This window comes from Helicobacter jaachi, assembly GCF_000763135.2.
GTDB lineage: Bacteria > Campylobacterota > Campylobacteria > Campylobacterales > Helicobacteraceae > Helicobacter_C > Helicobacter_C jaachi.
The window spans coordinates 1-44,455 of the sequence record NZ_JRPR02000008.1 but is presented as its reverse complement, the minus strand read 5'-3'; the positions used below and the strand labels follow the sequence as shown (position 1 = coordinate 44,455).

Genomic DNA, 44,455 nt, shown 5'->3' with positions numbered 1-44,455 from the left:
GCTTTTTAGCACTTGGCTTAGTTGTTATTTTGGCATTTGTTAGTTTTGCTACGCTTTTAATCGCCTTGGCTAAATCTGTGCTTACATTTTCTATAATCAAAGTCATTGCATTTCTCCTTAAAAAATTCTTGCTATTGTAGCATAGAATCTAGCGGTTAGATTCTATGAGTTTTATTTCATCTGGGGTTAGGGCGTAGAGCTGGTAGATTATGGAATCTAGTTTAGATTCTAAGGATTTTATGGAATCTAAATTTTTTATAGAATCTTTTGCAAAAATTATTATAAAAATTCGACTTTTAGCTTTTTGCCAAGTGCGTTTGCATACGCCTTTAGGGTAGCAAGACTAGGCGAATTTTTCGCATTTAAGCTCTCAAGACGAGAAATGCTACTTTTAGTCGTATTCATCTTTTTTGCAATCTCTTCTTGCGTCATATTTGCCGCTTTTCTTAAAGAAATTAGCTTACTTTTTAGCTCAAATTCATCGCTCAAACTATCATAAATCGCCCTTACTTCAGGGTTTTTCAACGCCTCTTGTTTAAAACTTTTAAAATCTTTTCTCATTTTATCTCCTTTGCTCGCTTTAATGCTAAATCTAGCTCATGCTTAGATTCTAAGCTAAAATAAGTCGCTGTGGCTGCCTAGTGCGATGCACACTAGCACTAAGATGTCTTCGTGTTTTTTATAGATTAAAAGCAAATCGGGCTTTATGTGGCATTCTTCGCAGTTTTTATATTCGCCTTTTAGTTTGTGGTTTTTGTATTGCGCCTCTAAGATTTTGCCCTGTGCGAGTTTGTCAATCACGTTATCAACGAGGTTTTTATCGCTATTTGAAATGCGCACTTTATACATTTTTCATCGCTTTTTTGTATGCCTTAAAGTTTTCAAATGTTTCATATTCGCCATTTTCTAGCTCTTGGAGTGCCGCTTTTAGCGCGCCGCCTTTTGGCTTTTTAGCACTTGGCTTAGTTGTTATTTTGGCATTTGTTAGTTTTGCTACGCTTTTAATCGCCTTGGCTAAATCTGTGCTTACATTTTCTATAATCAAAGTCATTGCATTTCTCCTTAAAAAATTCTTGCTATTGTAGCATAGAATCTAGTGGTTAGATTCTATGAGTTTTATTTCATCTGGGGTTAGGGCGTAGAGTTGCTAGATTACAGAATCTAGTTTAGATTCTAAGGATTTTGTGGAAACCACAATTTAAGACTGGGTAGATAGTTTGCTTCTATTTTTTTAAACTACTATTTTTTTTGCTACCTGAGTTACTTGGTTTGCTTGGGGTGTTTGCTTTTGTATTTGGTGTTTTTGTCATAATAGGACTAGACACGCCATCTTGGATTTTTGCACTACCAGTATTTGCTTTATTATTTTGATTAGACATATTTACTCCTTGTTACAGAAATATATGGTGACGATTGTAGCAAAAATTATTAAAGTTATAGCAAACATGACGAGAGACACAGAATTGCAAAATATACCTGCATTTGTCCAACGACTTTTTTTATTAAGTGAATCATTTTTGTGTTGTAAATAATATTCTTCTGCGTATTTTACATCATCTTTGTTTCCTTTGGTGCAAAAATAAAAAGATAATAAAACAGCTATGAGTGAAATGGTATTAGATACTATTAAACATATAACTAAAGTTTGTGTTAAATAATTTAATCGCAACTTTTCTAACACAAATGGTAGCAAAGCAAGGAGTGCAGATGAAATAGTTAAAATCATTTTATCTTGCGATTCTTGATTAGTCTTGATTCTATTATTTACTTCATTCACATAATTTTCATATAGCTTTTGTTCTTTTTTATCATTTTTGCTCATATTTTATCCTTTAAGATTCTATGAGTTTTATTTCATCTGGGGTTAGGGCGTAGAGTTTGTAGATTACAGAATCTAGTTTAGATTCTAAATGTTTTGTGTTGGTTTTAGAATCTCTGCTTTTAGTTTCTAAGATTTCTTTTACAAGTGCAATAATTTTATCGTGGATATTTTGGTCAATATCTTTGGCTTTTGGCACAGGAAATTTTTCTACATATTGATTAGAAAGCAAAAAGCCCTTATTAGAGTATAAATGCCCTATATGCTTAAAATAATAAAAAATTAATTTTGAATTTAAAAATCCTAATAAATAATACAATTCATCTTGCGAATAACTTATTATAAATGCCATAGAATCTAAAAGATAAAAATCAGATTCTAGAATAAATCTAGGCTCTTGTGTAACTCTTTGCCAGCTTATTTTCTGCTTCTCAAAATCCTGCAAATACGCACAATTTCTAAGATTATAAGGTGTAATTCCTTTATCGGTTCGCTTTGATATTTTTGGATAGAATCTATCTAGGTGTGCTTTTAGTGCTGGGTATTCATCGATATTTATGGGCGGTATTTTTGTTTTAGAATCTATTTTGTAGCCATTATGTGTATTGATTAGCCAAACTCCTGCCCATTTATAACTATACCGCTTTATATCGCGTCCGCGTAAAATGGGCTTTATAAGCTCTTTTGTGCGTTCAAATTCGCTCTTTCCATTAATGATAGAATCTGCCTTTTTGCTGCATTTTTTAAGGATAGAATCTCTAGTTTGCGTATCAATGATAAAGGCAGGATTATAGCCAGTCAAAACGCCACGATAGATAGAAATATCCCATTGCTTTAGTGGAATGCCCTTTGATTCTATCTTTGCTTTTAGGGCGTGAATCTAGCGTTATATTAAATCTTTAAAAGGTATATCTAATTTTTTAAGTATATTTCTAAAATCTTTTATGCAATCTTTATTATTTTTAAGCTCTAAAAATTCAATATTTAAAGCCTTAAGTTGATTTTTATTTTGTAAGCTTAAAGTGTCAGCAATAAAGATATGTGTGTCTCTAGCAATGACTGCATCTGCAGATTCTGGATTTCCCTTACCCATTAGTTTTACTTCGATTCTATATTCTTTACTTTTATTGCTATTATAAAGTTTAAAATCTACTTCTCTATCATAGTCAAGTTCGCCGTTTTTCTTAAAAATTTCACTATTGATAAACTCGCTTTTAACGCCACTTCTTTTGCATAATTCTAACATTAAAGGCTTTTCTACCCTTTTACCTATACTGCTCCAAGCTCCACCACGCAAAGCAATTTTTTTAGTAGCCAAAGCATTAATTACAAGTAAGCTTTCATTCAAATTTAACTCCACAGCTATATCTTTATAAGAAATTTTTATGCAAATTCCTAATTTTTCACCATCATTCCCCAAAGATTCTAAAACAGATTCTAAATAATCAATATTTACATTTGCCACATTTATCATAATTTCTTTTGTAGCACTGCCATAAATATTACTTATAGTTTTTTTATTCATACCTGCAAATATCGCTGCTTGGCTAGGTTCAATATTCTTATTATTTATAAAATGCTCTTTATACCATTTTAAATTTAGTTCTTTATCATTCATTTTTGCGTTTAAAATTTGCTTAAAAAAATCTAGGCTAAAATCTAAAAATTCTAAATTTATAACATTAACTACCTCTTCTCTATAATCTTGTCCGCTTAAAAGTTTTTCTATGGTTTTTTCAATAATAATTTTATCAAATCGCATTGAATCCACCTTGTTTAAGCAACTTTGCATATTCTAAATTTTGCTCACATAAAAGGGGGATTCGCCCCATTTTTACAGCTACCTTGCCAAAGGTCCCACTACCAGCAAATGGGTCGCACACTACATCGCCTTTAAAAGAATAATATTTCAAAACTTTTTCACAAAGCAAAGGAGGAAAAACTGCGGGGTGATTTTTGTTAGCCTTGGGACTAATATACCAGCAATTTGTAGAATCTACTTCATTATCATTGATTAAATTTCTATCATATTTTTTAATATTTTTATCAAGTAAAAAGGGCGAGTTCTTACGATACACTAAAATACTCTCTGTAATGCAATTTGGTTTATAGCTTAGAGCCTTTCTTGTTTGCAAATATCCAGCTATGCGATTTGGCACAGAGTATTCAGGCTTTATCCATATTATTTCATCAATAAAATAAAATCCACTTTCACACAAGATTCTATGAAAATCAAAATGTATAGGATAGCGTATGCTCTCAAACTCTCGCCCAGCTCGCTTTGTAATCACAGGAGAAATATTTATTAAAATAAATCTACCATCTTCTAAGATTCTATAACATTGCTTTAATGTCTCTTGCATAGAATCTAAATAGCTTTTATAGCTTACATAATCACTATAAAGCCTAGCATTATAATAAGGTGGCGAAGTAAAAATAAGATTAATTTGTTTATCTTGTATTTTATCAAGAGTTGTGCGATTATCACCGATTAAAAGTGATGGCTTTGTGATTTGCTTTTGTAAAGATTTTTGTGCGATTTTGCTTTGCTTATATTCGTAATATTCAAACATTTTTTGCATAACTTCATTTTGGTAAAACTCTAGCATTTTATCCCTTAGAATCTTAAAACGAATATCATTTTTTGACTTATAAAGACAAGTGCGAAACATTTGATAAATCACTTCCATATAATGCTTACTAAAGGCTTCTTTGGCTAAAAATTCATAAATTTTATCATTATTTGTTTGTCTGCCAATAGATGAGGTAATTTCTCGTTTTAAGTCAATCTCTTGCGTGGTAGAAAAAAGATTTATAAGCTTATCTAAATTAGAATCTGATTTTTCAACTCCTAGTTTTTTAATAGATTCTATCGTTATATTATTTATAATATTTTTATTATATAACTCTAAAATATTGTCATTAAATAGATTGTTTGTAAAAAAAGATTCTGTAGTCATTTATAAAGCCTTAAAAAAATAACTAGATTATATCTTATCTTTGAATATTTTCAGAAAACTTGCAAAAATTAGCAAATCTTGCAATAATAAAGCATGCCTTGCTTTTAATAAGCGTTATTATGCCTCTTGTAAATACTCATCAAGTCCTAAGATATAAAGCAGCTCGTTATAGAATCTGCTAGATTCTATAATTTATCATTTTCAGTTATAGAATCTAATAGTTTTTAGAATCTAAAATGCGTTTTACTTCATCATAAAAAGTTTGTGTTTTCATATCATTAGAATCTGCATTTTTAAATAGCGAATTAGGCTTATTACATTCGTTATAGAATCTTTTAAATTCCTTATTTTGATAAAAAAACTTTTCAAATTCTCGCGCATGAAAAATATAAAAACGATAAAAATCCGTGATAATGATAAAGCTAGGATAATGATTACTCTCGCGCTCGCGAAAATAATAAAGTATCGCTTCATGCAGCGACTTCACATTTATATTTTGTGATGTGATAAAATCTTTAGAATCTGGCTTTTTTGCTTCAATTATCACTTTGACTTTATTTTCGTGCATTAAGGCTAAGTCGATTTCGCTATTATTTTTTTGCTTATACCCTGTGTGCGCTTCAAATCCTAGCTTTTGAAAGAATGGTTTTAAGGCATTTGCTACAAGCGCGCTTTCATTTTGCATTTTTAGATTCTCTAAATCATGCAAATATTTGTCTAAATGCGCCTTAAATTCATTAGTCTCTAGTGCATTATTTTCTAAACAATCAGACTGCCCCCCCCCCCGCTATCGAGGTTTAGCGTAAGTCGTAAATCCATTTTGTTCATATTTCCCCTTTTAAAAATTATTTTGCGCTAACTTCTGCGCGCTAGCACACCATAGTGCGCCTCATAGCATATCACGCCCACCACAACCACACTTGAGCAAAGAAGTGAAATCGGATAAGAGAGCCACACGCCAAACACACCATAATAATGCGATAGCACAAAAAGCAAAATGCTAATAAAAATAAGATTATACGAAAGTGTGATAATAAAAGAGCTTTTTGGGCGCTGAATGGATTGAAAAAATATCGCACTCACCACATTTAAGCCTAGCAGCATATACCCGCTAAAATACACTTTCATCGCCTCAAGCGTTGGCTCTAAAATCATCTCCTGCCCTTCTTTTAAAAATAATTTTACAAGATACGCATCTATGCTCATAAACACAGCATACACCGCTACGCCAACCAAAGTTGAGAAGCCAACGCCAAAGGCATAGATTTTTTTCACCCGTGCCATATCGCCCGCGCCATAATTATAGCTCGCCACAGGCTGCACGCCCTGCGCGCAAGAAAGCAAAATCGTAAAGCACACCACGCCCACATACATCACAATACTATATATCGCAAGGTAGCTCACGCTCTGCTCCTGCGTATCTGCTAGGGATTTAAGCGTGTGATTAAACATAATCATCACAAATGCCACACTAAGCTCTGAAATGCTCTGTGGGATACCATTTTTTGCCGAGGCAAGCACAGCATTTATCGAAAAGCGCCGCACAAGATATATCCGCCCTACTTTGCGCACAAAATGGCTAAGCAAAATGCACATACCAATCCCATGCCCCATAGCCGTAGCCAGCGCAGAGCCAAACATACCTAGCTCCCAAACAAACAAAAACACATAATTTAGCACAATATTTGATAAAGACCCTGCAATCATAGCCACCATTGCTAAAATCGGACGATTATCATTAATCACAAACACATCAAGCAAAGGGTGAAGTATCATAATAAACGAGCTTAAAAAAATCACTTGCAGATATTCCACCACATAGGGCATTACACGCTCATTTGCTCCAAGTGCTAGCGCAACCTCATCAACATAAATAAAAAGGATTAAGCCAATGAGGATTGAAGAAATAGCGGCAAAATAAAATACCGAGCTAAACATAAGTCGCGCGCGATTATCCTGCCCTTTGCCCAAAAAATATGCCGCAATTGACGCCGCTCCCAAGCCAAAAAGCAGCTCAAAAGCAATGAGCGCAGGAAATATAGGCCAGCATAAGCCAATAGCCGCCAGTGCGTCCTCTCCTAGCTTTTTGCCCACAAAAATGCCATCAAATGTAGAATAAGTCGAAAGTGCGAGCATAGCGCACAAATTAGGAATAAAAAAATGAAAAAATAGCCTAGAAATGGAGCTTTTACGCATATCGACTTTGCTTGTTGTAGCTGCTGCAGCCATTTATCCCCTCCTATTTACTCGTTTAAATTTGCACTAGATTCTATAATACAGAATCTACAAACTCTCCAAATGTATCGCCCATTCAAGCAGATTCTATAAATCTTAAATCCCGCGCAAGCTTTTTAGCGCATGCTCATAATCTTTAGGCGTGTCAATGCCCACACTTTGCGTCTGCACCACTGCCATAGCAATATTTTTGCCATGATACAAAGCGCGCAGTTGCTCTAATTTCTCAATTTCTTCTAGCGGGCTTTTAGGCAGGGCGCAAAACTCCTGCAAACTCTTAGCAAAAAATCCATAAAGCCCTAAATGCCCTAAATATGGATAATCCTCCAACGCCTCACAATGCTCATCGCGACAAAATGGAATAGGCGAGCGTGAAAAATAAATCGCCTCATTATGCGCATTTAGCACCACTTTAACCAAATTAGAATCCACAATCTGCTCTTTTTGAATGACTTTGGCAAGGCTTGCCATAAAGGGGTTTTTTTCACGCATAAGGTTTATAAGCGTTCTAACCACGCTAGATTCTATAAATGGCTCATCAGCTTGCAGATTTATCACTACTTCATCTGCGCTTAAACCTAGCTTTATGCTTGCTTCAGCACATCTATCAGTGCCACTTGTGTGCGCTTGGCTTGTCAGCACGCATGGGATTTTATGCGCTTTGCAAGCAGATTCTATACGCTCATCATCGCACGCCACCACCACTTCGTCAATCTGCTGCGCATTAAGCGCGGTGCGCACCACCATAGGCAACCCACCTATATCGCACAGCACCTTTTGCGGAAATCGCGTGGATTGCAAGCGCGCTGGAATAATAATCATGCCCCCTCCTTAAAGAAATATTTATACTACAAATATTGCAAGCTTATGCGCCACAATAAGCCCAAAGTCGTTTTAGTTTATAGAATCTGCATTTATAGAATCTGGCTGCTTAGGCTTTTTGAAAGCCCAAAATCGGCTCATAGCAAATCCCACTGCTACATAAAATGCGCCGCCAACAATTTGGCACAAATACACATTCCATTCAAAGATTCTATAACTTAGCATCATAGCAAGCAGCTGCACGATATACGCCACACCCATAGAAATGGCAAAGCGAGGTAAATCGCGCTTATGCGAGCTTGAGGACGCAAAAGTAAAAGTTTTATTAAGGAAATATGACACGATAAAGCCCACGATGTAGCCTAGCACATTTGCCACTTCAGGCACAAGCCCGCACCATATGAGCGCAAAAATTATCCCATATCCCACGCAGGTATTTATAACGCCCACACAAAGATATAATATGCCCGCTTTATGCAAAGAACGCTCTTTCATCGCCCTCTCCTAAACTTATGCGAATTTTGTGAAAAGGGCTATTCTACCACAAAGCGTTTAACTCCAAAATAATGCGCATAAAAGCCTCAAGTAAAACCACTAGCGCACGCGTAGGACATAAAAATGCAGCGGCAGACTATAAAGATTATGCGAAATGACACTATCCCCGCGCGCTAGTCCAAAAGATGTAAGCAGTTTCTTAAGCCATGACTTTATCCCAAATAGCGGCACATTGTAGCCATAATCTGCCTCAAAAATCACATCAGCTTCACTAAGCAGTGCGGGGGTATCAAAGTTATTTTCACTAAAGGGCGTTACAATCACAATGTCCCCGCTGTGCTTTGGTATGCTCACATCATTTTTAAACACACTTAGCCTTGCATTTTCATCGCCTCTGCCCTGCACGCGCACATCTGGGACTTTATCGCTAAAAAAGTCATAATCACTCGCCCCATAGAATCTAAGCCACCTATCAAAGCTCACATACACTTCCACGCCATTTACTCTATCCACGCCCTCAAGAAATATGCGCGTATTTGGGTATTTGTGCGTATAATCACTCATAAATTGCAAGGTGGCTTGAAAATTATTTGGCACAAATTTATAATGCGCAAAATGATAGATAAAAGCAAACATACTATTGCCCACAAAAAAGCACAAAAGCACGATAAGCCATATCTTACCGTATAGAATCTGCCACCAATTATAAAAGCAGTAAGCTATCACCACAAGTCCAAAAATATATGCTGGCAGGCAATAATGCAGCGAGCCGCCAAGCCGTAGCACAAAATATTCTAATAAAAGCGTGCAGCTAGCAAGAATTGCGCTATCAAGTAGGGGATTAAAGCCCTTTTTGCGCACAAAGAGGGCATAGATTCTATAAAACAGCGCGCCAAAGGTCAGCCCATACAAAAATGGCTCATGGCATAAGCCCATAAAGCCCATTTTTAAAATCACTAGCCAACTCTCATAGTGTGTCTCTCCATAGCGCCCGCTAGTGTCTTTATACGCAAACATAATCGCGCAATACACCACAAACCACACAAGCGCACTTAGCATAAGCCCAATATGCAGCCCTTTTAGGCGAGCGCTTTGAGATTTCCACCCACACACTGCCATACCAAAGCCAAAGGCAAACACCATAGCAAAAGCCGTCTCTTTGTAGTATAGCGCGATATTAGCACATATAAGGCTCATTATAAAAGCTAGATTCTGTAAAGTGGCTCTATGGGCGTATTTGCAATCCCACACAAAGGCATAAGAGAGCATAAAAAGGCTTAAAAATACAAATTCCATACGCTCTGGCACAAAAAGCCTAAGCCACGCTGTAGCAAATGCTGGCGAAAAAAGTAGCACTAAAAGCGTGATGTCTATGACAAAGTGTAGCTTGTTTGGGCGCGTAGATTCTGTGCAAGCTTGCGTGAAGTTTGCTTGCGCAGAGCTTATTTGTGCAAAATTTAAGTGCGTAGATTCTGTATCTTGCTGCAAAATAATGGGCAAAAGCACTCTTAGAGCATAGCGCAAAGCACCAATGACTATAAGCACACACAGCGCGTTAAAAGTATAAAATACTGCTGCATTGGGCGCAAAGATAAGGCTTAAAAGATTAAGCTCTTGCCCATCAAGCGGATAGAATCTGCCTATGCTAGGCTGAATAAAAAATGGAATAATCTCGCCCCTTAGCAGCGTCTCTACTAAAGTATGGTCATCAATCACGCCAAAATTTGCGCCAAAAGCCACGCAAAACGCATAAACACACACCACACACCAAAAGCAGCCATTATAGAATCTAGTAGCCTTTGGAGAGGGGTTTTTAACTAAAAGCTGCTGCCCCCCCCCCCGCTAAGTTATTTTTGAAATACACTCACACTCCTTTGAAAGTAAATTTTAAAGAGCGGATTATACACAATCTTTGGGAGTAAGGATAGATTCTATGTAATATCTAGGGCGGTGCTTAGATTCTGCATAGATTTTCCCAATATATTCGCCAATAATGCCAAGGCTAAGCAGCTGAATTCCGCTAAAAAAGCATAGAGGCAAAATCGTAGAAGCCCAACCAAAAATAGCCTTTTGCGTGAAAAATTTAATAAATAGCACATATCCGCCATAGCATAAAGAAAAGAGGAAAAATATAAGCCCTAGCATACTCACAAGCCTAAGGGGCGCAATAGAAAAGCTTGTAATCCCACTCCACGCAAAACTTAGCATCTTTGCCCAAGAATATTTTGACTCGCCTGCAAAGCGCGGTTTAACATCAAAATAAACTCTCTCTTGCTTTAAGCCCATATCCATAATCACTCCGCGCAAAAATAAATTCACCTCTGGATAGCTTTTTAGAATCTGTAAAGCCCTAGCGCTAAGCAGGCGATAATCGGCGTGATTTTTCACCACCTTTGTCCCCATAAGATTCATTATCTTATAAAACAATAGCGCGCTATATTTTTTGCTTACAGAATCTGTAACCCTATCATTGCGAATGCCTAGCACAATGTCCGCACCTGCTTTATACTTTTGCAAAAACTCGCTTATTTTTTGTTCATCTTGCTGCAAATCACAATCTATACTAATGGCACAATCACATTTATCGCTTACATATTCTAGTCCTGCTAAAAGTGCGCTTTGATGTCCATAATTGCGCGTGAGTTTAAGCGCGCTCACATGGGCGTATGAGGCAACTAAATGACTAAGTATCGCCCAAGTATCATCGCTGCTGCCATCATCGACAAAGCATATAAAGCTTTTATTTGAAATTTCGCCGCTAGTGATAAGATGAGATAAAAGCTCATCTAATTTTTTATGCGTTTTTGCTAGCACTGCCTCTTCGTTAAATGCTGGAATGACAATGCAAAGCAGCGGATTAACGGGGGGGGGGGGTGGAGTGAGAAAGAGATGGGAGAGAGTATTGCATTTTGCTCCTTTTTCTGTGCTATCGCGTTGGCTTTTAGGCTAAAAACGGCGATTATACGCAAAGTGTTTGGTCATTTATGTTTAATAAACTCCCTGCACACTTTGCTTTAAAGCCCCGTTTTTATCTCTAAAATCCTGCCGCTTTAAAAGTATGTGCATAGTCTTTGTCTGCGGGCAAATGAATCGCCCTGCGCGCCCTCAAAGTATAAAGTTATAGCTTAAGCTTTAGCTAATCTATCAACTTAGTTTTAGAGGTGAGATTCTATCATGCCGCGCTATCGCGTTAGCTTTTAAAGTATGTGCATAGTCTTTGTCTTTGGGCAAATCCCATATGCGAACATCATAGATTCTGTAGATTTTATAGAATCTAGGGCGGGATTTTAGCATATTCCTAATAAAAGTCCCTAAAAAGCTTGCCCAAATCTATGCCATTTACTTGTATATCTTTGCATTTTTGATAAATGCCCTCCGCGCCACTGCGTAAATCATCGCTTGAAATACCATGCGATATAGAAATTTTGGCTTCCAAATACGCGCCCAAATTATCAAAAATCTTTAAAAACTCCCCATACACGGCATTAAACTCATCATAATTATATTTTTCTAGCATATCTTGCGCACTGCAGATATGATGAAAATGCTCGATTTTGTAGCGATTGCTAAATTCATTTTGCGTAAAGTAAATAATGTCCTCTGCTATATTAGGCGGCACGATAGATAAAATCTTGCTTTGCACAGCCTCTTCTTCAATTTTTTTAATAAACTCATCAAGCCCCTTTACGCTGCGTTTGATAGGCGAGATAATGTCGCGGGTTAAGATTTCTGGCAAATCATGAAATAAGCCGCATAAAAAATGATTAATGCGCATTTGCTTGCAGCAACCTATATCAAGGCTTGCTAAATACGCGCTCAAAGCCACAATAAGCGTATGCCCTAGCACCGAAGTAGCTGGGATTCTAGGCGTTTGACTCCACCGCTTTTGGAATCTTAGCTGCCCAAACATACTCACAAGCTCCCGCACCTGCTCATAAAGCATAATTTGCTGCATACCTGCTAGATGATAATGCTCCTCCACTTCCTTATTAATCACATCGCGGATATGCTGCACATCATACATATGCGGATTAAAATAATAAATAATATCAAACTCCCATTTGGAGGCATAATAATGCGAGGCTTTAAGAATTTGCTTCTCCAAATTATCCTTTGAGCTTAAAAGATATTCCCTCATTTGCGCGAAAAACTCATATTGACTAAGTTCAGATTCTAATTGCTTGCACACAAACTCTACTAATTCTTTATTATGTGTTTGCCGCAGGCGGTGAAACACAGGCGGCTTAATATCTGTAAGCACTACGCGCTCAAAAAACTCAAAGCAAAATTGCAAAATAAGCCGCTCCCAATCTATGCGCACATCGCGGATATACTCCTCATATTTGCCCAAAATATAGGCAATGACAATTTTATGCGCCTGCTTATCAAGCTCGACAAATTCCACAGGTGTGGCGTGGTCATTCCAGCGCCGAATACTCGCTGCGACAAAGATTTTTTTTAATAACTCCGCACTTAAACGCGGCGCGCGCAAATGTGAATGTGGCATATAGCCTCCTCTGCCTCTTTTATGCTTATCGTAAAAAGTGCGATTGTATTAAATCTTTATAAATTCTTATATAAAATGGCACTAAAAATGCTTGAGATGCTTTGAAATAAGCCCATTCATAGAATCTGGAGCGTGAATAAATACAAAGGAGTGAAAATGAAAAATGTAGCCTTAGTGTGTTTGTTATTTATAAGTGCAATGGTATGGGGTGCATGCAGTAAAAAGCAGCCTGTTGGGGAGTTTCAAAGCGTTGAGTGCCGCACTATTTGCACAAGCGGACAATGCAGCCAGCAATGTATTGGCGCAAGTGGGGATTTATACAAAAAATAATCCTCTCCTATCAATAATCCCTTGCTAAGAGTTTAGCCTTTGATGCGTGAAGCCCTCTGGCACACAATACACATTTAAGCAAATATATTTTACAATGCGCGCTTTTAAGTTTAATCCAAAGGATAGCGATGAAAAGGGCGTTGATTACAGGCATAACAGGGCAAGATGGCGCGTATTTAGCAGAATTTTTACTTAAAAAAGGCTATGAGGTGCATGGTATTAAGCGCAGAAGCTCGCTTTTTAATACCGATAGAATCGACCATCTCTACCAAGACCCACATATTGACAATCGCAATTTTTTCCTGCACTATGGGGATTTAACAGATTCTATGAATCTTACGCGCATTATTGCAGATACAAAACCAGATGAGATTTATAATCTAGCAGCTATGAGCCATGTGGCTGTAAGCTTTGAAACGCCAGAATACACCGCAAACGCCGATGGCATAGGCACGCTTAGAATCTTAGAGGCTGTGCGATTACTAGGCTTAAATCAGCACACAAAAATCTATCAAGCCTCCACAAGCGAGCTTTATGGCTTAGTGCAAGAAGTCCCGCAGAGTGAAAAAACGCCCTTTTATCCCCGCTCGCCTTATGCGTGTGCTAAACTCTATGCGTATTGGATAACCGTAAATTACCGCGAGGCATATAATGTCTTTGCAAGCAATGGTATTTTATTTAATCACGAAAGCCCTATCCGCGGCGAAACCTTTGTAACGCGCAAAATCACGCGTGCTGTGGCAAAAATCGCGCTAGGATTGCAAGATAAGCTTTATCTTGGGAATCTAAGTGCTAAGCGCGATTGGGGGCATGCAAAAGATTATGTGCGTATGATGTGGCTTATTCTACAAGCGCAAAATGCAGAGGATTGGGTGATTGCCACTGGTGTAACCACAGAAGTGCGGGAGTTTGTCAAAATGGCATTTGCCGAGCTTGGTATTGAGGTTGAGTTTAGGGGTGAGGGCATAAATGAAAAAGGCTATATTAAGGCGTGCAGGGGGGATTTCAAACTGCAAAGCGGTATGGAGGTAGTAAGCGTAGATAAGCGATATTTCCGCCCAACCGAAGTAGATTTGCTCATCGGTGATGCGAGTAAGGCTAGAGAAAAATTAGGCTGGGTGCCTGAATATGACTTAAATGCGCTTGTTAAAGATATGGTGCAAAGTGATTTAAAACTTATGCAAAAAGATAAATATCTTAAAGAGGGCGGATATGAGATTCTAAGCTACTTTGAGTAGTCTTGTGCAAGCAAATTGCTCGTATCAATCTCAAAGTCAAAAAATTCAGACTCAAAATCTGTGTGCGAAATCTTATCATAATGCTGCACGGCGGCTTTCATATTTTTGCCCTCTTGATAGAGTAAGCCTAGCGCGTATCGTGCCTCAAAATTAGTAGCAGATTCCATCTTAGCAAGCTGTAATAGCGCTATGGCATTCTCATGGCGGTTTGCCCCCATAGCTGCAATGGCTGCTAAAAAGCGTGTTTGAGAATCATCTTCATGCATATCATCAAGCAGTGAATTATAAATAGCAAAAGCCTTTTCAAAGTCATTACTATAAATATTTGAAAGTGCTAAGGCTTGCAAAATGCCATTACTCGTGCGTGTCTCAACGACAAGCTTTGCCTCTAACTCTTCTTGTATAGAGCGCAAAGAGCCTGTTACAAATCCTACATAAATGTATAATTCACGCGCCAAAGAAGCCCCATAATAAATAGAGCGCATATCTAAATTTTTCTCTTTATAAATCACATTCATTTGCAGTGCAAAATCCTTTAAATTACTGCCAAATCGCTTGCCTAGCTCGAGCATGGTATTTGCTACTACATCTTTAGTATAAATCTTTTTAATCCCCTCAAATGCATTCACCACCTGCGCAGAATTAGTATAATAAATCCCATATACCGCATTTAGCGCGTAATAAATAGGCTTTCTAGCTGATAGCGGCTGCTTTTGTATATCATCAAACCAAGCGAGTGAATCTTGAGGCGAATCGCTTGTATAGCGGAAAAGCGAGAATAAAAAATCATGCTCAACTTTATCTTTAAAATTAATTTCAGCTAAATCATTAGAGATAGCATTACTTAAGCGCGTAGTATCTCTGTAAGTGAGTTCAGCGCACATAAGGGCAAAAATAGCAGCTATAGTATTATTACTATCCAAATGATAGGCGCGGATAAAATGCGCATAAGCATTATCAAAGTCATTCATTTGCGCATAAAGCAAACCTAAATTATAGTGCAGCACGGAGTGATTAGGATAAGTCTTAAGCGATTCTTCCATAGATTTAATCACTTCTCTTATGTCTTGATTGAGGGCTAAAAGGCGCAAATCTTGTGCGATTGAACGATTGATTTGAGAGACTTTCTGTCCCTCTTGCAAAGTGCTTTTAGCATTTTCAATATTGCTCGCATGCGCATTAATATTGCCATCTTCAATAATGGCTAGCGCATTTTTGGCATCAAAAACCAAAAATGGCGCATAATAAAATAAAATCTTATACCCTAGTATTTTGTTATGCTCAAAGCGGCGATTCCAAAAATGCTCTTGAGCTAAATTAATATCAAACAAATCATCGCGTAGCTTCACTCTAATGGGATATTCATTAAAAATCTTAGCATCTTCCTCCCTTGCGTTGAGCCGCTCTAAAATAAGCGCACTTTCTTTAAAATTACTATTTTTTAACTCAATGAGTTGCAATGCCATAAGCGCGCGCGCATCGCCCACATATGTGCCAAGATATTCATAAAGATACTGCCTTGCTTGTGTGTATTCACCAAGTCTAGCGTGCAAAAGCCCAATGGCTAAATTATCCTCTTTATTCGCCACTTGCTTAAGTTGAGCGAGTGCATTATACTCATCGCCAAAGATTAAAAAAGCCTCTGCAGCCATTTTTTTGCTCTCTTTAGCATAGCTTTGTGAGCTAGGATTTAAGAATGGTGAGAGTGATTCAAAATAAAAGCCCTTATAATATTGCAATAACCCATACAAATACGAGTAAAGCGGCTGATTAGCAGTATAAAATAAATAACTTGAGCTAATGCCTAAATAATATTCATACAAATTCATATCCCCTAGCATATACGCAGCATACGCGGCATTAAAAGCGCTCACGCTTATATCTTCGCCTACATTAATCGCACCATCAAAGGAGTTAATCGCCTTTTTATAATCGCCCTCTTTAAGTTTAATCACCCCCAAATTATAATAAGCAATAGATTGTGAGTAAGCAGCAATATTTTCAAATAAATTAAGCGCCTCCATTTTATCACCCTGCGTGTAGAGCAAGTTTGCCTTTTTAATCATATTGCCAAGCTCTGTTTCATCAACCTCTGGGCGATTCTGTCCGCTAAGAATGGGGGCTGGCTCCACAATCTTGCGCGAAATGGGTGTAGATTCTGTATTTTGCGGCGGAGTGGATTTGGTGAGAAGTAAAATAATAATAAGCACGATAAATACCACAATAAGCACCGCTATGGCGATGACACCAATCATTAGCGCCTTATTTTCCTTAAGCATTTGGATATAAGGCTCTAAGCGCGCCTTTATAGGAGCTAGCAGGGCTTGGAGTTTACTTTGCTTCTGCTCTATAGGGGCTTGCTCGCCCTGCTCTGCTTGCTCTGTTTGGGCGGCATTTTCTGCATTTTCATTCTCGCCCATCTCTAAATTATCATCAAGATTAATGACTTGCTCTTCTGCCATAATAGCCCTTTACTCTCGCATTTAGAGATACTTTTGCAGCACTTCTGGGATAAGAATGCTTCCATCAGGCTGCTGATAATTTTCCATAATAGCAATAAGCGTGCGCCCCACAGCCAAACTTGAGCCATTAAGCGTATGCGCAAGGGCGTTTTTACCCGCTTGGTTTTTAAAGCGAATTTTTGCACGCCGCGCTTGAAAGTCGCGGCAGTTTGACACGGAGCTAATCTCACGATAGCACTGCTGCCCCGGTAGCCACACCTCAATATCAATCGTATTACTCGCACTAAAGCCCAAATCCCCTCCGCACAATTGCACAAAGCGATGAGGGAGATGCAGCTCTTTTAAAATTCCGCTAGCAGTGTGGAGCATTTTTTCCTGCATGGCATCACTTTGATGTGGGTGCGTGATAGCCACAAGCTCAACTTTATCAAATTGATGTTGGCGTATCATACCGCGCGTATCACGCCCAGCACTGCCCGCCTCTTTACGAAAGCAAGGCGTGTGTGATGTAAGCATAATGGGCAAATCCTGCTCCAAAATAATGCTATCTTGATACAAATTAGTAAGCGTAATTTCAGAAGTAGAAATAAGATACAAATCATGCTCGCTTTGCTCTTGCTCAAATTGAGAATCTACCTTAAACATATCCTCCTCAAACTTAGGCAGCTGCCCCGTGCCAAAAAGTGCGCGGGCATTCACAATAAGCGGCGTTACAACCGCTTCAAAGCCCGCTTTTTGATTATAATCGAGCATAAAATTAATAAGCGCGCGATTAAGCCTAGCGCCCATTCCACGCAGCACGCTAAAGCGGCTTTTTGCAAGCTTCACACCCGCTTCAAAATCAATCCAACCATTTGCTACACCTAGCTCCCAATGCTCTTTTGGTGTAAAGTCAAATTCTCTAGGGCTAAGAATGCGCTCTAGCTCGATATTATCATGCTCATCTTCGCCTTTGGGCGTTTTTTCATCTGGGAGGTTAGGAATGGTATATAAAAATTCATCTAATTGCCCCTCCACCTCCTGCAATGCGGACTCTTTTAGACTCATTTGCGCCTTATTTTCATCAAGCATACTCTTAAGCTCGCCCACATCTTTATTTTCCCTCTTGTAAGTGCCAAAGAGTTTAGAAGTCTTATTTTGAAAGGCTTGAAGCACTTCTAATTCTTGCTTGGTTTGCTTGTATGTAAGGGCTAAGTTTTTTAATATCTCAAGTGCTTCTGGGCTTACTTTTTTAATAGCAAGCCTTTGGGCTACTTGCTCAAAATCACTCACCAAAGCCTTTATATCAATCATTGCTTATCCTTATGTTTTATCCACAAAATGGCGTATTTTAACGCAAAAAAGCATTTTTTATTCCCAAAGAGCCAAGAAAGACATTATACAAAGTTACCAAACTTATTATAGAATACGCCCTCTTGGATTCTATAAATACCGCGCTGTTGCTTTGTGAAAGCCGCGTGGTCTTACAAAGCACGGCATAGCCGCACTTTGCGCCTAAAGTATAAAGTTATAACCTGCTTACGCAGTTTTATCAACTTCGCATTTAAAGGTTAGATTCTATAAGTATTCAGCATAGGCTTATCTATCAGAGCTTTAGAAGGGGTAGTATGTTTGGTGTTGGCATTTTTGAAATCTTAGTTATTTTAATCGTGGCAGTTATCGCTCTAGGTCCTAATAAACTTCCTCAAACTATCGTTGATATTGTCAAATTTTTCCGCGCTGTGAAAAAAACCATGGCGGAGGCAAAAGAGAGCTTTGATAAAGAAATTCAACTAGCCGAAATCAAAAAAGAAACGCTCAAATACAAAGAAACTATCACCTATGAAATGAATAAAATCACTAAAGATATAGAGCTTGATGAGCTGCGCCAAATCAGCGTAGATTCTATAAGTAAGCCTTTAGATGAGCTGCAAAGTGAGGCAAAGCCGCTTGTTGAAGAGGGCAAAACGCTAAATTCCACACTTCAATCACTTAATACCGAAATAAGCTATGCAAGCCACACACAAAGCGCAGACAATAAGCCTGCAGATTCTGTAGATTCTATAGAATCTACAAAAGCGCCCTCCACAGATTCTATAGCAAATATAAAATCTACGCCAAATGCCCCTAGCGCTCAAACAAAAAAGGATTAAACATATATGCTAGAAGATTTAAAGCCACATATACAGGATTTGCGCAAGGCGTTGATTATTAGCATTTCTGTGCTTTTTGTGGTGTTTGTGGGCTGCTTTTTCTTTTGGGAGCGCATTTTTGAGATTATTAAAATGCCTTTAACAGAAGTGCTGGGCAGCGAGATAAAGGGTAAATTCATCGCTTCTGGTATGATTGAGGGGATTTTTATCGCGATGAAATCCGCACTCTTTGCCGCACTCATTATCTCTATGCCTGTAATTTTTTGGCAAATATGGGTCTTTGTCGCGCCCGGACTTTATAAACATGAAAAAAAGGTGGTAATCCCCTTTATGATTTTTGGCACGACTATGTTTGGCATTGGCGTGGTGTTTGCTTACTTTGGAATCTTGCCTTTTTTGATTAAAAATGTCTTGCTTTTTGGGAATAATCAATTTGAAGCCTACATCACAGCGGAAAATTACTTTGCCTTTTTTATTCGGCTTATCATCGGCTTTGGCATAGCTTTTGAACTGCCTGTTTTATGCTTTTTTTTGGGCAAAGTGGGGCTAATCACTGATAAAAGTTTGAAAGATTTTTTCAAATACGCCATTGTAATTATTTTTATCATCGCAGCTATTATTGCCCCGCCTGATGTGATTTCGCAGATTCTATTAGCCATTCCTTTAAGCATTCTGTATGGTCTTTCTATTTTGGTGTTAAAATTTGTAAATCCCTTTGTAGATGAGCATAGTGAGGAAACTAAGCCTGAATGAGCCAAATTTATGATGATTTTGTGCTAGATAATTATAATTACACGCTTCCTCCACACGCCATTGCCCAAAGCCCATCTGTGCCTAGAGAAAGCGCAAAATTACTTGTGTATGAGCGCAAAAGTGGAAAAATCACACATAGTAACTTTTATCATTTTAGCGATTTTGTGCCTAAGGATACGCTGCTTGTTTTTAACGATACCAAAGTTTTAAAAGCTAGAATCTACGCGCACAAGCTCACTCACAACGCTCCAAGCCAAAAGCAATATGAAATATTCTTTCACAAGCCCATTATAGAATCTAGCAGCCCACAAGAAGCCACAAGCTACCTTGTGCAGATTAAAGGGCGCATAAAATGCGGCGATAGGCTTATGCTCACACGCAGCCTAGATTCTATGGATATAGATTCTATAAATATAGAATCTGCAAAGGTAGATTCTATAATCGCTATCGTGCAGGCGTGCTATGATAATGGTATGCGCGAGGTAATATTTACGCAAAATACGCTCCCTCTTACATATCCGCAAGTGCTTTGTATGCTCAATGATTATGGGCATATCCCGCTACCACCTTACATTAAACGCGACAAAAAGGCGTATAACGCCCAAGATGCAGCCTTTTATCAAAGCATTTTTGCTAAATCTATCGGCTCAATCGCCGCCCCTACGGCTTCTTTGCATTTTGGTGAGCAAAGTATGGAGGCACTTAAAAAGCACTTTGAAACTTGCTTTATCACGCTGCACATAGGTGCTGGGACATTTAAAAGCGTGGATTGCCCTGATATTCGCCAATATAACATTCACACAGAATCTTTTAGTCTCTCCCCTCAAAGCGCCAAAGCCATTGATAACGCGCGCAAGGTGCTTTGTATTGGCACAACAAGCGCGAGATGTGTGGAATATTATGCTAAATATAAAATTTTGCAAGGAGAGTGCGATATATTCTTATACCCGAGTATAAACTTGCGGCGCGTGGATTATTTGCTTACGAATTTTCACTTACCAAAAAGCAGTCTTATAATGCTTGTAAGTGCGATGATAGGGCGCAAAGAATGCTTAAGACTATATGAAATTGCACTGCAAGAGGGCTATAAATTTTACTCCTATGGTGATGGAATGCTCATACTATGATAGATTTACAAACAAAGCTACAGCAGAATAAAATTAACCTCCCAAGCTCCTGTTTTGAGCAGTTTAGTATCTTTGCGCAGGAGCTTTTGCGGTGGACTAAGATTCATAACCTCACAGGCGCTAGCAGTATAGAATCTGTGGAGGAAAATATCTTTGATTCGCTCTATCCGCTTAAGTTTATTGATGATTTCACAAGCTGTATGGACATAGGCTCTGGCGGGGGATTTCCGGCTGTGCCGCTTGCTATTGCGAAAAAAAATGCGCATTTTATTCTTATTGAGCCGCGTGCTAAGCGCGCTTCATTTTTGCATAATATTGCCTTAGAGTTAGGGCTTAGTAATATGGAGGTGCTTCCTGTGAGTATTCAAAATGTGCCAATTGCAGATGTGAATAATATCGAGCTTATCACCTCGCGCGCACTTATGGACGCTAAGGAGCTTATCGCGCTCTCTCGTAAATTTTTAACAAGCGATGGATATTTTTTATTCTACAAAGGCTCAAACTTTCGGCAAGAAATGCCAAGTATGAGCGTAGAGGAATGCTTCGTGCGAGAAAATCGCATTTATTATTATAAGTGTGGTCGTGATTTGTAGATAAAGGCTAGATTCTATATTTTGCAGGCTAAGGTGTGCTTTTATTATTTCAATGAGATTTAATGTAAGATTATGCGGTCATGGCAGAGAGGAAGGGATTCGAACCCTCGAAAGCTTGCACTTTACACGCGTTCCAGGCGTGCTCCTTCAACCACTCGGACACCTCTCTAAAGTATAGAATCTACATACTATCTAAAACTTGCTTAAAAATCACTCCATCAATGCCAAGTTGCGCGATTTTAGGCAACTGCGCACTTGATTTTACAACACATAATAGCTTGCAGTCAAGCAAATAATGCTCAATAATGCGCTGATAGGCTTTAGGCTTATGGCGCGCGCTTAGGATAAGGTATTGAGGTGTGAGATTAGCATATATGAGCAGCTCCTCTATGGAGTGTATCATCACCGCATAATTTACTTCATTATTGTGGCAGTGCGCGGCTAGCTCAAAGCCATTCTTTTGCCCTCCACCATCAAACCATACCATGCAAGTGTGCGGCACATGGCTGATATCTGCAATAGTGCTAACCTTTACAAAAGGGCTATATGTAATAGCTGGGTGTCCAATAATAATCATACTTTGCCCTTTTGCAAGCATTCTTTAGAGCAAAAATACGCCCCATTTGATAAAAATGCCTCTTTAGCGGAGACATACACGCCACAATGCGCGCATTGATACATTGTTTGCGCATCATCATGCTTATCTTTCCTATAAGATTTAAGCAAGGGACGCACAATCAAATACGCAAGCACAAGCAGTGCGAGCAGAATAAGCAAAAATTTCATTTGTTCTCCTTTTTATAAAATTATAGAATCTAATACTTTTTCAACTCATCGCATGCCTTAGCATCTTGCCCAAAGTAGCATTTGCGCTGCAAATCCTCATATGCTTTAAGCCTCTCTTGCTCGCTTTTTTCAGGCATAAGATTATGCTGCACTGCTTGAGTTGGCTTTTGCTCATTTTTGTGCCGGGCTTGCTCTTTTTGCTCGCGGTAGGATTTAAGTTGCATTTGATTACCAATATATAAAAAAAGGCAAATGCATATAATCAGCAGCACATCGACTTTACGCAGTTTTTTAATCTTCTCACAGAATCTACACGCCATTTACGCTCCTTGTGTTTGCTGTTTTTGCAGCATTTGACGCAAAAATACCATAATACTCCCTAGCACATCGTCCCAATCCTTGCTCGGTGCGCTCACACTCTGCTTGCTATCATCAGCATATACAAAAGTAATATTCTGCCCATAGTGCATAATCTGCTTTAATCCAAGTTTATTAGCTAACACTTTAATGCGAATAAGCTCAAGAAATGCCTCGCTCACCGCATCAAGTTTGCCAAATCTATCAAAGATTTCAGATTCTATATCATTTACTTCACTTATCTCCTCGCATAATGAAAGTCTGCGATACAGCTCTAAGCGCAGTTTATCACTGGCGATAAGCTCGGGATTAAGATAGGCATTAAGATTAATTTTTAAATCACATTGCGTATTCTGCACATTGCCCTTGCCACTTAGATAATTAATACACTCTTCTAGCATACGCAAATACAATCCATAGCCAATATGCTTAATATGCCCGCTTTGAGCCTCCCCTAGCAAATTTCCCCCGCCGCGTATCTCTAAATCATAATATGCTAAATTTTCGCCACTGCCAAGATAGGAGTTTTTCTCTAACGCCATAAGGCGCTTCTTTGCCTCAGGCGTTATAGAATCTAAATCATCTACCAAAAAGTAGCAAAAGCCCTCTTTGCTCCCGCGCCCCACACGCCCGCGCAGCTGGTGCAAATCTGCAATGCCAAATCTATCCGCGCCCGCTACGATAATGGTATTAGCATTAGGCAAATGAATGCCAGATTCTACAATGCTTGTGCAAAGCAGCATATTATAGGCATTGTTGGCAAAATCAAGCATAATGCGCTCGCTTGAAGCATTATCAATCTGTGAATGCAAAATGGCAATTTTAAGCGTGGGTAAAAGCTTATTAATTTCTTTAGCTTTTTTATCAATGCTAGCAATATTATTATGGATATAAAATACCTGCCCGCCGCGCCTTAGCTCGCGCAAAATCACTTCTTTAAGCAGTGAATCTTTGCCTATTTTGATAAAAGTTCTAACCGGGATTCTATCCACAGGCGGAGTTTGCAGCGAGCTTAGTGATTTAATGTGTGAGAGCGCCATATTAAGTGTGCGGGGTATGGGCGTAGCACTCATACTAAGTAGGTGTGTATTGGCACAAAGCTGCTTTATGCGCTCTTTTTGCTTCACGCCAAATTTATGCTCCTCATCAACCACAATAAGCCCAAGAGCAGCAAATTCAGCCCCTAGCAACGCGTGCGTGCCAATGACAATATCAACTTCTTTATTTTTAAGCGCTGCAAAAAGCTGCTTTTTTTGATTTGAGAATCTATCACATCGCGCTATGCGCGCGCCACTACCTTGCAAGCGTGTAAGCAAGGATTGATAATGCTGTGCGCATAAAAGTGTGGTAGGCACTATCATCGCCGCTTGATAGCCTGAAAGATACACTGCATACATAGCATTTATAGCCACTTCTGTTTTACCAAACCCCACATCACCGCTAAGTAGCCTATCCATAACCTTACCAGATGATAAATCTGCATAGATTTCGCTAATACTGCGCTTTTGGTCGGCTGTAAGCTCAAAGCCGCAAGTATGCTCAAATGTGGCAAGTGCGGGATTATGCGTATCAATATGAATGCCTTTAAGCAAATTGCGCTTTGCGGCTAACTCAATAATGCCATTTGCAATTTCTAAGAGCTTTACTCTTACCTTTTGCTTAAGTTTGGCAAAACTGCCCTTCCCTAGTCTATCAAGCATAGGAATCTGCCCAGAATCTGCCACATATCTATCAATCATATTAAGATTTTCAACCGGCAATAAAAGCTTGTCCTCACCTTGATATGCAATTTCTATAAAATCCCGCACTATGCCTAGAATCTGCGCTTGCTTTATACCTTGAAAAATCCCCACGCCATATTCGCTATGCACCACATATTCGCCTTGAGAGATTTCATTAAGCTTTAAAGTGGGCTTTTTGGCTTTAGCTTTGGGTGTAAAAGTATTGAGCGAAAGCACTAGTTCATCTGGAGTGATGAGATTAACAACCGCGCTAGAGTGCTTTATATGCAGCCCACTTGTATCAATATCAAAGGCTTTAAGCTTAATATCATTTTGCACAAGTAGCGTGATTTTGCGCTGTGGGTGGGCGTGTATCATAGATTTTAAATTTATAGGATTAAAAAGTATATCGCTATACCCCTCTGGCTGCTCACATAATGGCAAAGATTGTATCTGCTCAAAGCTAAGCGCGTGCGACATAGAATCTAGCTCATAAATCTCTTGTGCTTCTTTAAGCGCACAGGGAGTAAGCACACTTTTATACGCTAAAGGCAGAAAATGTGCGCGCTCTCCCAAAAACCACAAGCCAAATGAGGCAATATCTTTATTAAAGCCCTCAAAATCACTCTGCGCAACTTGAGATTGTATATCGCTACTCTCTGCTTGGCTTAGACAAAAAAGCGCTGGAGCAAGCTCAAGGCTTTGGATTTCTGTGGGATTGCTCATTTGTGTGGCGGTATTAAATGTGCGTATGCTTTCAATCTCATCATCAAAAAACACAATTCTATAAGGCAGCTCGCAATGGGGCATAAAAATATCAATAATCTCCCCTCTAAAGCTCACTTCCCCTTCAAGCTCCACCACATCTACACATTCATAGCCAGATTCTATAATGCGATTTTTTAGCGCATTTATATCATAGCATTGCGTGCGTGAAAGCATAAAAGTTTGCAGCACATTAGACTTTGGCAGAGGATAAAGCACGCTAGAAATAGGGGAGATGAGCATTTTAGGCTCATTTGCTGCATAAAATGCGCGCAGCACGCTTAGCGTTTCTAAAAACTCCTCGCGAAATGAGCTTAAGTCATCACCAAAGTGAATGCGCAATTCAGGCAAGATAAAGGCTTTTGGCTTTGTAAAAAGCTTAAAGACTTCATAAGCTTGCTGCGCTTGTTTTGAATCTTTAACTAAAAGGAGATTAAAGGATAGAGAAGTATGCTGCAAAAGCTTATATAAGGAGGCTTGCACCAAACTTCTCCAAGCAATTATTTATCTTTTTTGGGTAATTCAAGAGAAGCGATATTAGGCTTTGAATCTTTAATCTTGCTTTCTCCCATAAACACACCCTTGCGCTCGATGACAAATTCACCTGCTACTACAATGCCCTCTACACGCCCTTGAGGCTTAATCTCAAGCATGCTTGAGGTTACATTACCAATAAATCGCCCGCTCACAATTAAAGAATTAGCCTTTACATCACCGCGCACTAAGCCGCTTTTGCCCACCATCACAGTATCTTTGGAGTGAATATCGCCCTCAAACTCTCCATCAATGTGCAAACGACAATCTGTGTTGATTTCTCCCTTAATTCTCGTGCCTTGCGCGATGATAGTCGCCCCTCCGCCTGATTGGCTTACTCCATCAAGTTGTTTATTGTCGCTAACAAAGATTGCCATGCTACACTCCTTTCTTTTTCAAAAATTAAATCAAAATTGCTCATCTGCCAATCCATAAAACTCTTAGGATTAAGCACTTTGCCTAAGAATCTTATCTCATAATGCAGGTGAGGACCTGTGCTTTGCCCGGTATTGCCGCTATAAGCAATAAGCTGCCCTCGCTTGACAAACATACCTTTTTGCACCACTATTTTACTCAAATGAGCATAATAAGTCATAAATCCAAGCGAATGGTCTATTTTAACAAGATAACCATAACCACCTGTTGAAAAACTAGCCGCATTCACCACGCCATCGGCTGTAGCATATACTGGCGTGCCTATGGGGGTGGCAAAATCTACGCCCGTATGCAAATGACGCGTAAAAAAAAGTGGGTGAACCCTATAGCCAAAATCTGCAGAAATGCGGTCATAACGCTCCATTGGATAGCCATTTGGGACAAATTTCATCACAAATGCCTTTTGTGTACCCGTGAGTGAGGCTGCATCTATGCGATGCTCAAGATTATTTTCGCCATCATGTGTATGCTCACTATTTACGCCAATAATGCTCTCCAAATCACCCACGCGATTATCTACTTGCGTCATTTCCTCTGTTCTTTGTTCGATTTGAATATTTAGAGCTTCGTTTTTGGCAAGCATTTTTTCATAACGTTTAGTAATAGCTTCATTAAGCAAAGACATTTTTTCAATTTCTGCGCTAAAGGTGCTAATAGACACCACACCAAACACCATAAGCGTAAGAATAAAAGTAATAAGATAGAGGCTAATTTGTTTGAAAATGGAGCTTACATTAAAATACCGCGACCCATTTTGGTCGGTAATCATAAGAACAAGGCGGCTAGAGCTCATATGCAGATTAATTAGTAATTAAATATATCATCGCCCTGATAGCTTACCCGATAGTTTTTGAGCTGAATAATGTCATCAAGCGCCCACACTAAGCTTTTCCAGTCAATAGCACTATTTACGCCAATGACTTGAGCGAAATTATCGCTATTCCAATCTGTGTAGCTTGCTACTTCAAGCGCAGAATCTATAAAGCGCAAATCATAATACAAATTCCCCCCATTTCCGCTATATCCTATAATCTGCCCTTTAGTTACAAAATCACCTTTCTGCACAAGCACCTTACCCAAATGCCCATAATTTGAAGTAAAGCCATAAGAGTGCTGAATCTGCATAAAATGATTGCCATTCCCTGCCACTCGCACAGAATCTATAATGCCATTTGCCGTAGCATACACAGGCGTATCTTTAGCAATGGTGTAAATAGAAGCGCTCTTGCTAGGGAAAGCCTTAGCGGCAAATTCGCTCACTGGATTGCCATTAGGGATAATCTTTAAAATCATATCTTTTTGGAGAGATGAGAGAGAATCTAGATTGATATCTTGATTATTATAAACCCCGCTTTTGCTTCTACGCACATTCACAATGCTTTCAAGCTCGCTAATCTTGCTGCTCACCTTAAAGAGCTCACTTGTTTTATAATCAATATTGCGCTCTAGCTCACTATTTTTCTCATAAATACTTTGAAAATTCTCGCGCACTTGGGTATTGTTTGCCAAAATCACCTCAAGCTTATTCATCAAAAAATGCGCCATAACAAAATACAAAATCACAATAGACACAATGCCTATAAGCGTGAAAAGAGCAACCTTTTGCACCAAGCGATGCACGCTAAATTGCCTTGAGCCATTATCATCAATAATAGAAATCATCAATTTATCTTGCACTTATAAATCCTCATATTGTCGTAAAAATTCTTGAGCTACGCTAAAAGAGCCAAACACAAGATAGTCCTCATCTGGCTTTATCTTATGTATATTAAAGTCCTCATAAGCAACTTTTAGCGCCTTCAAAGCTCTAATCAATCTATCCCTTGGGCAAATCCTGAAGTTTTCCACAGATATTATTAAAACTTTCTTAATGATAGGTAAAAGTTGGCTTAAAATCGCCTCGATATCCTTTTCCGCATAGCTATTATACACTAGATTCACTCTTTTTGCGCCCAAATACTCGCGCAAGACCACTGCGCCATCGACATTATGTCCCACATCAAGCACAATATTAGCCGCCACACGCTCGCATCTGCCACGCAAACTAAGTGCCTCTAAGTGAGCAAAATCAAATTTCATTCCAAAAACATCTAGCACGCGCATAGCATTATATAAATTTTCGCGTAAAAATGCAGGCAAATTATACTTTTTCGCATAGCCCTCCATAGCATTTTGCTCACTTTTGAGGCGTGGGTGCGTGCTAATATCTTGCCACAGCTCGCCACATAGGCTTTTAGATTCTATAATCTCAAGCGCAAGCTTCTCCACTGCGCGTTCATTTTGCCTGCCCACAATCACATGCCCGCTCATTGCTTTAAGCTTTGTGAGCGCGATTTGCTCTATGCTATTGCCTAGCATTTCTTGATGGTCTAGCCCAATAAGCGTAAAAAGGCTTGCTTGCGCATTCAGCACAGAAGTGGAGTCAAACTCTCCGCCCACGCCAGATTCTAAAACAAGATACTCGCTCTCCATAGCAAGCACAAGGGCTAAAAAAGTCGCATATTCAAAATAACTCGCTTCATGGCTAGATTCTATACGCCATAGCGCTTTATGCGCATTTTCTAGCATCTCATCACTCACATCACCTTTAAAATGCGCACTACTCACAAAAAAGCGCTCATTAAATCTAAAAAGATGTGGCGAACTAAAATGCAGCGCGCTTTTGCCATTTTGAGCTAAACCCATAGTGATAAATCGCCCGCTGCTGCCCTTGCCATTAGTGCCAATAATACGAATAACCTTGCAGCGCGCACCATAAATATCATTAAAGCCAAAAATAGGCGCTATATCCTTATAGATTCTATGCACGCGTGTAACATCAAAGGGGGCGTATTCCGCGCCCTTATGGCGCAAGACTTCATCTAATGTAGGCATATGCATAAGGCTAGATTCTATATATGCTGCAGCGTGTGCAGAACTTGGGCTTGAAGCGCAGCAATAGAGCTAAAGTCCTTCCCCTCAATTACCTTAATAGCAAAGCCAAAGGTAAAAAGCACGCCCTGATAAGAAAATTTCTGCGCCTGCAGCTGCGCGGCGATAGGCTGCATTTTATCTAATAAATGCTGCGCGCTTATATCTTTAAACATAAAAGCAAAGCCATTTTTATAATTCCCCACTAAAGTCCCCTCACCTAAGGCATTTAAGCATATCTTTCTTAAAATCTCCATAGCCTTATTAGTGGCTTTATGCGTATCAATATGCCCATCTGTTTGCGCGCGCAAGTCATTCACGCCAAAAATAGCTATACAAGATTGCCTTAAATCCTCATCGCGCATTAAAGGCATAATCAAATCTCCCTCGCTCTTAATCCCTAGCAGCTGCTCCACACGGGTAAGCAAATGTGCATCAATTAAATTTTCACTATGCATCATAAGCATTGAGGAAATCTCTAATGCCTCTTTGCTAATAGCTCCTTTATTATCTGGTATACGCAGCATATGAGCAATGATGCTTGAAAGTTTTTTAAGCACGCTCAAATGCACCTTAGAGGCGCGAAAATTATCCCAATAAGTAATAAGCTTTTTAGTCTCCTCAAGATTGCTTAAATGATTTAAGCGGAACAAAAAGTGATATTTATTTTTTGCGCCAATAGAAAACACATCGGCAATAACGCCCAAAAGCCGCCTAATAAGCCCCTTTAACTGCTGTGTATGCTCGATAGAACACTCCTGCTTAGACTCTTTTAACAAACGCGCTAATATATCAATAAACTCGTTAGGATTACGCGCATTTTTAAGCTGATTTTGCGCAGATATATCAAATTTATGCAGCCACTGCGTATGCCAGTTTAACTCCTCTATCTGCGCTACACCCTCGCGTTGAGCTATTTCATAAAATGCCTCAAAATAAGCCGCAGGCGTGGGGGCTTTTTTAAGCAAATGCAGCCTTTGTAAGGCTTTGTGCGAAATATCATCGATTTTCATTATAAAATTCTCCATAATAAGCCACTTGGGAGATAAATTTATCAAGGGCTTGATTTGTCGCATTTGAGATAGATTCTAAACGATATTGGTCAAGCACGATAGTTGAAGTAAAATCCGCACTATAATCATAATATCCCGTATTGGTTACATCAAAGCTCTCACCTTGAGCATTTTCAAAGTGAAAAGCAAGCACGATATTGGTGCGATAAAAGCTCACAAAGCCTTGTTGATTGTAGGCTACTGGCGTTTGAGTAATGCTCTGAACATCGATTTTTAAAAAACTTTGGGCTTCTTGTTTAGTTTTTAATTTACTATGAAATCGTTTGATAATGGCATTATTTACCGCATCTTTAACACCTGTGCTAGATTCTGGCACGGAGGGATTAACGACAATCTCCACATACACACCATCATTAAAAATACTTTGCGCATAATGACTAACAGGCATATATCCACAACCATGCATAAAAAATATGGCTAATGCAATAAAAGTCCATAATCGCGCGCTTTTAGATACGATTTGCCTTTGAGATATTATTTGTTTATTTCTCGCCATAGCTAGCCTAATACAAAATTTACAAGCTTATTTGGCACGATGATTTCTTTGCGAATATGCGCATTCTCAAGCCATTTTGCCACATGCGCTTTAGCCTGCGCAATAATTTGCTTTTCACTTACATCTAAAGCCACTTCCATTTCAGCGCGTTTTTTGCCATTAATAGTAATGGCATACACCACGCTTTGCTTGCTTAGCGCATTTTCATCTATAGCTATTGGCTCAAAATTAGCCCGCCCAAAATACTGCTCGCTTAATTCCCAGCAAATATGCGGGACAATGGGTTCTAAAATATGCAATAGCACAAAATATCCCTCACTCCACACTTGCGTATTTTCCTGCTCATTTAGGGCATTAAAAGCCTCCATACTCGCAGCAATAAGCGTATTAAAAGCATATCCGCTTTGTTTTTTATTAAAAATATCATAGCTTTTTTGCAACGCCTCATACACCTTTTGGCGCGCGTATTGCTCATTTTTTGTGAGTGTATCGTGCGCAATTGTAGGCTTTTTACGCATAGATTCTATATAGCGTGTGCGCTCATACAATCGCTTTAAGAATCTATAAGCCCCCTCCACTGCGCTATCATTCCACTCTAGCTCGCGTGTGGGCGGCGCGGCAAAGAGTATAAATAAACGCGCTGTATCTGCTCCATAGCGCGCAATAATATCATTAGGATTAACGACATTGCCCTTACTTTTTGACATTTTCGCACCTGCTTTAAGCACCATGCCTTGCGTTAAAAGATTAGCAAAAGGCTCACTAATCTCAATATACCCCAAATCGCGCAGCACTTTAGTAAAAAATCGCGCATACAATAAATGTAAAATCGCATGTTCAATCCCGCCAATATACTCATCAACATTCAGCCAATACGCCAAATGCGCCTTATCAAATGCCTCTTTCTCCCACATATCTTTGGGCGTAGTGTAGCGCAGAAAATACCAGCTTGATTGCACAAAAGTATCCATAGTGTCTGTCTCCCTGCGGGCTTTGCGCCCACATTTTGGACAGATACAATCGCGCCAAGTGGGGTGCTTATCAAGTGGATTGCCCTCGCCATCGATATTTACATCATCGGGTAAAGTAATGGGCAAATGCGCAAAACTTTCAGGCACAATGCCGCAATACTCACAATGCACCATAGGAATAGGCGCACCCCAGTATCGCTGCCTTGACACTCCCCAATCGCGCAAACGATAATTAATAATGCCCTTCCCCCTGCCTAGATTCTCAAAATGTGCAATAATGCGAGGTTTTGCCTCTGTGCTGTGCAAGCCGCTAAACTCGCCGCTATTGATAAGATAGCCCTCCTCAAAGTAGCCCTCTAAATATGTGTCCTGCTCATTATTTTTAGAATCTAGCCCTTGAGAATCTGCCTTGTCTGTAAGCACGCATTTTAGGGGCAAATCATACTTTTTAGCAAACTCAAAATCCCGCTCATCATGCATTGGCACACTCATAACCGCGCCAGAGCCATAATCCATAAGCACAAAATTTGCCACCCACACGGGCAATTCCTCTTGTGTGAGTGGGTGAATGACCTTTATCCCCAAATCAAAGCCTAGCTTTTCGCTCTGCGCGCGCTCCCTCGCGGCTGTATTTTTAATGCGCTCAATAGATTCTATAATGTGAGAATCTAGCAATTTATTCTCCACTAAATACTGCACAATGGGGTGTTCAGGCGCAATAGCGCAGTAAGTTACGCCATAAATGGTATCAGGGCGCGTGGTGAAAACCTCTAATTCCTTTATATCCCCTAGCACAGAATCTGCGCTTAATGAAAAAGCAAAGTTTAATCCCCTAGATTTACCAATCCAATTTCTTTGCATATTGAGCACTTGAGGCGGCCAATGCCCCTCTAGCTCATCAAGGCAGCCTAATAACTCCTCTGCATAAGCTGTGATTTTAATGTAGTATTGACTCATCTGCTTTTGCACCACAGGCGTATCACATCGCCAACATTTGCCCTCAATGACTTGCTCATTAGCCAAAATCGTCTTATCATTTGGACACCAATTAAGATAGGCTTGCTTGCGGTATATAAGCCCTTTTTCCCACATTTGAATGAAAAATGCTTGCTCAAATTTAGTATAAACCTCATCGCTTGTAGCAAACTCACGCTCTTTAGAAAAGCTAAGCCCAAGGCTTTTTAGCTCTTTTCTCATCGCATCAATATTGCTATAAGTCCATACTTTTGGGTGTGTTTTATGTTTGATAGCGGCATTTTCAGCAGGCATACCAAAAGCGTCCCAACCCATAGGGTGCAGGACATTAAAGCCATTTTGTCGATAATATCTAGCCAAAGCATCGCCTATGCAGTAATTACGCACATGCCCCATATGGATAGCGCCGCTAGGATAGGGAAACATACTAAGGATATATTTTTTCTTTTTTTGCAAATCTATATTGTGCGGTTCAAAGCTCTTATGCTCCTCCCAAAACCGCTGCCACTTAGATTCTATATCCTTAGGATTGTAAATTCTCTCTTGCATACACACTCGCTTTTTGTGGATTAAAATACGCCATTATAAGGAAAAAGCTTAAATTATCCTAATGGGCTTAACACCTTTAGCCCCCTTAAACCCACAATAATCATCTGTATGCCCATAGCCACAATAAATACAAGTGCAATGCGAGAAAGCACATATAGCACCAGTTTGCCCAAAATGCGCTCAATCATCGCAGAAAAATGAAATAGCACAAACAAAAATACAAAGCTTGCAACCACAGCGCTAATAGCCACAAACATACCGCTTTCCTCTGCAATCACAATCACACTTGCTAGCGTCCCGGGACCCACAAGCATAGGAAATGCCATAGGGATAATGCTGCGCTTAAAAAGCTCATCAAATTTCAAGCCTCTATAATCTGAAAAATCCTTTTTTGTGCTTGAAAAAAGCAGGCTTTTCATACTCATAACCACAAGGATTAATCCCCCAGCCACACGCACAGAATCTAGATTCACACGAAAGAGATGCTGCATAATAAATGAGCCTGTGAGCAAAAAAATTAGCACGATTAAAAATGCTGTCCAAAGGATATTGCGAAAGAGCTTTTGTCGTAAAAGCGTGTGTATGCCATCTGTCATGGCAATAAATTGAGGCAAATTGCCAAAAGGATTAAGCACAGCAATGATAGTAACCATAGCTAGCCCAATAAGGTGGAAAGTAGATTCTAAACCACCGATATTTATAATACTTGTCATGCACTCTCCCATTATTTATAGAATCTAGCCTCTAAAATATGAAATTGATAGATGCTTAAAGCAGCTATAACTTTCTAGTTTGAGGGCGCGCAGGGCGATTCACTTGCCCACAAGGCTTGATTGCACAGCGCGCAAGTGCAACAAGTGCGGCATTACATAGAATCTGGCGCATTATAGCACTTTATGGACGATAAAGATACATATAAATGGCTGTAATCTCCTCATCTGTGAGATAATATACAGGCATAACGCCCTTTTGCTTGCGCAACGCACGCTGAAAAATGCTAAATTCGATATTATTAATACGCGGCGCAAGCAGGGTTTTCTCCACACCTTTATGCTTATAGCGCGCAATAATGCTGCCCTCTCCATTATTTCCATGACATTTATTGCATGCTATGCCGCGTGGATTCTCATAGAGATTTTTGCCATATTCATTTTGGGATAAAAGCCCTTCATCTGCTCTAGCAATGCCCCAAAAAATGCCTAGCACAGCCATAATTAATAGCATTTTTCTTATCATACGCACTCACTTCAACAATCTTTTTAATATCTTGTATTATAATAGCAAAACCACAATCACAAAGGCTTTAAAATGACTTTACTCGATGGCAAATCCTTAAGTGCGATGATTGAAGAGGATTTGCACAAACAAATTAGCTCCCTAGCCGCACAAGGTATAACGCCCGGATTAGCCGTTATTTTAGTAGGCGATAATCCTGCTAGCTGTGCGTATGTGCAAATGAAAGCAAAGGCGTGTAAGCGCGTGGGAATTTATTCTGTAACGCATGAAATGCCAAATACCATCACACAAGAGGAGCTTTTATCTACTATCGCTATGCTTAATCAAAATCCTAATATCGATGGCATATTGGTGCAATTACCCCTGCCTACGCATATCCAAAGTGCCAAAGTGCTTGAGGCAATCCACCCGCAAAAAGATGTTGATGGCTTCCACCCCTTTAACATCGGGCGATTAAGTGTGAATCTAGATACCTTTGTGCCAGCCACGCCACTTGGTGTAATGAATCTACTTAAACATTATCACATTGATGTAAGCGGCAAAGATGTGGTGATTGTAGGTATGAGCAATATCGTTGGCAAGCCTCTGTGCGCGCTTATGCTCAATGCAGGTGCAAGTGTGAGCTGCTGCCATATCCTTACGCGTGATGTGAGCGCTTATACCAAAAATGCTGATATTGTCTGCGTGGGTGTGGGCAAGCCAAATTTAATTACGCAAGATATGATAAAACAAGGCGCTATTGTCATTGATATTGGCATTAATCGTTTAGAATCTGGCGCACTTGTGGGCGATGTAGATTTTAGCAATGTCGCACCAAAGTGCAGCTTTATCACTCCTGTGCCCGGAGGTGTAGGACCTATGACCATTGCTACATTATTGCAAAACACCTATAAAGCCGCGCTTTATCGACTAGAACAAAGGACAAAAATATGAGAAAAATCTTGAGTAGATTCTGTGCGTTTGCATCAAGCTGGAGCGGAACGATTATTATCGTGCTAATTTTAATCTTTTTTGTGATGCAAGCTTTTGTTATTCCCACTCGCTCAATGGTAAGCACACTTTTTGAGGGTGATTTTTTATTTGTGAAAAAATTTAGCTATGGCATACCTATACCGCGCATTCCGTGGGTTGAAGTGGCGATATTGCCTGATTTTAAGGGTAATGGACATCTTATTGAGGGTGAGCGCCCAAAAAGGGGCGATGTGGTGGTGTTTATCCCTCCACATGTGCAGAAAACCTACTTTGTCAAACGCGTATTTGCCATAGGCGGTGATGAAGTGATTTTTGATAAAAGTGGTATGTATTTGCACCCATTTGAGGGTGATGCGTATGTGAGGGAGCATTATTCAGGACACATCATTGTAGAGAGGCTAGGCAAACTTTTTGTGAAAGAGCCATATATGGGAGAGCACCCGGGCATTTTTTATGAAAATACATTTTATGCGAATCCAAGAAGCAGGGAATATTATCTTGCCGATAAAGAGGGCAAACTCTATCAAAGAGTATGCGTTGAAGGCTCAAAGCACATTAACATAGGCGATGGAGAGGAGAGCTGCGAGCTATGGTCAAAGGTTTATGCCAATACCCCTATAGAATCTTTTATACAAGATTCTAATATCGCTTATACCAAAATGAGCAATGGCGATACTATGAGTAGTATGCAAAAACTTGATGATATGTATTATAAGGTGATTGAAGATGATGAGTTTTTTATGGTGGGAGATAATCGCAACAATAGCTTTGATTCGCGCTTTTGGGGTAGCGTGCCATATAAAAATATCATCGGGCAGCCGTGGTTTATTTACTTTAGCCTAAATAAAGCCAATAGCCAAGAAATAGGCGCTGATGAGGATAAAAGCAAGCGATACACAATTCGTTGGGATAGAATGTTTAAAACCCCGCAAGGCATTGAAGATTCTATAAAAGATGCTATGCCCAAATAATCAAATACTAAGGAATAAAATGAGTGATGTGCAAATAACTTATGTGCTAGGCGCAGACCACGCGGGATTGCAGCTTAAGGCGTTTGTGAAAACATTTTTAGAGCAAAAAGGACTAGCAGTCATTGATGTATCACCTAAAGATAATGAACGCGTGGATTATCCCGACTATGCGCAAAAAGTCTGTGAAGCGCTTATAAATAAAGCACATTATCGTGGCATTCTTATATGTGGAAGTGGAATTGGAATGAGCATTGCTGCTAATAGATTTAAGCATATTCGTGCTGCGCTTTGCACTGATGCGTATATGGCGAAAATGGCACGCGCACACAATGATGCGAATGTGCTTTGTATGGGCGAGCGCATTAGCGGCATAGGCGAAGCACAATCAATCCTTGAAGCCTTTATCGATGGCACATTTGAGGGGCAAAGACATCTTATGCGTATTAAAAAATTACAGAATCTAGGCTAGATTTATGCAGATTCTGTATGAGATTCTATAAGGAGAAAGCAACATGGGACAAAGCGTAGGAACTTTTATCGCGCAATGGTTTTTTCTAACCGGCTTTATTTTATTTGTGCTGTATATGCTTGTGCGGACATTTTTTTATCGCTCTGTGGCGCAAAAAGAGGAGCGCAACTCTGCTGCTATGAAACTCACACTCAATGAAGCAGAAATCCTAATCCGCAAGCACCAGCTGCAATTACAAAGGGCTTTAGGTAATATTGATATTCTTACCCAAGAAATGAATGCGCTTAAAAATGAAGTTAAAGTGCTAAAATCGCGTAACTCTCAATACAGAATTGAGACAGATAAATACAAAGCGCGCATCAAAGATTTAGAGCAAAAAATCGAGGCTCTACTCTAAGATTTCACCCCACAAGGAGCAAACATGGACAAACACAAAATAGCAGATTCTATACGCGCTATCCCAGACTACCCAAAGCCTGATATTATTTTTCGTGATGTTACTACACTTATTGGCGATGGCGAGGTGTTTAAAGCGGTGATTGACATCTTAAAACATCGCTATGAAAAGCAAAATATTGATTTTATCGCAGGCATTGAGGCGAGGGGCTTTGTATTTGGCGCGGCTCTAGCTTACGCGCTAGGCATTGGCTTTGTCCCCATACGCAAAAAAGGCAAGCTCCCCTACACTACGGTAAGTGAAAAGTATAGCTTAGAATATGGCTTTGATGAAGTGGAAATGCATATTGATGCCTTTAGAAATAAGCAGGGGGCTAGAGTGGTGCTTGTTGATGATTTGATTGCTACAGGTGGCACGGCACAAGCGAGTGTGCGACTTATAGAATCTATTGGCGGAGAATGCGTTGAGGCAGCCTTTATCATTAATCTTAAAGGCTTACAGGGTGAAAAAAAGCTCCTGCCGCACACAAAAATCTTTAGCATTTTAGAATACGAGGGGAAATGATGCACCTTATACAAAAATGCCTCATATTTGCTAAAAATAACCCAAAGCGCGTAATTGTATGGACGCTTTTGCTTGCGATAGTTATAGGACTTTTCATACTTTATAAGCAGTCTGGTTTCTCGCTTGAAGCATTCATCACGCAGCTTTGGGATAAATATGTTGAGACTTGGGGTTATGTGATTTTGTTTTTTTGGGGGATTTTGGAGGGCGAGCTTGGGCTTATTTTTGCAGGATTAGCCACGCATGATGGTAAAATGAATTTATTTCTAGCCATTTTTATAGCCGGTCTTGGTGGATTTGTGGGCGACCAAATTTATTTTTACATTGGACGCTTTAATCGCAAATTTATTCAAGAAGAATTCATCTCCCAACGCCGCAAATTCGCCCTTGCACACTTGCTCTTAAAAAAATATGGCTGGTCTATTATCTTTATCCAACGCTATATGTATGGTATGCGCACTATTATCCCCATAAGCATTGGCACAACGCGTTATAGCGCGCTTAAATTTGCTATCATTAATCTTTTTTCAGCGTGGATATGGGCGGCTATCACGATTGTTTTAACTTGGATTTTTGGGGAGGAGATTTTTATTGTGCTTGATTGGTTTAAACAACACCCCTATTTACTCATTCCGCTAGCCATTTGTATTGCGGGAGGTTTGTGGTGGTATTTTCAATCCCAAACCAAAAAAGTGGATAAAAAAATTGCTAAAATTCAAAATGATTTAGCAAAAAAGTAAAATACATTTTCATATTTTCAAGGAGTAAGCATGGAATTTAAAACAGAGTTCAAAACACAAGCACCACATATCAAAATAGGTGTTATCACAAAGCATAATAACAAAAACAGCGCGCAAGCCCTGCTCACCACAAAGCAAGCATTTGCCAAATCTGCTTATGCCAAAGCGTGCAAGGCATTTGGGTTTGAAGGAGAGGGGAAGTTTTTTTTGCAAGAGCAAAGTTTGCTTATAGTGTGCGTTGAAGCGTTGAATACAGATTCTATCCGCGAGGGTGGCGCGCAAATAGCGCGATATTTTAAGAGCCTGCCTTATGAGCGCGTGAGCGTTCATATCCATACTAAACTTGATGAAGCAAAGGCATATGCGCTTTTTCTAGGCGCGCTGTGTGGCATATATGATTTTACTGCTTATAAAAGCAAACCTGCTAAAATCACTCTAAAAGAATTTAATCTTATCGATGAAAAAGGCGAATGCAAAAGCACGCAGATTCTGAAAAAAGCACAAATCATAGCCCAAAGCATTAATGATGTGCGTGATTTAGTCAATACTATTCCAGAGATTGCCACGCCTAAGTATCTTGCCAAATACGCCAAACAACTCACCAAAGATATAGAATCTATTGAATGCAAAGTGCTTGAAAAAGAGGATTTAGAGCGTGAGAAAATGGGGGCATTTCTAGCGGTTAATCGCGCCTCCTGCCACGCTCCGCGCCTTATTCATCTAAGCTACAAGCCAAAAGATGCTAAGAAAAAAGTTGTACTTGTGGGCAAGGGACTTACCTATGATTGTGGGGGATTATCGCTAAAGCCTGCGGATTATATGGTTACGATGAAAGCCGATAAAAGCGGAGGGTGCGCGGTTATGGGGATTATTAAATCCATAGCCGCATTGCAAGCAAAGATTGAAGTGCATGCCATAGTGGGTGCAGCGGAAAATATGATAGGTGGTGATGCTTATAAGCCCGATGATGTGCTTATTTCGCGTGAGGGCAAAAGCATTGAAGTGCGCAATACCGACGCAGAAGGGCGCTTAGTGCTTGCAGATTGCCTAAGTTATGCGCAAGATTTAAAGCCTGATGTGCTTATCGACTTTGCCACACTTACAGGCGCGTGCGTGGTGGCTCTTGGCGAATATACAAGCGGTATTATGGGACATAATGACAAGCTCAAAGCCCATTTTGAAAAAAGTGCGAGTGAGAGCGGCGAGCTTATGGCGCAACTCCCTTTTAACCAACATCTTAAAAAACTTATAGAATCTAAAATCGCTGATGTGTGCAATGTCAGCACATCTCGCTATGGTGGAGCGATTACAGCGGGATTATTTTTAAGCGAATTTATCCGCGAGGAGTATAAGGATAAGTGGCTGCATATTGATATCGCCGGTCCTGCGTATGTGGAGCGCGAATGGGATATTAATCCACATGGTGGCAGTGGCGCAGGTGTGCGCGCGGGAGTGGAGTTTATCCTCTCTTATCAAAAGGCGTAATATGGCACTAAGTATCGGCATTGTAGGCTTGCCAAATGTAGGGAAATCCACGACTTTTAACGCACTAACTAAGGCGCAAAATGCGGAGGCGGCGAACTATCCATTCTGCACGATTGAGCCAAATAAGGCGATTGTGCCTGTGCCAGATTCCCGCTTAAGCGCACTTAGCGAGATTGTAAAGCCCCAAAAGATTCAGCACAGCACGATTGAGTTTGTCGATATTGCCGGGCTTGTGCGCGGGGCGAGCAAGGGCGAGGGGCTTGGCAATCAGTTTTTGGCGAATATCAAGGAGGCGGACATGATTTTGCACATCGTGCGCTGCTTTGATGATGGCAACATCACGCATGTGGAAAACCGCATCGACCCTATCGCTGACATCGAGATTATCGAGCTTGAGCTGCTTTTTAGCGACATTGCGAGCCTGCAAAAGCGAATTGAGAAGCTAGAGCGCGAGTCTAAGGCGAAAAAGGGCGAAAATAGCGAGCTAGCAATCGCGCGCGAACTCCTAGCGCATTTAGAATCTAACCGCCCTGCACGCAGTTTCGCCAAGATTGATAGCGATGAATTTAAGATTCTAAATAAAGAGCTAAGATTCCTTAGTAATAAACCTGTCATATATGGTGCAAATGTTGATGAGAGCGGACTTTCTAACGATAATAAATATGTGGATTCTGTGCGTGAGTTTGCTAAATCTAGCGGCGCGATTGCAATTAAGCTTTGTGCGAAAATCGAAGAGGAGCTTGTGGGCTTAGATGAGAGCGAGCGAGCTGAATTTTTGGAATCTTTGGGCGTGAATGAGAGCGGGCTAGAGCAGATTATTCGCGAGTGTTTTTCGCGGCTTGGGCTTATTTCGTATTTCACAGCGGGGGTAAAGGAGGTGCGCGCATGGACTATACGACGTGGCGATAGCGCGCCGCGTGCGGCTTCTGTGATACATAAGGACTTTGAGAAGGGCTTTATTCGCGCGGAGTGCATTAGCTATGATGATTTTATTAGGCTAGGTGGCGAGGCGGCGGCTAAAGAGGCTGGTGCTATGCGGATTGAGGGCAAGGAATACATCGTGCAAGATGGCGATGTGCTGCATTTTAGATTCAATGTGTGAGGAGATTGGAGCTAGATTCTATAAAATTTTAGTTTTTAGTAGTTTGAGGGGCAAAAATATGGGCATTAAACAATTTATAGCGGCGGTGCTAATGTGCGTTGGGCTAAATATGATACTGAATGCAGCAGATTCTATAGAATCTAGTGAATCTAATCAAGCGACAGATATTCAAACTACTATAAAAGCATGTGATGGCGGTGATGCTAAAGCATGTGATGATTTGGGAGCACTTTATGTTAATGGCAGGGAAGTAAAGCAAGATTGGACAAAATCATTTAACTTTTTCTTAAAAGGATGTAATCTTAATTATATGGAGTCATGTTTAGAGGTTGGATACATATATTACGATGGCAAGGCTCCTAAAAAAGATTTTGCGAAAGCTAGGGAATATTTTCTAAAAGCATGTAATGGCAAGGCATACTTTGCGTGCTATAAGTTAGGCGATATGTATTATGAGGGGCAGGGCGTAAAGAAAGATTATGCAAAAGCTAGAGAATATTATACTAAGGCTTGTGATGGCGATGTGTATCAGGCGTGTGCTAATTTAAGCTATTACATATATGTAAAGGCTAAAGATGTAAAGAAAGACTATGTAAAAGCAAGTGAATACGCACGAAAAGCATGTGAAGGAAATGATGCTATTGGTTGTTTTCATTTAGCGGCTCTTTATGAAAAAGGAGAGGGCGTAAAGCAAAGTCAATTTAAAGCAGAATTGCTATATTACAAATCTTGCAATTTAGGCTTTGACAATGCCTGCGATAAGGATAAAGGCTTAAATCAAGAGGGGTTTTAAGCTTATAGAATCTAAATCCACGCTTTGAGATACGCGCTCAAATTCTCCGCCACATCGCTCCAATCATTCATCTTACTTTGCGCCATACATACTACATTTTCATACCACGGCGTGGATATACCATTCCCCCAGCGCCAATCATAGCGTTTATGCAGCAGCACAATAGTGTGTTTGCCCATACTCGCGCTTAAATGCGCCACTGCGCTATCAATGCTAATTACCATATCTAAGCCATTTATAATCTCATAAGTATCAAAAAAATCATTCATCTCCTGACTAATCACATCATATTGCGCTATATGCTCACATTTGGCTTTATTGAGCGAATAAATTTTCACACCATGGCTTTGCATAAAAGGCTGCAAGACGCTCATTAGCTCATTTAAAGGGATATTTTTGAGGCTAGATTCTGTAAATTTAGAATCTGTGCTAAAGCAAATGCCAATTTTGCGCACATGTTTGGTAGGCTTTGTTGTGCGCATAAAGGGCGTGTGCTGCAAATCTTTTGTATGGCTTACATTAAGCGCTAGCGGGAGAGATAAAAGCGAAATCGCACTATCATAATGCCCCACTTCACTCATACAAGCCACACTGGGTATATCCATAAAGGTAAAAAACTTCACAAGCGGCTCTTGCACTATCACGCGCACACTTTTGGCATATTGCTGCAGGGCAGGCACAAAGCGCGCAAACATAATAGAATCTCCAAGCCCTTGCTCATAATACACTAGCACATCTTTATCTTTAAATGCCTGCACGCCCTCCTCGCTAAACTCCCATATATGGCTTATGCCCTGCGGGAGCATATTGGGCAGCTCTTTGCGCGCTTCATAGATTCTAAAACCTTGCGCAAAATGCAGTGTCCTAAGCAAAAAATGCGCGTAATTAATATAATATTCTGCCCTTTTGGGATTAAGGCTAATAGCCTGCTGGTAGAGGGCTTGAGTGTGCTGCGCGTCTGCTTTGGCGTATTGCAGGGCGTTAGCGTAATTAAAGATAAATTCACTATCATCTCTATAATGCTCATAAAGCGCGCTATACACCTCTAAAGCCTCGCTAAAAAGCCCAATTTGCACATAAGTGCTTGCTAAATTCACCCCTGCATCAAGATAGCCCTTGCTAAAAGCATTCAAATACAGCTCAATTGCCTGCCCAAACTGCTTAAGGCTCACTTGCGCATTGGCAAGATTAAACATCGCTCCTAAATCGTTGGGGTCAAGCTTAATGGCGATAGTATAATGCTTAATGGATTGATTAGAATCTTCTAAATCAGCATACGCCCTTGCTAGATTAAAATGCAAGGTAGGATTATCCTCCATAGCGCTATCTTGCTTTAATAGCGCGTAAAGCTCATCTATGCAAAGTCTAGCTTGCCCATTGCGGCGGTAGGCTTCGGCGAGATTAAGCCTATGGCTAGGCTCATTTGGGGCGCATTGGCAGGCTTGTGTGAAATACTCTATAGCGCGCTCATAGATTCTAAACTCAAGCATAACAATCCCTGCCAAACTCCACACATCTGCGCGCGTGCAATCTACACTTAGAATCTGAATGCAAATATCTACGCATTCATGATATTTTTTTGATTGATAGAGGGTGAATGCCATTTGTATGGCTGAAGCGATATTGAAAGTTTGTTGAGACATAAAAACACCTTTTAGAATCTAATCCTAAAAGGTGAGAAGCAAAAGCAGTGCCACTCTGCAAGAGGGCTAAGGCTTAGAACACCACTCCAAAGATAATAGAGAAGCGCTGATATTCATCTTTAAAATCCTTTGTGCGCACTGCATTAGTATTAATGCCCGCACCCGCTGTGCGCGATGAGCTTGTCATCTCGCCTCTTACATAGCGTAAGCCTATGCTAAATACATTTGAGACTTTCACACCCGCGCCTAAACCATAAGTAAGCCCATGGTAGATATTATCAAGTGTGGTGTCATTTTGCGTTTCGCTAATGTAAAAATTATCTGTAAAACTATGATATGCATAGCCTACCATACCTTGAATGTAGAAATAATTTGCCTGCACACCCACAATAACTGGCACCTGCACGCCCCAACCATTAAAGCCTAAATCTGTCATGACCTTAGTGCCGCCGGGCAAGCCTGTATCAACGCCTTGCCAAAAAGCATTTGAATTGCCAGTAGATTTAAGATATAAAGGCACTGTGATTTCTGTGCCTACATAGGGGCGCAAGCCGCTTGCAGACCTAATGGCTGTAATATACATTGAATAACCAATGTCTGCTGAATGCAAATTCAAATCCCCAAGCATTGAGTATGAATACCCCAAATGTCCCTCGCTAAACAAATACCATCGCTGCACGCTGCCCGCTCTATTTGAGCCATTGAGAATAGAGCCGCTTGCAAAATTGCCCAAAAGCTGATTTTTAACAGTGCCTAGATTATTGTTATTAGACGCACCAAAAGCTAGCGTGCCAGCCATTGCTAGCACTAAAGCGATTTTTTTCAAACAAACCATGTTTACTCCTTACATTTATGGTTTTAAAGCCTCGTATGATACCATAATAAGCTAATATCGGCTTAAAAAATAATGTTTTTAAAATATGGGCTTAATTTATAGAATCTAGAATCTTGGATTTTTAAGCTAACTCCAAGTTTTTGTTTCTTCAGTAGGAATGGAGAAACAAAATGTCTCATCTGCCTACTAATGACAAAGACCTA

General features: G+C 39.9%; 47 protein-coding genes, 1 tRNA gene and 1 pseudogene. 15 read left to right on the top strand and 34 right to left on the bottom strand.

The annotated features are described in order from the left end of the window. Positions 1-279: 279 nt before the first annotated feature. From LS71_RS08215 to LS71_RS08155, 16 genes and pseudogenes are all read right to left on the bottom strand, one after another. Complete coding sequence (locus LS71_RS08215) at positions 280-561, bottom strand: helix-turn-helix domain-containing protein (RefSeq protein WP_034357220.1); 282 nt, start codon at positions 559-561, stop codon at positions 280-282. 54 nt (positions 562-615) lie between these two features. Further along, positions 616-849, bottom strand: coding sequence for a type II toxin-antitoxin system YafQ family toxin (locus LS71_RS08210; RefSeq protein WP_069723528.1), 234 nt, complete (start codon positions 847-849; stop codon positions 616-618). Further along, complete coding sequence (locus tag LS71_RS09405) at positions 842-1,051, bottom strand: hypothetical protein (RefSeq protein WP_153227280.1); 210 nt, start codon at positions 1,049-1,051, stop codon at positions 842-844. The genes LS71_RS08210 and LS71_RS09405 overlap by 8 nt, the downstream gene beginning before the upstream one ends. Positions 1,052-1,223: 172 nt before the next feature. Continuing rightward, a complete protein-coding gene (locus LS71_RS09485) occupies positions 1,224-1,379 on the bottom strand; it encodes a hypothetical protein (protein ID WP_194145685.1) in 156 nt (51 codons plus the stop codon). A 2-nt stretch (positions 1,380-1,381) separates the two neighbouring features. Further along, on the bottom strand, positions 1,382-1,822 hold the full coding sequence (locus LS71_RS08205; protein ID WP_052058182.1) for a hypothetical protein: 441 nt from the start codon (positions 1,820-1,822) through the stop codon (positions 1,382-1,384). Positions 1,823-1,832: 10 nt separating this feature from the next. Continuing rightward, positions 1,833-2,621 (bottom strand): TaqI-like C-terminal specificity domain-containing protein, encoded by a 789-nt coding sequence (locus LS71_RS08200; RefSeq protein ID WP_052058180.1) that lies wholly within the window; start codon positions 2,619-2,621, stop codon positions 1,833-1,835. 84 nt (positions 2,622-2,705) lie between these two features. After that, positions 2,706-3,581, bottom strand: coding sequence for a CfrBI family restriction endonuclease (locus LS71_RS08195; RefSeq protein WP_034356516.1), 876 nt, complete (start codon positions 3,579-3,581; stop codon positions 2,706-2,708). Beyond that, positions 3,571-4,779 (bottom strand): DNA-methyltransferase, encoded by a 1,209-nt coding sequence (locus tag LS71_RS08190; protein WP_052058178.1) that lies wholly within the window; start codon positions 4,777-4,779, stop codon positions 3,571-3,573. Before LS71_RS08190 ends, LS71_RS08195 begins: the two co-directional genes overlap by 11 nt. Positions 4,780-4,993: 214 nt before the next feature. Next, a pseudogene (locus LS71_RS08185) lies at positions 4,994-5,512 on the bottom strand (DUF7149 domain-containing protein); the annotation flags it as partial. Positions 5,513-5,634: 122 nt separating this feature from the next. Further along, positions 5,635-7,008, bottom strand: coding sequence for an MATE family efflux transporter (locus tag LS71_RS08180; RefSeq protein WP_034356511.1), 1,374 nt, complete (start codon positions 7,006-7,008; stop codon positions 5,635-5,637). Between the two features lie 102 nt (positions 7,009-7,110). After that, the gene (gene kdsB / locus LS71_RS08175) at positions 7,111-7,836 is read right to left on the bottom strand and encodes a 3-deoxy-manno-octulosonate cytidylyltransferase (protein ID WP_034356508.1); all 726 of its coding nucleotides are present in this window, start codon (positions 7,834-7,836) and stop codon (positions 7,111-7,113) included. 72 nt (positions 7,837-7,908) lie between these two features. Further along, the gene (locus LS71_RS08170; RefSeq protein ID WP_034356505.1) at positions 7,909-8,331 is read right to left on the bottom strand and encodes a GtrA family protein; all 423 of its coding nucleotides are present in this window, start codon (positions 8,329-8,331) and stop codon (positions 7,909-7,911) included. 99 nt (positions 8,332-8,430) lie between these two features. After that, positions 8,431-10,095: a hypothetical protein gene (locus LS71_RS08165; protein ID WP_052058176.1), complete on the bottom strand. Its 1,665-nt coding sequence runs from the start codon at positions 10,093-10,095 to the stop codon at positions 8,431-8,433. A 135-nt stretch (positions 10,096-10,230) separates the two neighbouring features. After that, positions 10,231-11,169, bottom strand: coding sequence for a glycosyltransferase family 2 protein (locus LS71_RS08160; protein WP_275050996.1), 939 nt, complete (start codon positions 11,167-11,169; stop codon positions 10,231-10,233). 306 nt (positions 11,170-11,475) lie between these two features. After that, a complete protein-coding gene (locus LS71_RS09480) occupies positions 11,476-11,625 on the bottom strand; it encodes a hypothetical protein (protein ID WP_194145684.1) in 150 nt (49 codons plus the stop codon). A 4-nt stretch (positions 11,626-11,629) separates the two neighbouring features. Continuing rightward, the gene (locus tag LS71_RS08155) at positions 11,630-12,838 is read right to left on the bottom strand and encodes an HD domain-containing protein (protein ID WP_034354495.1); all 1,209 of its coding nucleotides are present in this window, start codon (positions 12,836-12,838) and stop codon (positions 11,630-11,632) included. Between the two features lie 156 nt (positions 12,839-12,994). Here LS71_RS08155 and LS71_RS09475 point away from each other — a divergent pair, with 156 nt between their 5' ends. Further along, positions 12,995-13,168 carry a hypothetical protein gene (locus LS71_RS09475; RefSeq protein WP_194145683.1) on the top strand — a complete coding sequence of 58 codons (174 nt, stop codon included), beginning with the start codon at positions 12,995-12,997 and terminating at the stop codon, positions 13,166-13,168. 128 nt (positions 13,169-13,296) lie between these two features. Further along, a complete protein-coding gene (gmd, locus tag LS71_RS08150) occupies positions 13,297-14,406 on the top strand; it encodes a GDP-mannose 4,6-dehydratase (RefSeq protein ID WP_034354497.1) in 1,110 nt (369 codons plus the stop codon). Here the strand turns inward: gmd and LS71_RS08145 are convergent. Continuing rightward, positions 14,394-16,868: a tetratricopeptide repeat protein gene (locus tag LS71_RS08145; protein ID WP_034354500.1), complete on the bottom strand. Its 2,475-nt coding sequence runs from the start codon at positions 16,866-16,868 to the stop codon at positions 14,394-14,396. The genes gmd and LS71_RS08145 overlap by 13 nt on opposite strands. A 21-nt stretch (positions 16,869-16,889) precedes the next feature. Continuing rightward, positions 16,890-18,161, bottom strand: a complete 1,272-nt coding sequence (serS, locus tag LS71_RS08140; protein WP_034354503.1) for a serine--tRNA ligase — start codon at positions 18,159-18,161, stop codon at positions 16,890-16,892. A gap of 314 nt (positions 18,162-18,475) precedes the next feature. Between serS and tatB the strand changes: the two genes are divergently transcribed. From tatB to rsmG, 4 genes are read left to right on the top strand one after another with little or no spacing between them, the layout of a single operon-like run. Beyond that, positions 18,476-19,000, top strand: coding sequence for a Sec-independent protein translocase protein TatB (gene tatB, locus LS71_RS08135; protein ID WP_034354505.1), 525 nt, complete (start codon positions 18,476-18,478; stop codon positions 18,998-19,000). A gap of 6 nt (positions 19,001-19,006) precedes the next feature. Beyond that, positions 19,007-19,753: a twin-arginine translocase subunit TatC gene (gene tatC, locus LS71_RS08130; RefSeq protein WP_034354507.1), complete on the top strand. Its 747-nt coding sequence runs from the start codon at positions 19,007-19,009 to the stop codon at positions 19,751-19,753. Further along, complete coding sequence (queA, locus tag LS71_RS08125; RefSeq protein ID WP_034354509.1) at positions 19,750-20,880, top strand: tRNA preQ1(34) S-adenosylmethionine ribosyltransferase-isomerase QueA; 1,131 nt, start codon at positions 19,750-19,752, stop codon at positions 20,878-20,880. Before tatC ends, queA begins: the two co-directional genes overlap by 4 nt. Then, the gene (rsmG, locus tag LS71_RS08120; protein WP_052058001.1) at positions 20,877-21,473 is read left to right on the top strand and encodes a 16S rRNA (guanine(527)-N(7))-methyltransferase RsmG; all 597 of its coding nucleotides are present in this window, start codon (positions 20,877-20,879) and stop codon (positions 21,471-21,473) included. Before queA ends, rsmG begins: the two co-directional genes overlap by 4 nt. An 81-nt stretch (positions 21,474-21,554) precedes the next feature. Here rsmG and LS71_RS08115 read toward each other — a convergent pair. The 14 genes from LS71_RS08115 to LS71_RS08050 all read right to left on the bottom strand — a co-directional run bounded on the left by LS71_RS08115 (position 21,555) and on the right by LS71_RS08050 (position 34,281). After that, positions 21,555-21,642 (bottom strand) — tRNA-Ser (locus LS71_RS08115). A 12-nt stretch (positions 21,643-21,654) separates the two neighbouring features. Beyond that, entirely contained in the window at positions 21,655-22,050 is a 396-nt protein-coding gene (locus tag LS71_RS08110) for a hypothetical protein (protein WP_034354511.1), read from the bottom strand. Beyond that, positions 22,047-22,259 (bottom strand): PP0621 family protein, encoded by a 213-nt coding sequence (locus LS71_RS08105; RefSeq protein ID WP_034354514.1) that lies wholly within the window; start codon positions 22,257-22,259, stop codon positions 22,047-22,049. Before LS71_RS08105 ends, LS71_RS08110 begins: the two co-directional genes overlap by 4 nt. 29 nt (positions 22,260-22,288) lie before the next feature. Next, positions 22,289-22,579: a hypothetical protein gene (locus LS71_RS08100; RefSeq protein WP_034354517.1), complete on the bottom strand. Its 291-nt coding sequence runs from the start codon at positions 22,577-22,579 to the stop codon at positions 22,289-22,291. Continuing rightward, complete coding sequence (gene mfd / locus LS71_RS08095) at positions 22,580-25,588, bottom strand: transcription-repair coupling factor (protein ID WP_034354519.1); 3,009 nt, start codon at positions 25,586-25,588, stop codon at positions 22,580-22,582. Between the two features lie 14 nt (positions 25,589-25,602). Beyond that, the gene (locus LS71_RS08090) at positions 25,603-26,013 is read right to left on the bottom strand and encodes a bactofilin family protein (RefSeq protein ID WP_034354521.1); all 411 of its coding nucleotides are present in this window, start codon (positions 26,011-26,013) and stop codon (positions 25,603-25,605) included. After that, positions 25,971-26,864, bottom strand: coding sequence for a M23 family metallopeptidase (locus LS71_RS08085; protein ID WP_034354524.1), 894 nt, complete (start codon positions 26,862-26,864; stop codon positions 25,971-25,973). The genes LS71_RS08090 and LS71_RS08085 overlap by 43 nt, the downstream gene beginning before the upstream one ends. A gap of 11 nt (positions 26,865-26,875) precedes the next feature. Continuing rightward, the gene (locus LS71_RS08080) at positions 26,876-27,748 is read right to left on the bottom strand and encodes a M23 family metallopeptidase (RefSeq protein ID WP_034354527.1); all 873 of its coding nucleotides are present in this window, start codon (positions 27,746-27,748) and stop codon (positions 26,876-26,878) included. Further along, positions 27,749-28,945 carry a folylpolyglutamate synthase/dihydrofolate synthase family protein gene (locus tag LS71_RS08075; protein WP_034354529.1) on the bottom strand — a complete coding sequence of 399 codons (1,197 nt, stop codon included), beginning with the start codon at positions 28,943-28,945 and terminating at the stop codon, positions 27,749-27,751. Positions 28,946-28,962: 17 nt separating this feature from the next. Further along, positions 28,963-30,009: a hypothetical protein gene (locus LS71_RS08070; protein WP_138109910.1), complete on the bottom strand. Its 1,047-nt coding sequence runs from the start codon at positions 30,007-30,009 to the stop codon at positions 28,963-28,965. Next, entirely contained in the window at positions 29,981-30,550 is a 570-nt protein-coding gene (gene lptE / locus LS71_RS08065; RefSeq protein ID WP_052058003.1) for an LPS assembly lipoprotein LptE, read from the bottom strand. Before lptE ends, LS71_RS08070 begins: the two co-directional genes overlap by 29 nt. A 2-nt stretch (positions 30,551-30,552) precedes the next feature. After that, positions 30,553-33,045 carry a leucine--tRNA ligase gene (gene leuS, locus LS71_RS08060; RefSeq protein ID WP_034354533.1) on the bottom strand — a complete coding sequence of 831 codons (2,493 nt, stop codon included), beginning with the start codon at positions 33,043-33,045 and terminating at the stop codon, positions 30,553-30,555. Between the two features lie 53 nt (positions 33,046-33,098). Beyond that, entirely contained in the window at positions 33,099-33,758 is a 660-nt protein-coding gene (locus LS71_RS08055) for a MarC family protein (RefSeq protein WP_034354536.1), read from the bottom strand. 181 nt (positions 33,759-33,939) lie between these two features. Continuing rightward, positions 33,940-34,281: a c-type cytochrome gene (locus tag LS71_RS08050; protein WP_034354539.1), complete on the bottom strand. Its 342-nt coding sequence runs from the start codon at positions 34,279-34,281 to the stop codon at positions 33,940-33,942. 72 nt (positions 34,282-34,353) lie between these two features. Here LS71_RS08050 and folD point away from each other — a divergent pair, with 72 nt between their 5' ends. The 9 genes from folD to LS71_RS08005 are packed head-to-tail and all read left to right on the top strand — an operon-like array spanning position 34,354 to position 41,774. Further along, positions 34,354-35,214: a bifunctional methylenetetrahydrofolate dehydrogenase/methenyltetrahydrofolate cyclohydrolase FolD gene (gene folD, locus LS71_RS08045; RefSeq protein WP_034354542.1), complete on the top strand. Its 861-nt coding sequence runs from the start codon at positions 34,354-34,356 to the stop codon at positions 35,212-35,214. Then, entirely contained in the window at positions 35,211-36,224 is a 1,014-nt protein-coding gene (gene lepB, locus LS71_RS08040; protein WP_034354545.1) for a signal peptidase I, read from the top strand. Before folD ends, lepB begins: the two co-directional genes overlap by 4 nt. Positions 36,225-36,243: 19 nt before the next feature. Then, positions 36,244-36,693, top strand: a complete 450-nt coding sequence (rpiB, locus tag LS71_RS08035) for a ribose 5-phosphate isomerase B (RefSeq protein WP_034354547.1) — start codon at positions 36,244-36,246, stop codon at positions 36,691-36,693. 43 nt (positions 36,694-36,736) lie between these two features. Further along, the gene (locus tag LS71_RS08030) at positions 36,737-37,090 is read left to right on the top strand and encodes a hypothetical protein (protein WP_034354549.1); all 354 of its coding nucleotides are present in this window, start codon (positions 36,737-36,739) and stop codon (positions 37,088-37,090) included. Positions 37,091-37,114: 24 nt separating this feature from the next. After that, on the top strand, positions 37,115-37,654 hold the full coding sequence (locus LS71_RS08025) for an adenine phosphoribosyltransferase (protein ID WP_034354552.1): 540 nt from the start codon (positions 37,115-37,117) through the stop codon (positions 37,652-37,654). Then, positions 37,654-38,394 carry a DedA family protein gene (locus LS71_RS08020; RefSeq protein ID WP_034354554.1) on the top strand — a complete coding sequence of 247 codons (741 nt, stop codon included), beginning with the start codon at positions 37,654-37,656 and terminating at the stop codon, positions 38,392-38,394. Before LS71_RS08025 ends, LS71_RS08020 begins: the two co-directional genes overlap by 1 nt. Positions 38,395-38,424: 30 nt before the next feature. Then, positions 38,425-39,879, top strand: coding sequence for a leucyl aminopeptidase (locus LS71_RS08015; RefSeq protein ID WP_138109909.1), 1,455 nt, complete (start codon positions 38,425-38,427; stop codon positions 39,877-39,879). A 1-nt stretch (position 39,880) separates the two neighbouring features. After that, positions 39,881-40,981, top strand: a complete 1,101-nt coding sequence (gene ychF / locus LS71_RS08010) for a redox-regulated ATPase YchF (RefSeq protein ID WP_034354557.1) — start codon at positions 39,881-39,883, stop codon at positions 40,979-40,981. Beyond that, on the top strand, positions 40,947-41,774 hold the full coding sequence (locus tag LS71_RS08005; RefSeq protein WP_081946262.1) for a tetratricopeptide repeat protein: 828 nt from the start codon (positions 40,947-40,949) through the stop codon (positions 41,772-41,774). Before ychF ends, LS71_RS08005 begins: the two co-directional genes overlap by 35 nt. Before the next feature lie 11 nt (positions 41,775-41,785). Here the strand turns inward: LS71_RS08005 and LS71_RS08000 are convergent, their stop codons facing one another. Together LS71_RS08000 and LS71_RS07995 are read right to left on the bottom strand one after the other, a co-directional pair. After that, positions 41,786-43,417 (bottom strand): tetratricopeptide repeat protein, encoded by a 1,632-nt coding sequence (locus LS71_RS08000; RefSeq protein ID WP_034354560.1) that lies wholly within the window; start codon positions 43,415-43,417, stop codon positions 41,786-41,788. 73 nt (positions 43,418-43,490) lie between these two features. Continuing rightward, the gene (locus tag LS71_RS07995) at positions 43,491-44,252 is read right to left on the bottom strand and encodes a hypothetical protein (protein ID WP_138109908.1); all 762 of its coding nucleotides are present in this window, start codon (positions 44,250-44,252) and stop codon (positions 43,491-43,493) included. Positions 44,253-44,455 lie beyond the last annotated feature (203 nt).

Excerpts from the sequence above, each read along its gene's own strand:
- LS71_RS08215 (WP_034357220.1), bottom strand. The coding sequence starts at position 561 with ATGAGAAAAGATTTTAAAAGTTTTAAACAAGAGGCGTTGAAAAACCCT.
- LS71_RS08210 (WP_069723528.1), bottom strand. The coding sequence starts at position 849 with ATGTATAAAGTGCGCATTTCAAATAGCGATAAAAACCTCGTTGATAAC.
- LS71_RS09405 (WP_153227280.1), bottom strand. The coding sequence starts at position 1,051 with ATGACTTTGATTATAGAAAATGTAAGCACAGATTTAGCCAAGGCGATT.
- LS71_RS09485 (WP_194145685.1), bottom strand. The coding sequence starts at position 1,379 with ATGTCTAATCAAAATAATAAAGCAAATACTGGTAGTGCAAAAATCCAA.
- LS71_RS08205 (WP_052058182.1), bottom strand. The coding sequence starts at position 1,822 with ATGAGCAAAAATGATAAAAAAGAACAAAAGCTATATGAAAATTATGTG.
- LS71_RS08195 (WP_034356516.1), bottom strand. The coding sequence starts at position 3,581 with ATGCGATTTGATAAAATTATTATTGAAAAAACCATAGAAAAACTTTTA.
- LS71_RS08190 (WP_052058178.1), bottom strand. The coding sequence starts at position 4,779 with ATGACTACAGAATCTTTTTTTACAAACAATCTATTTAATGACAATATT.
- LS71_RS08180 (WP_034356511.1), bottom strand. The coding sequence starts at position 7,008 with ATGGCTGCAGCAGCTACAACAAGCAAAGTCGATATGCGTAAAAGCTCC.
- kdsB (WP_034356508.1), bottom strand. The coding sequence starts at position 7,836 with ATGATTATTATTCCAGCGCGCTTGCAATCCACGCGATTTCCGCAAAAG.
- LS71_RS08170 (WP_034356505.1), bottom strand. The coding sequence starts at position 8,331 with ATGAAAGAGCGTTCTTTGCATAAAGCGGGCATATTATATCTTTGTGTG.
- LS71_RS09480 (WP_194145684.1), bottom strand. The coding sequence starts at position 11,625 with ATGCTAAAATCCCGCCCTAGATTCTATAAAATCTACAGAATCTATGAT.
- LS71_RS08155 (WP_034354495.1), bottom strand. The coding sequence starts at position 12,838 with ATGCCACATTCACATTTGCGCGCGCCGCGTTTAAGTGCGGAGTTATTA.
- LS71_RS09475 (WP_194145683.1), top strand. The coding sequence starts at position 12,995 with ATGAAAAATGTAGCCTTAGTGTGTTTGTTATTTATAAGTGCAATGGTA.
- gmd (WP_034354497.1), top strand. The coding sequence starts at position 13,297 with ATGAAAAGGGCGTTGATTACAGGCATAACAGGGCAAGATGGCGCGTAT.
- LS71_RS08145 (WP_034354500.1), bottom strand. The coding sequence starts at position 16,868 with ATGGCAGAAGAGCAAGTCATTAATCTTGATGATAATTTAGAGATGGGC.
- serS (WP_034354503.1), bottom strand. The coding sequence starts at position 18,161 with ATGATTGATATAAAGGCTTTGGTGAGTGATTTTGAGCAAGTAGCCCAA.
- tatB (WP_034354505.1), top strand. The coding sequence starts at position 18,476 with ATGTTTGGTGTTGGCATTTTTGAAATCTTAGTTATTTTAATCGTGGCA.
- tatC (WP_034354507.1), top strand. The coding sequence starts at position 19,007 with ATGCTAGAAGATTTAAAGCCACATATACAGGATTTGCGCAAGGCGTTG.
- queA (WP_034354509.1), top strand. The coding sequence starts at position 19,750 with ATGAGCCAAATTTATGATGATTTTGTGCTAGATAATTATAATTACACG.
- rsmG (WP_052058001.1), top strand. The coding sequence starts at position 20,877 with ATGATAGATTTACAAACAAAGCTACAGCAGAATAAAATTAACCTCCCA.
- LS71_RS08110 (WP_034354511.1), bottom strand. The coding sequence starts at position 22,050 with ATGATTATTATTGGACACCCAGCTATTACATATAGCCCTTTTGTAAAG.
- LS71_RS08105 (WP_034354514.1), bottom strand. The coding sequence starts at position 22,259 with ATGAAATTTTTGCTTATTCTGCTCGCACTGCTTGTGCTTGCGTATTTG.
- LS71_RS08100 (WP_034354517.1), bottom strand. The coding sequence starts at position 22,579 with ATGGCGTGTAGATTCTGTGAGAAGATTAAAAAACTGCGTAAAGTCGAT.
- LS71_RS08090 (WP_034354521.1), bottom strand. The coding sequence starts at position 26,013 with ATGGCAATCTTTGTTAGCGACAATAAACAACTTGATGGAGTAAGCCAA.
- LS71_RS08085 (WP_034354524.1), bottom strand. The coding sequence starts at position 26,864 with ATGAGCTCTAGCCGCCTTGTTCTTATGATTACCGACCAAAATGGGTCG.
- LS71_RS08075 (WP_034354529.1), bottom strand. The coding sequence starts at position 28,945 with ATGCCTACATTAGATGAAGTCTTGCGCCATAAGGGCGCGGAATACGCC.
- LS71_RS08070 (WP_138109910.1), bottom strand. The coding sequence starts at position 30,009 with ATGGAGAATTTTATAATGAAAATCGATGATATTTCGCACAAAGCCTTA.
- lptE (WP_052058003.1), bottom strand. The coding sequence starts at position 30,550 with ATGGCGAGAAATAAACAAATAATATCTCAAAGGCAAATCGTATCTAAA.
- leuS (WP_034354533.1), bottom strand. The coding sequence starts at position 33,045 with ATGCAAGAGAGAATTTACAATCCTAAGGATATAGAATCTAAGTGGCAG.
- LS71_RS08055 (WP_034354536.1), bottom strand. The coding sequence starts at position 33,758 with ATGACAAGTATTATAAATATCGGTGGTTTAGAATCTACTTTCCACCTT.
- LS71_RS08050 (WP_034354539.1), bottom strand. The coding sequence starts at position 34,281 with ATGATAAGAAAAATGCTATTAATTATGGCTGTGCTAGGCATTTTTTGG.
- folD (WP_034354542.1), top strand. The coding sequence starts at position 34,354 with ATGACTTTACTCGATGGCAAATCCTTAAGTGCGATGATTGAAGAGGAT.
- lepB (WP_034354545.1), top strand. The coding sequence starts at position 35,211 with ATGAGAAAAATCTTGAGTAGATTCTGTGCGTTTGCATCAAGCTGGAGC.
- rpiB (WP_034354547.1), top strand. The coding sequence starts at position 36,244 with ATGAGTGATGTGCAAATAACTTATGTGCTAGGCGCAGACCACGCGGGA.
- LS71_RS08030 (WP_034354549.1), top strand. The coding sequence starts at position 36,737 with ATGGGACAAAGCGTAGGAACTTTTATCGCGCAATGGTTTTTTCTAACC.
- LS71_RS08025 (WP_034354552.1), top strand. The coding sequence starts at position 37,115 with ATGGACAAACACAAAATAGCAGATTCTATACGCGCTATCCCAGACTAC.
- LS71_RS08020 (WP_034354554.1), top strand. The coding sequence starts at position 37,654 with ATGCACCTTATACAAAAATGCCTCATATTTGCTAAAAATAACCCAAAG.
- LS71_RS08015 (WP_138109909.1), top strand. The coding sequence starts at position 38,425 with ATGGAATTTAAAACAGAGTTCAAAACACAAGCACCACATATCAAAATA.
- ychF (WP_034354557.1), top strand. The coding sequence starts at position 39,881 with ATGGCACTAAGTATCGGCATTGTAGGCTTGCCAAATGTAGGGAAATCC.
- LS71_RS08005 (WP_081946262.1), top strand. The coding sequence starts at position 40,947 with ATGGCGATGTGCTGCATTTTAGATTCAATGTGTGAGGAGATTGGAGCT.
- LS71_RS08000 (WP_034354560.1), bottom strand. The coding sequence starts at position 43,417 with ATGTCTCAACAAACTTTCAATATCGCTTCAGCCATACAAATGGCATTC.
- LS71_RS07995 (WP_138109908.1), bottom strand. The coding sequence starts at position 44,252 with ATGGTTTGTTTGAAAAAAATCGCTTTAGTGCTAGCAATGGCTGGCACG.